Here is a 57671-nt window from a genome sequence, read left to right on the forward strand (position 1 = left end):
AATCTCTCCTTCAACCGCCCGTCCGAGGGCATCTGATCACAGATCGCCCGGACTTACACGGTTGCCATGACACCCCCATCCGGGGGGCATCTGCTCCCGCCAGCGACGCCATGACCGTGGTGAAGGTCTCGCGGCGACCCTCCAGCCACGCCTCGGACGCGGGAACGCGACCGATCTCGGGCGCGTCACGAAGTACCAGATCGGTGCCGTCGATATGGTCTATGGCACCGGCATTCCGGCGGGAGGCGTACGGATCCATCCATGACGACGGCTCACCGGCACTGTCCTCGGCAAGGACATACAAGCCCTCGACCGAGATCCCGGCTTCGATCAACTCTGCGACCGTCATATCGATCTCGTACCGAGTTTTCAATCCGATGACGATCCCTGGACGGTTCGACGGCCCCTCGGCCCTGCAATCAAGAACCCATTGCGGAAACACATGCAAGCTCCCAAGGGTATCGGGACCTCGACCACCCACCGCCTGTGCGAGCAGATCCTTGCCCGGCAGCCGCGACACGAAAGTCGGCGGACGACACCGCCGTAACTTGTACCCCCAATCCAGAACAGATCTCAGCATCGTCTCTTGTACCAGGCGCATTGTCAATCGCCGGTACTCGCGAATAGCGAAGGTGGTCGGCGTGCCACACAAGTCGGCATCGGCGACCAGTGGGACACACGCGATCCCGCCCCTGGTCTTGGAAACTACATGGGTGCCTTCCAGTTCCGCACGCAGACTCTTGAGCTGATCACCCGACTCGTACTGAACCAGCCCTCCAACGAAATGATCCGCTGAGAACCTCACCGGCACGAAGTTGACCGCGAGCTGCGGTGAGCTTGTTCTCTGCATACCCGTTCCTGTCGCCTAGATCTGCCTCGGCCCCTCATCACGGAGCAAAACGCCTGTGCCCGAGCGGCCGCAGAACTCACCACCCCGAGCGCGATCATCCCACCCACGTACGACACGAAGCGAAGACACATCGTGACCGAAGGCCAGCCCGCGCAGAGCGATAAGCAACGACGTGGCAGCCCGCCCCAAGCCGAGGTCCAGAACCGCGTATCGGATGTGTTCAGGAAGTAAGCACGAGTCCATGATGGCGCGGCCCCTACAGGCAGCGGCCGGCCGCTCACGCCGCACCGACGGTCGCTGGGCAACCCTCGATGATTGTCATTTAGTCAGCCATTTAATGGCCGACGTCAGCCAACGGCATCCACACGCGCCAACGCCAATGACGAACATCACACAAAATATTCGGTATGGGGACGCCATCTGTGCAGCTCAGATCCAGGAGGACCTAACGAGGCCAACCCCGCCAACACTTGACAACAACACCAATCGCAAGCTAGTTCGACGTGAGTACATGGAGTTACCCATGTACTCCCGAGATCAGCGGTGGCGTTGGCAAGCCGTTGTCACCCGCGGGGGTACGGCCAAGGGTTGAACCGGCATTTCTTCCCGTCCATCGGCACCACACCCTGCGGGTCCAGGGTCGCGATGTCGTTGTTGCGGGTGCCGAAGGTCTGCTGCATCATCACCGGCGCCAATCCGCCGTCGATCTCGCACGGCTGATGTTCGTGGTAGCCGATGGCGTGACCGACCTCGTGGTTGATCTGATATTGCCGGTAGGAGCCGATATCGCCCTCGAAGGCGGTGGCGCCGCGCACCCAGCGCACCTCGGAGAGAACCACGCGGCCCAGATCGGAGTTGTAGCAGGAGGAGTCGATCGGGATTTCGAAACCGCAGGCCGATTTGGTGGTCTGCCGGGAGGTCAGCGAGACCCGGAAATCCGGTTCGCCGTTGTCGATCCGGCGGAAGCCGAAGCGCGGATCGTGGGTCCAGCTCTTCGGGTTGGCCAGGGTGGCGTCCACCATCTTGGCCACCGAATCGTCCCCGCCGAGCGAGGTGGTGTCGACTCCGTTCTCGACCTCGACGGTGTAGGTGAACAGATGCGCCTGACCGGCCCCGACCTGCGCCGATGCGCCGGGAACGATATGCCAGGTGCCCGCCGCGGTCTCCGTGAACGCCCCGCCCGCGGGCAGCGCGCCGGAGGGCGGATCGCCGGCGAACTTACCGTCGCCCTTGGGTGGTGCGCCGATGATGCCGGCGTTGCTGGTGTGCTGGCTGAGCCGGCCCAGGGCGGGGGTGGAGCCGCCGGAGGTGTCGGTACCCCCCTTGACGGCGTCCACGATCACCAGCACGGTGATGATCACCAGTACCGGAAGCGCGTAGGCCCGCCAGCCGTAGGTGGAGACGAACCGCCCCAGCGCGCTCTGCTTCTTCGTATCGCGTTCCGGCCGTGGCCGATTCGCCGCATCGTGGGCGCCGGTCGGATCCCATTTCGCACGCAGCGGTTGATGGGAACGATCGCCGTGGCCATTGCCGGAATACAGGCCGAGCGGATCGTAGAATTCGGAGCTTTCCGTAGGTTGCTGCCGGTCACGCCGACCGGTAGCGGCCGATTCCGCGCGCGCGGCCAGAACACCTGCGGGGCGAGGCGAATCGGGCCCGCCGGTCGTTCTGCCCCGTTGTTCGCTCACCCGAACAGATTCTCACAGGCCGTTCGGCGACATCTACGTACCTGCCGTTGACCGGCCGGGGTTGCGAGAAATCTCACCACTGTGCGAGATTTCTCACGGCGGCCAGTTACTGACAGGTTGCCAATAGGTGTGGAAGGTTATTCGAATACCACAACGGCAGGAACGGGATCGGCTTCCCAGCCAGTGCAGCCGACCCGCAGCGGGCTGCATCACGAACGAGTATCGTTCGTTGAATACCGTGCACATCCACGTTCCCGCCGGGAATCGACTGGGAGAACCGAAATGACTGACCTCGTGGACCGGATGACGTCCTCGCGACTGTCGTCCGAGGCCATGGCACCGAGCAAGCGCGGAACTCGCCTACCCCGGGAGGCGCGCCGTGCCCAGCTGCTCGCCGCGGCCAGCGAGGTCTTCGTGCTGCGCGGCTACCACGCCGCCGGCATGGACGAGATCTCGCAATGCGCCGGCGTCTCCAAACCCGTTCTGTACCAGCACTTTTCGAGTAAGCTCGAACTGTATCTGGCGGTCCTGCAGAACTACATCGACGCTTTGGTGTCGAGTGTCCGCCAGGCGCTGCGGTCGACCACCGACAACCGGCAGCGCGTCCGGGCCGCTGTCGCGGCGTACTTCGACTTCGTCGACCACGAAACCCAGGGTTTCCGACTGGTTTTCGAATCCGACCTGACCAGCGAGCCGCAGGTGCAGCGGCGCGTCGAACAGGCCACCGAGGCCTGCGTGGACGCGGTCTTCGACCTCGTCGCCCACGATTCCGGACTGGACCCCTACCGCGCCCGCATTCTGGCCGTGGGACTCGTGGGCGCCAGCCAGATCACCGCGCGCTACTGGCTCGAGGCGGACCGGCCGATCCCGAAGGAAGAGGCCGTCGACACCACCGTCCAGCTCTGCTGGGGCGGTCTGTCCCGCGTGCCGCTCTCCCAGCGCTGAGAGCGCCCGCGCCCGAAACGACGAGGCCCGGATCCGCCACCGCGGATCCGGGCCTTTCGAGTTCGATACAGCGGCGACGAGTTCCCTCGCCGCAGGAGAATCACACCGCGGCGAAACCCACGCGGCCGCTGGTGGAGGTGCCGATTTCGACATAGGCCACCTTCGCGGCCTGGATCAGGTACTTGCGGCCCTTCTCGTCCTCGAGGGTCAGCACACCGCCCGAACCGCTCAGCGCGCCGGATACCAGCGCCTCGACCTCCTCCGGGGTCTGCGAGCTGGCGATGACCAGTTCCCGCGGGCTATCCGAAATGCCGATCTTGACCTCCACGGCCAACCTCCTAGAGTCCAGATGGTGTCGCTGCCCAGGCTAGTGCAGCGAACGGGTCGGAGACGATGCGCCTGCCTGTGCTGTCAGCGAACAGCCGCCGGTCCCGACGGCCGTCGCGAGCGGCTCATCCCAGGCTCAGCACCCGCATCCGCTCGGCATGCGAGTTCTGCATCCGTTCGAACAGCGCCGCCACCCCGTTGAGGTCGCCGGTGGCGGTGAGCACCAGTTCGGTCAGCTCGTCGCGCTGGGCCATCACGTACTGCGCCTGGGTGATGGCCTCGCCGAGCAGCCGACGGCCCCACAGCGTGAGCCGGTCGCGCTCGGAGCGGCTGACGGTGACCGCCCGGCGCACCTCCTCGATGACGAATTCCGAGTGGTGGGTCTCGGCCAGCACATCGCGCACGACCGCGGCCACCTCCGGCGCCAGCGCATCGGCGAGCACCGCGTAGAAGTCGGCGGCGATACCGTCGCCGACATAGAACTTGACCATCGACTCGAGCCAGTTCGAGGGATCGGTCGAGGCGTGGTAGGCGTCCAGGGCCCGCACGAACGGCGCCATCGCGTCGAAGACGTCGACGCCGCGCCCCTGCAGCGCCCGCTCGAGCGTCTCGAAATGCTCCATCTCGGCCGCGGCCATCTTCGCCACCGCCACCTTGCCCCGCAGCGTGGGCGATAATTTCGCTTCTTCCGCCAGGCGGTAGAACGCGGAGATCTCACCGTAGGCGAGAACCGCGAACAGATCGGTGACACCGAGATGGTCGGCGGGGATTCGATGATCGGATTCGGTCGAAACACCCAGCGCGCCAGATGTGTTTGCACCCATGGCCACCACCCTAGTGGGTCGGCGCCCGGAGGGGGCGGCGGCGCGGCGCCGAAAAGAGTTCCCCCGCCGGCCGCGCCTCACACCGGCACGTCCGAACCGGCGGACAGCTGTCGCCGCCGCGCCGCCGGATCATGCCTGGTCGCCCAGAAATTTCTCCAGATAGCCCCACGTGGTGTCGCGGGCGATCAGGATGCCCAGATGACTGCCGGGCGAGGTCTCGTATCGCACCTCGCGGGCGCCGGTCAGCGTTCGCTGCCCGTGCGCCACCGCCGCCGCCGGAGTGATCACGTCGTCGGTCCCGCCCACCAGCAGTACCGGCGCGGTGATCTCGGCCAGCTCGATCGGCCGGGCGCCGACGTGCACCACGCCCCTGCCGATGTCGTTGGCGAGCATGAACCGGCTCCACAGCTGGTTGTAGAAGCGGCCGGGGTAGCCGGGCAGCCGGGACTGGAACCGGTCGATCGTCTCCATCCGGGCCAGCGTCGCCGAATCGGCCAGATTGCCGGCCAGGAACATCGGCCGGCGCAATTCCCGCTCCCAGGCGGCGGCGCGGTAGGCCAGGCGGGTCAGCGGCGCCGGAACACCGCCGGCCGCCCGGACCAGATTCGACACCGTGCGCCCGCCGTCGATGCGCGCCAGCGCGCGCACCTGCGGGACCCCGTTCACCCGGTTGTAGTCCAGCGGTGCGCCGACGGCGGTGACGGAGCGAATCGGCAAGGTCGCGTCGGCCGCGGCGGTGAGCAGCGACAGCACGCCGCCGAGGGACCAGCCGACCAGATCGACGGGAGCTCCGTCGCGATCGGCCGAGACGCGGCGCACCGCCTCGGGCAGAATGTCGTCGACCCAGTCCTCGAATCCCATGCGGCGGTCGGCGAAGCCGATCTCGCCGTAGTCGACCAGATAGGGGCGGCGGCCGATCTCCAGCAGGAAGCGGGCCATACTCTGGTCCGGGCGCAGGTCGAAGCACACCGCGGGGGCCGCCAGCGCCGGAACCATCAGCACCGCCGTGTCGTCGGCGGGCGGGGCCCGGCGGGATCGACGTCGTAGCGTCGCAGCAGCCGGTGCGGTTCGTCCCAGAGCACCGTCGAGGGAGTGGGAACAGGCGCTTCGATGCCGTCGCCGAAGGTCAGCGCCCATGCGTTGCGGGCCGCGGCGCCCACGGTCTCTGCCAAGCTCACGGCGACCAATTTATCGTGTGACACACCGTCTCACATATGTGGGCTGGGCCACGCCCGGCCGGGACCGCCCGCGGAATCCGCTCGCACCGAGGGGAAAGCGGACATATCGAACCCGCGGCGCGCCTGTACATACTTCCGCGAAATCCTCGTTCTCATCGACCGCACAATTTCGCCGGTCACGACGAATTACCGTGTGCCGCAGCCGGACCGGACACCGAGCAGCCGCCCACGACAGCGGGAGCGAGGCGAAGAAAGCTATCACGCTACAATCTCTATGGGCAACGGAAATTTTCGCTCGCACCGCCATATCCCGGCCGGCATATCGGGACCGGTGGTCGAGGCAGTGCGACAAGGGGTAACCGAAGCCCGCCGAAAATGTGCGCGCACCAGATCCGCGACCCCTTTGCGCCGCGCCCGGACAGCGATCCGGGTGGCGAGAGTGCAGGTGGAACCCGCCGGAAATGTGGTGGCCCGGAAATCCGGTCCCAATCCACCCTCGTGCGCGCTGGATGCGATCAACACGAGGAAGGCACGAATCCTGAGCAAGATCACCGTCGAACAAGAACCCGGGTTGGCGGACACGCTGCTGACAGCGGAACTCGACTCCACCCACACCACTCCGACATTCGCCGAATTGGGCGTTCGCCCCGAAATCGTGCGCGCTCTCGGCGAGATCGGAATCGAACACACATTCGCCATTCAGGAGTTGACCCTCCCCCTCGCGCTGGCCGGCGACGATCTGATCGGCCAGGCCCGCACCGGTATGGGTAAGACCTTCGGATTCGGCGTACCGCTGCTGCACCGAATTTCCACCGCCGATTCCGGCACCACGGCATTGGACGGCACGCCCCGCGCGCTCGTCATCGTGCCGACGCGGGAACTCTGCGTCCAGGTCACCCAGGATCTGGAGAACGCCGGCAAATACCTGAGCAATCAGCAGGGACGCCTGCGCGTCACCTCGATCTACGGCGGCCGCCCCTACGACGCGCAGATCGCCGCATTGCGCGAAGGGGTCGACGTCGTCGTCGGCACCCCGGGCCGTCTGCTGGATCTGGCCGAACAGCAGCATCTGATCCTGGGCAAGGTCGGCGTACTCGTGCTCGACGAGGCCGACGAAATGCTCGACCTGGGCTTCCTGCCCGATATCGAGCGCATTCTGTCGATGGTTCCCGAACAGCGACAGACCATGCTGTTCTCGGCGACCATGCCGGGCCCGATCATCACGCTGGCCCGCACGTTCCTGCACAAGCCCACGCATATCCGGGCCGAGGAACCCTCCGATTCCGCGGTGCACGACCGCACCGCGCAATTCGTCTACCGCGCCCACGCGCTGGACAAGAGCGAATTGGTCGCGCGCATCCTGCAGGCCGAGGCGCGCGGCGCGACCATGATCTTCACCCGTACCAAGCGCACCGCCCAGAAGGTCGCCGACGATCTGGCCGACCGCGGTTTCGCCGTCGGCGCGGTTCACGGCGATCTGGGTCAGATCGCGCGTGAGAAGGCGCTGGACAAATTTCGCAAAGGCAAGATCGACGTGCTGGTCGCGACCGATGTCGCCGCCCGCGGTATCGATATCGACGACGTCACCCACGTCGTCAACTACCAGTGCCCGGAGGACGAGAAGACCTACGTGCACCGCATCGGCCGCACCGGCCGGGCCGGGCGCACCGGTGTCGCGGTCACCCTGGTCGACTGGGACGAGCTGCATCGCTGGGAGAGCATCAATTCCGCGCTGAGCCTGGGCATGCCCGAGCCGGTGGAAACCTACTCGCGCTCCGAGCACCTGCGCAGCGATCTCGGCATTCCGGAGAACGCGACCGGAACCGTGCGGCGCGCACCCGCGCGCGAAACGGATGCGGTCGTGGTGGAGCGGGAGGCACGCCAGCCGCGCAAGCGCAATCGCCGCCGCACCCGCGGTGGTAAGGCGGTCGACGCACCCGAGGGCGCCACGGCCGAGTCTGCCGAGTCCGCGACGGACACCGCGGAAAGCGCTGCGGCGCAATCGGTTCCGGCCGAACAACCCGCGAGCGAAGCGGCCGAGGGCGACAAGCCGGCGCGGCGTCGTCGCCGCCGGCGCCGCAAGCCCGCCGCGGAGGGCGGCGACACCACCGGCGGTGACGTCTCGGCAGACGAGTCCGGTAGCGCGGCAACGGGTGGCGATCAGACTGCCGCATCGGCCTAGTCGCCGGATCGGTTAGTCTCGCTGACGTGCTCGCACCCGAGCGGCGGACGCGCGCCGACCTCTATGCCGCAGTCGCGATCGCCGTTGTCGTGGCGATCGCGGCCGCTGTCGCGTGGTCGACGAGCGACGCCCGCGGCACCGAATCCGATCCCGCGGCCCATCCGGCCTCGGTGGCGCCGGCGGCCGATCGGCTGCCGGACGCCCTCACCGAACGGTGGCAGGCACCCGACGGCGTCTCCGCGCGGGCGCTGACCTCCAGCGGCGTCGCCATCACCGGCGACGGCGGCACCGTCCGCGGTCTCGATGCGACCACCGGGCGAGAGCTCTGGAAATACCAGCGCGATCTGCCCCTGTGCGCGCTGGAGAGCCAGTTCGCCACCGTGATCGCCACCTACCGCGATCCGCGCGGGTGCAGCCAGACCACGATGCTCGGCGCGGAGGACGGGCGCCGGCGCACCGCGCGCAGCAGCTATATGGACTCGCAGGTCCGGCTGTCCACCGACGGCACCTATGTGCTGGCGCAGGGACCACGCCGGCTGGAGATGTGGCGTTCGGATCTGGTCCGCACCCTCGAATACGGCTACGTCGACGCGCAGGTGAACCCGCACACACAACCCCGGCACGGCTGCACGCTGCTGTCGGCGGCCTCGGGTGGCAGCCGCCTGGCCGTGCTGGAACGCTGCCCCGACGACGCCGCGGACCGGCTGACGGTGCTGAATCCGGCGCCGAAGGACGCCTCCGCCCCGGAGGAGTACGGCTCGCACGTCCTGACCGAACCCGGGGCGGCGGCCGGCAATGCCCGGGTGATCGCGGTCGCGGACAACCGGATCGCCCTGTATCTTCCCGGAACCGACGCCGCCCCACCGGAATTCGCGATCTACGACGCCAACGCGAATTCACTTGCGGTGCACCGTCTCTCCGCGCCGATCGCCGACAACAGCACGGTGACCCGGCTCGGCTCGGCGTATTTCGTGTTCACCGGCAACAGCGTGATCGCCTTGAGCGCGAGCACCTTCGAGCCGCTGTGGACCGCACCGGACGCCCTGGGCGCGCCGGCGATGATGGCGGGCAACGTCCTGGTGCCGGTGGCCGACGGGATCGCGGCCCTCGATCCCGGCAGCGGCGCCCAGCAGAAGCGGATCCCGTTGCGGCGCAGCGACTACCACGGGGAGCCGATCTCACTGGCCGTGAGCGGTCCGGTGGTGCTGGAGTTGCGGGGCGGCCGGCTCTACGGAACCAGCTGAACCCTCGCGTCGATCCGTCCGGCCGGTCGCTCCCGCGGTGCGGCATGATCGGAATCATGAGTGCATCGGACAGGGACTATCGGCTGGTGCTGCTGCGGCACGGCGAGACCGCGTGGTCGGCGGCACGCAAACACACCGGGCGCACCGATATCGCGCTCACCGAACGCGGCGAAGCTCAGGCGCGAGCAGCCGGAAAGGTCCTCGCCGGTCTCGACCTCAGCGATCCGCTGGTGCTGACCAGCCCGAAGAAGCGTGCCGTGCACAGCGCCGAACTGGCCGGGCTGCCCGATCCGCGGATCGACGACGAACTGGTCGAATGGGATTACGGCGACTACGAGGGCCTGACCACCCCGCAGATCCGCGAAACCGCCCCCGGCTGGACCGTCTTCACCGGCGACGTACCGGGCGGCGAATCCGTCGACGCGGTCGGCGCGCGGGCCGACCGGGTGCTGGAATCGGTGGCGTCGGCGCTGCGCACCCGCGATGTGGTGCTGGTCGGGCACGGACATTTCTCCCGGGTGCTGATCGCGCGCTGGGCGGGTTTCCCGGCCCGGGAGGGACGGCGCTTCTTCCTGTCCACCGCCGCGATCAGCGTGCTCGGCCACGATCATCAGGCCGCCACGATTCTGGCGCACAATATCGTGCCGCCCGAGGCCGGCCGATGATCCGCCGCGCCACGCCCGAGGATGTGCCCGCCCTCGTCGAACTGGTCTACGACCTCGCCGAATACGAGAAGGCACGCGACCAGTGCGCGCTGACGGCCGAGGACCTGCACGCCGCGCTGTTCGGTCCGGCGCCGGCGGTGTTCGCCCACGTCGCGACCGTCGATGCTCGGGTCGCCGGATGCGCGATCTGGTTCCTGAACTATTCGACCTGGACCGGTAAGCACGGCATCTACCTGGAAGATCTCTACGTCCGGCCCGAGGCGCGCGGTCGTGGCCTGGGCAAGGCGCTGCTCGCCGAGCTGGCCCGCGAGGCCGTGGCCCACGGCTACACCCGGGTGGATTGGTCGGTGCTGGACTGGAATACGCCCTCGATCGAGTTCTACCGCGGGCTGGGCGCGGTGGCACAGGACGAGTGGACCGGCTTCCGGCTCGCCGGTGACGCGCTCGCGCGGCTCGCCGATTCCGGAAATTCCTGAGAATTTCTCGCGCCGGTGTCGATTCCGCGGCGGGGTGCGCGTCGAAGAGTTGAATGGCTCGAAAGGCGGGCCACCTACTCGGAGGACGAAATCATGTCGCAGTATCTGATCCTCATCTATCAGGACGAGCGTGCCGCGGCCGAACCGGAGTCCGGCAGCGCGATGGCGGAGAGCCACCGGCAGTTCGGCGAGGACCACGCGGCGGCGCTGCGCGGCGGAAACGCGTTGCACCACAGTGACACCGCCACCAGTGTGCGGCCGGACGGCGCCGGCGACTTCGTGATCACCGACGGCCCGTTCGCCGAGACCAAGGAGCAGCTCGGCGGCTACTACCTGGTCGACGCCGAGGACCTGGACGCCGCGATCGCCATCGCCCGGCGGGTGCCGATGGAATTCGGGGGCGTGGAAGTGCGCCCGATCCTCGAATTGAGCTGAGCCGCACCGTGCTCGACGGCTGCTCCGACCACGGCTCGACGGATCGCGGCGGCCCCGACCGGGTCGCCGCGGCGGTGGCCGACGCGCATCGCCGGGAGTGGGCGTTCGTACTGGCGGCGACCGTGCGGGTGACCCACGACCTCGAACTCGCCGAGGAATGCGTTCAGGACGCGTACGCCCAGGCGTTGATGCGATGGGCCGCGGACGGAATTCCGTCCCGGCCCGCGGCCTGGCTGACCACGGTGGCCCGCAACCGCGCACTCGATCTGCTACGCCGCCGGTCCACCGCGCGCCGGGCGTTGCCGCTGCTTATCGCGGACGAAAAGACCACCGAGACAGGTATTTTCGATGCGATCGACCCGTACGACCCACAGTTCCCCGACGACCGTCTGCGACTGATCTGCACCTGCTGCCATCCGGCACTGGCCCCGCAGACCCAGGTCGCGCTGACCCTGCGCCTGGTCTGCGGACTCACCACGGCCGAGGTCGCGCGCGCCTTCCTGGTGGCCGAGCCGACGATGGCCGCGCGGATCACCCGCGCCAAGAAGAAGATCGCCGCCGCCCGGATCCCCTACCGCGTGCCGGGCCCGGCGGAATTGCCCGAGCGCATCGAGGCCGTGCTGGCGGTGGTGCATCTGCTGTTCACCACCGGGCACACCGCACCGTCGGGCGAGAACCTCATCCGCCGCGATCTCACCGAACGCGCCCTCGATCTGGCGCGGATGCTGCACGGTCTGCTGCCCGAGGATCCGGAGATCGCCGGCCTGCTCGCCCTCCTGCTGCTCACCGACGCCCGCCGCGCGGCGCGGGTGACCCCCGAGGGCGCCATGGTCGCGCTGGCCGATCAGGACCGCGCGCGCTGGGACCGGGAGGAGATCGGGCAGGGCATCGCGCTGGTCCGCTTCGCACTGGAACGGCGGCCGGGCCGCTACGCGCTGCAGGCCGCGATCGCCGCCGTTCACGCCGAGGCGCCCAGTTACGACGCCACCGACTGGCAGGAGATCCGCGGGCTCTACGACGTCCTGAGCCGGATCTGGCCCTCGCCGGTGGTGGCGCTCAACCGGGCCGTCGCGATCGGGATGGCCGGCGATCCCGCCGCCGGTTTCGCCGCGCTCGACGCACTCGCCGCCGAACCGCAGCTGGCCGGGTACAGCTATCTCCCCGCCGCCCGCGCGCACTTCCTCGCCGAACTCGGGCGGCTCGACGAGGCCCGGCTAGCCTACTCCGAGGCCCTGTTGCTGACCGAGAATGCGGCCGAGCGCGAATTTCTCGACCGCCGCCTGGCCGACCTCGACCGATAGGGTGGACCGATGGAGGTCACCGTTCGTCCCGTGACGGAATCCGACGTGCCGGAACTGGCCCGGGTACTGGGTCTGGCCTTCGACGACGATCCGATCATGCAGTGGTGCCTACCGGCCGACCGCACCCGGCCCGCCCGCGCGGCGACCATGTTCGGCGCGCTGATCCGGCATCTGTACCTGGCGCACGGGGCGGTCGACGCGGCCTTCGACGAATCGGGCCGGATGGTCGGGGGCGCGGTGTGGTCGCCCCCCGGGCAGTGGGATTCGTCCGGTGGCGATCAACTGCGGATGCTGCCCGCATTGGCACGTGCGTTCCGATTGCGACTGCTCGCCGTCGGGCGGATGTCGGACCGGATGAGCAAGGCGCATCCGCACGAACCGCATTGGTATCTCGCCATCGTCGGCACCGATCCCGCGGTCCGCGGCAAGGGGTACGGGCACGCCCTGCTGGGGCCGCGGCTGGCGCACTGTGACGAAACCGGCGCGCCCGCCTACCTGGAATCCAGCAAGTTCGCCAATATCGCCTATTACGAGCGCTACGGCTTCGATCTGCGCGGCGAACTCGACGTCACGGGTGGCGGACCGCTGCTGTGGCCGATGTGGCGTCAGTCGGCGACGTCGTAGGCCTGGGCCATCCAGCGCACCGACGGCGGCGAGAAGATCAAGCCGAGGGTGACGAGGGCGACCAGCCCGACCGGGATGCCCAGTTCGAACCGATGCGAGCTGAGCATGTACCACGCGGCGGGCAGCAACAGCACCTGCGCGATCACCACGATGGCCCGGCCCCAGCGCTTACCGCGCAGCAGGCCGATACCGGCGGCCAGCACCGCGCCGGCCAGGATCACGAACCAGGCGGCGGTGCCGTACGCCGATTTCGCGGAGGTGTCGGCCGACGTGATGCCCTGCACCACGAGCACGATCGCGATGATCACCCCGATCAGGCCCTCGAGCGCGGCCAGCGCACCCGCGCCGCGCACCGTGCCGGGAGTCGGGTCGGCCGCGCCGCCGGTGGTGCCGCCGGTGCTCTCACTGTCCGTGTTCTGCTTCGCCACCTGCCCAGCGTAGAACCGCGCGAACCGGGCCTCGCACGCGTGGTCGCCTCCGCGGGATCCGGTGGCGATCGCTCAGTAGGCTGCTGAGGGTGCGGACGCTGTTGATCGTGAATCCGAATGCCACCTCGACCACTCCGGCCACGCGGGATCTGCTCGCCCACGCGCTGGAGAGCCGCACCCAGCTCATCGTGGCCCACACCCAGCATCGCGGCCACGCCGCCGAATTGGCGCAGTGGGCGACCGATGCCGAGATGGACCTGATCGTGGTGCACGGCGGCGACGGCACGGTCAACGAGACCGTCAACGGATTCCTCCCCCTGCCGAAACAGGCCACGTCCGGGCCGGACTCGGCCGGCGCCGCGGAATCGGCCGCCGCGCAACGTTCGGGCACCTGGATCCCGCGACTGGGCGTGATCCCCGGCGGCTCGGCGAACGTGTTCGCGCGCTCGCTGGGTATCGAAGCGGATCCGGTGGCCGCGACCAATCAGCTCATCGATCTGCTCTCGCTCGACGACAGCGAGGCGCATGCCGGCGATCGCCGGATCGGCCTGATGGTCGCCGACGGCCGCTGGTGCGCGTTCAGCGCGGGCGTCGGGCTGGACGCCGACGTGTGCGAGGCGATCGATCGCAGCCGCGCCGCGGGCCACGCCGCCACCCCGGCCCGTTATCTGCGCACCACGGTCCGGCAATTCTTCCGGGCCAAGCGGCGCGAGCCCGCGATCACCGTGCGTGTTCCCGGACGCGAACCGGTGCCGGGCGTGCATTACGCCTTCGTGACGAACACCAGCCCGTGGACGTATCTGGACAACACCCCGGTGCGCACCAATCCCGGAACGACGTTCGAACGCGGACTGGGTGTGTTTGCGATGCGGACGATGAGGGTATTGCCGACACTGTCGGTCGCCAGGCAACTCCTGGCTTCCGACGGAGATCCGAAGGCCCGCAATTTGTTTCGCGTCGACGATGTATCTTCGGTGCGAATCGAGGCCGACGACGAGGTCGGTCTGCAAATCGATGGCGACTTCATCGGCCGGCGCAACGTGGTGGATTTCACCTCGGTGCCGGAGGTGCTCGAAGTAGTCGCTCCCAAGCCGGAATCCAGCCGACACAACTGAGAAACATCGCAGTTGTGCTGCGGAAACCAGCGCAAGCGAGTACAAAGGACTCCGCAGGCCCGGCTTTTCAGGGCTTTAGAGCGTGAGCTTCCCCACGGTGCACCCGAAGGCTATTGACATCTACGGTGTTCGTGAAAGCATTCACAAGCAACCGTGCGGAAACATTCGAGACGCACAAGTGAACGGACCACAAACCAGCGGCGCCTTGCGGCGCCCATGCAAAGGAGCAGAGGAATGGACTGGCGCCACAAGGCCATCTGTCGCGACGAGGACCCCGAGCTGTTCTTCCCGGTGGGTAACAGTGGTCCGGCGCTCGCGCAGATTGCCGATGCCAAGCTGGTCTGCGCCCGCTGCCCCGTGACCGCCGACTGCCTGTCCTGGGCCCTGTCCTCCGGACAGGATGCCGGCGTGTGGGGTGGTATGAGCGAAGACGAACGCCGGGCGCTGAAGCGGCGCAACGCCCGCACCCGCACTCGCAGCGTCGTCTGAGACGCGCGGCGTTACCGGCTCGTAGTAAACCGCACAACCTCGACCGGTAACGCATTTCGGCCCGGCACCGGAAAGGTGCCGGGCTTCACTGTTTTTGTTGCCGGATTGTTTTCCCGCCCTATTTCACATAACCGTCCGACGGCGATTCGGACTTATCCGATTTCCGCGAGTGGCGGTGCTTGCGCGGGACGCTTTCAGCGTGAGTTGCGACGGCCCAGCGGCACCCGCAGCACCGCGTCGGTGCCGATATCGGCGCCCGGGTGCAAACCGATCGAGCCCCCGAGTTCCGCGGTGACCAGAGTGCGCACGATCTGCAATCCCAGCCGATCGGAACCCTCCAGGCTGAATCCCTCCGGCAACCCGCGCCCGTCGTCGCTGATGATGACGTCCAGCCAGCGCGCCGAACGCTCGGAACGTATTGTGACAGTTCCGTTTTCGCCGGCATCGAAGGCGTGCTCGATGGCGTTCTGCACCAATTCGGTCAGCACCATCACCAACGGGGTCGCGCGTTCGGCGGAGAAAACTCCCAGCGAACCGTCGCGGCGGACCTTGATGCGGGCGGTGTGCACGGTCGCCACATCGGCCATGATCGGCAGCAGGCGATCCACCACCTCGTCGAGGTCGACCTCCTCGTCCACCGACATCGACAGCATTTCGTGCACGGAGGCGATGGAGGTGACGCGGCGCACCGATTCGGTGAGCGCCACCCGGGCCTCCTCGTTCTCGGTGCGGCGGGCCTGCAGGCGCAGCAGCGCGGCGACGGTCTGCAGGTTGTTCTTCACCCGGTGATGGATCTCGCGGATGGTGGCGTCCTTGGACAGCAGCGCCCGGTCGCGGCGCTTGACCTCCGTGACATCGCGGACCAGCACCGCGGCCCCCGCCAGTTCACCGTGCGGGCGCAGCACCAGCGTGCGCAGCAGCACCGTCGCACCGCGGGCCTCGACCTCCATCCGCCGCCCCGATTTGCCGGCCAGCGCGGCCTGGATGTCGCTGACGACCTCCTGCGCGTCGAACGGATCGGTGATCAGGGAACGGGTCGACTGGGCCAGATCCTGTCCGGCCAATTCGCTCTGCAGGCCCATGCGGTGATACGCCGACAGCGCGTTCGGGCTGGCGTAGACGACCGACCCGTCGGTGTCGAGACGGATGAAGCCGTCCCCGGCGCGCGGACTGGAATGTGAGCCGGTGCGGTCCTCCAGCGTCGGGAAGGTGCCGTCGGCGATCATCTGGCACAGATCGTCGGCGCAGCTCATATAGGCGTGTTCGAGGCTGCCGCGGACCTTCGAGCGCTGCATATCGGTATCGCGGCCCAGCACGGCGATGACGTCGGTGCCGCAGCGCACCGGAATACCCTCGCGGATGACTCGTGCGGGGGTCGGGTGGTAGACGCCGGCGGATTCGCCGTCACCCTCCACACGCACGATCTCGCCCGAGCTCAGGGCCTGGAAGATCTGCGGATGATCCTGGCGGGAGGCCAGCGACCCGACCAGATCGTCGGGCTGAACCGTCGGGGCGGTCGTGGGCCGGCACTGGGCGACGCACACCACATCGGCACCGTCGGTCACCGGGCCGATGCCGACCCACAGTTGCAGATCGGCGAACGACAGATCGGCCAGCAGCTGCCAATCCCCCACTACGCGCTGCAGATGATCCACCGCCGCACCGGGGAGATCGGTGTGTTCGGCGAGCAGATCACTAAGAGTGGACACGGGAACAAAGGCTACGGCACGCGCCCGCGGGCCGAAGTCGTGTCGCGGCCGAAGCTACGAGATGACGGCGATCAGATCGCCCTTCTGGAGGACATCGCCGGGTTTCACATTGATCGAGGCCACGGTTCCGTCCGACTCGGCCACCACCGGGATCTCCATCTTCATCGATTCCAGCAGGACCAGGGTGTCACCCTCATGCACCGCCGCACCCTCCTGCGCGACGATCTGGAAGACGGTCGACACCATCTCCGCGAGCACTTCCTCAGCCATGACACCCTTCCGGTCGATCGGCCCGTATCCGCTGACGGTACAGCCAACCACATCCGTACCGAGAGCGTTCGATCGCTCGAAAGATACCGGGCCGTAGGCGCTGTCGCGCCGGCTATGCGGTGGCGCTCACCGTGACCCAGGTGTTGTTGACCGCGGCCGTGCCGGACAGCGGGTCGACCAGCGCCGGGTCGTGGAGGAGGTTGACATTGGCGCCCGGGAGGGAGGCGGCGACCCGCCAGCCCACGCCGGGTTCGCGGTGGCCCCAGCCGTGCGGGATCGCGACCGTGCCGGGGCGGATGTCGTCGCCGACCTCGAGGGTCACCACGATCGAACCGCTCGGCGAGGAGACCGTGACCGGTTCGCCGTCGGTCAGCCCGCGCGCGCCGGCGTCGACGGGATGCATGAGCACGGTGCAGCGATCGCGGCCCTTCACCATGGCCGGGACGTTGTGCAACCAGGAGTTGTTGCTGCGCAGGTGGCGCCGGCCGATCAGGCGCAGATCGTATCCGTCGGCCGCGGTGCGCGGCGTGGCCGGCAGATCGGCGAGCAGCTTCGCCACCTCGGCACAGAAGTCCTGCGGCGCCAGCCGGACCTTGCGGTCGCGAGTGCCGATCAGCGTGCGCAGGCGCGGGCGCAGCGGTCCGAGATCCACACCGCCCACGGAAGCGCGCAGCTTGGTGATCGTCAGGCCCGCCCGTCCGCGGCGCAGCACGCCGTACGGACCGGCCGCGATGCCCAGGGCCGCCAACCGCAGGGGCGAGAGTCGTTCGAATACCGCGTTGAGCGCCTTGCCCGTGAGGCGTCGCGCGGGCAGCGGCACCACCTCGGTGACCAGCCGGGCCATGATCTGCCAGTCCTCAAGCCCGTCGGCCGGCGGCTCGAAAACCTTGGCGTCGTAGCGCAGGTTGTTGCGCACACTGAAGACCGGGAACAGCAGATTGACGTCCTCGCGCTCGAGCTGGGACACCGGCGGCAGGATGATGTCGGCGTGCCGAGTGGTCTCGGTGACGTACATGTCCACGGCCACAAAGAAATCCAGCGATTCCAGCGCCGCGGCGAGGCGCCCGCGCTGCGGCGTCGACAGCACCGGATTGCCGGCGTAGGTGACCATCGCCCGGATCTGCCCGCGGCCCTCGGTGAGAATTTCGTCGGCCAGCGCCGCCACCGGCAGTTCGGATCGGAAGGACTTGTAGCGGCCCGAGCGATCGGTCCACGCCCCGTGACCCATCGGCAGGTATTTGGCGTACCGGGCGGCGTCGACCGGCGCGGTCGCGAACATCTGGCCGCCCGCCCGGTCCAGATTGCCGGTCACCGCGTTGATCGTGTTCACCAGCCAGTGCGTGAGCGTGCCGGTCACCTGCTGACACACCCCGATCCGCGCGTAGAGCACGGCCGAGCGGGCCGCGGCATGGTCGCGGGCGAAACCGCGGATGGTCTCGGCGTCGACACCGGCGTGCGGGGCCGCAAGTTCGGGAGTGCACTGCGCGACGGTCTCGCGCAGCTCGTCCCAGCCCGTGCAGCGCGCGCGCACCGCCCGCTCGTCGCACAGCTTCTCGTCGATCAGCACATGGAGCACGGCCAGCAGCAGGTAGACGTCACCACCGGGGACGACCGCGATGTGCTGGTCGGCCAGCCGCGCGGTCTCGGTGCGGCGTGGATCGATCACCACGACCGTGCCGCCGCGCTCCCGCACCCGCTTGATGCGCTGTTTGGCGTTCGGCATGGTGGTCACCGACCCGTTCGACACGGCCGGATTGGCCCCCAGGATCACCAGCCGGTCGGTGCGATCGATATCGGCGACCGGCATGAGGACATTGGATCCGAACATCCGCCAGGCCGCGAACTCCTGCGGGAACTGATCGATCGACGAGGCGGAGAAGAAGTTGCGGGTCAGCAGCGCCACCCGCAGCAACACGCCGTACAGCACCGAAGAACTGTGTGCCGCAGGGTTTCCCAGATACATGCCGATCGCGCTCGGACCGTGTTCGGAGCGGATCTCGCGCAGCCGCTGCCCGATCTCCCGGAACGCCTCGTCCCATCCGATCGGCTCGAACCGATCGCCGACTCGGCGTACCGGTGTGCGAAGCCGGTCCGGGTCGTGGTGCAGTGCACCCATCGCGGTGGCTTTGGGACAGATATATCCCTGGGACAGCACATCGTCGGGATCTCCCTCGATCCGGACGACGCGGTCGTCCTCGACGGTGACCCGGATTCCGCAGTGCGCCTCACATAGGGTGCACTGCCGAGAAACAATGCGAGTATCCATGGCACATCCTCTCAGCGCGGCATCTCGCAGCGTACCGGCGCCCGCGGCATCGGTACAGCCCCGCCGGATCGGCGCTACCGCCCGCGGATCTCGTAGAGCAGGGTGCGGCCGTCGCGGACGACCGTGCGCACGGATTGCCGGTAGGTCGTGTGACCGCCGTCGGGCCGGTATTCCTCGATATCCACATCGAACAGTTCCGGCTCGCGCGTGGTGATGTGGACGCAGTACGTGGTCCCGACCGGGATCACGGTGTCGATCGCCTGCTGCAGCCCCACAGCGGGAGCGACGTTGACGGTATCCGGCGCGACGAAGGCCTGGGCGCGCTCGCCGCTGCGCTCGGTGTAGTACGAATATTCGAATCCCAGAATCGAATTCGGCCCGTCGGTGACGCCACCGGCGCCGTTGCCCACCACGATGCCGTCGTGCGCCTCGGCCGGGCATGCCGGAGTCTGCGGCCCGGGAGCTGGGGCGGACGTTTCGGCGGAGCCGGCCGGAGCGGAGGTCGTCGATGTCACGATCGCGGCAGCGGTACCCGGTTCCTTTCGCGTGGCCGTGACGGCCAGCGCGATTCCGCCACCGGCCAGCGCGAGCACGACGACTGCAGCCGATGCGGCGATCCACCATTTGCGGCCCCGGGGCCGGCGCGGCGGACGCGTGGCCGGGCCCAGTGCGAGCTGGATGGCATCGGGATCGATCGCCCATTCCGGCGACTCGGGCGGGCGCCGGACGATCCGCGGCGGCGAGGCCGCGGGACGCGAATCGCGCAGCGGAGGCGGCTGCGGCGTGCGGGGCGGCGAATACCAATCGGCGGAGCCCACCGGCGGCCCGAACGGTTGCGGCGCGTGCCCGGGCGGCCGGTTGGATTCAGAACTCATCACATCCCTCACGCCCGCTGCTGTCCCGCGGGGAAGACGATGCCAGCACTTGCCCCGGCGCACAACCGGAAGCCGCTCCCAGCAGTGGGAGGCACTACTTGCAATTCACGAGCGATCTTGGCTATCGAACCGACTCGGGCGCGCTCGCGGCAATCATGCGGATAACGCATCGGCTATGACACTGCCGGACCGAAATAATGCGCGATAGCTATTACCGTACGGAAGGGTGCGGACGACTCGGTGGCGCCGCCGGAATCTGCGCCGGCGGTCGCGGTCCCGGTTCGACGGAGTTCTCGCCATTCATCGCGGCGGTTGCGGGCATTATTCGAAGCCCGCGCATCACCGCGCCGGATATGCCGACCACCACCGCCGTCTCGGTCGACGCGACGGTAGTATCCGCCGCAGAAAGAATTGTGCGGACCTATTCTCCATCGCCCGCGCAATGTCCGGTCAGGAGTAATTCATGACGACGAAAACGAGCCGCGATACGAGCAGCGCTCCGCACGTCACCGCCGAACAGCTGAGTCCGCGCGATGCGGTATTCGTCTACGACGAGTTCGAGCGGCATCCGTCGAATATCGTCGCCGCCTATGTGTTCGCCGGCGCGACGGACGCGGCCGGATCGGATGGACGAGCGGTGAGCCGGGCACAGGTGCGGGCCTGGATGCGGGAGCGGCTCGGCTACGCACCGCTGTTCCACCGCCGGCTCGAACGCGTACCGGGCGATGTCGACCTGCCGTACTGGGTCCCCGACTCGGGCTTCGACATCGACCATCACGTGACGATCGAGGAACGCGCGTCGTGGCCCTGGGACGAGGTGCGCGGTCGGTTGGCCGAGATCGCCGCGGCCCGTATGGATCTCAGCCGTCCGCCGTGGGAACTGCACCTCTTCGACCGCGTACACGGCTTTCCCGAGACCACCGAGCCGGTGACGATCGTGGTGCTGAAGTTCCATCACAGCGTCGGCGACGGTGTGGCCACCCGCGAACTCGAACGGAAACTGTTCGGCGCCGCGGACACTCATCCGCCGCTCCCCACGATCGATCGCCGCTGGTCGCAGCCCTCCGCGCTGCTGCGCGCCGCCGCCGTCACGCCGTATCGGTTCGCACGTTTCGTCTCCGGCGTGGCCAACACGCGGGCGGCGGCCCGCACGGTCCAGGCGGAGGTCGCGGAAAACGCGCTCCGCGAACCGATTCCGCTGCGCCCCGCCACCCGCTTCAATCGCCGCATCGGCGCGACACCCGCCTTCGATCTCGTCACCCTGCCGCTCGCACAGGTCAGGGCGGCGAAAGCGGCCTCCGCCGAGCGCATTACGGTCAACGACCTGCTGTTGGCCGTCGTCTCGGGCGCGCTCTCGGCCTATCTCACCGAGCAGAGCGAAACCCCGTCCGCGTCCTTGAGCGCGATGGTGCCGATCTCGATGCGCGGGCTCGCCCGGTGGAATTCGGCGAATCAGCTGTGTCAGATGTCGGTGGACCTGCACACCGATCTCACCGATCCGCTGGAACGGCTGCGCGCGATCCGGCAATCGGCCCAGGACGAGAAGCGGCGCTGGGCCGACCCGGCGGTGATCGTGCGCGAGAGCCGGATGCAGACCTCACCCGCTTGGCTGTTGCGACTGGCCGGATGGGCTCGCGCGCAGCGGGTTTTCGACAACGTCGACACAGTGCCGCTGTCCAACACCACCATCAGCAATGTGCCGCCGGTCGCGGCCCGGCTGGAATTTCTCGGCGCACCGGTGATCAGCGCCTTCGGCGTCCTCCCGATCATGGACGGCGACGGCCTGCGGCATCTGATCACCTCCCAGGGCGATCAGGTGGTGATCGCGGTCAGCTCCGATACCGGCATGCTCCCGGATCCGGCGCGGTACGGCGAACTGCTGCTGCGCTCGTTCCGCGAACTGAGTGAACGGCTCACGACACAGGGGTGATGGCCGCGCGGCGGCGCCGGAGCGGCTCAGTTCGCGCCGATGGCCGCGGCCATCATCGGCCACGATTTGTGCAGGTCGTCCTGCCAATAGCCCCACGAGTGGGTTCCCGCCGGGTGGAAGTTGTAGGTGATGTCCGTGCGTCCGAGTTCCCGGGTGCGCTCGGCGAGTTTGGCCGTGCAGTAGTTCGCCGCCGATTCGATACCGCCGCCGAGGAGAACCTGATTCGCCAAAACCCCGGTGTCGGCCCGCACGCTCGGGTCGGCGAGACTATCGTGGCGGCCGGGAAGTCCGCTGGCGCTGGAGATATACATCGGAATTCGCGGCAGCAGGTCGGCGTGCAGATAGGGGTCGTGCGCCTTCCAGCCGTCTCCCCCGACCTGTCCCCACATATTCGTCGCATCGCCCTTGCCCAGGCTGATCACCAGGCTGACGAACGACTGGCCGATCGGATCGCTGGTCATCGCACAACCGCTGTACGCGGAGACGCTCCGATAGAGCGCGGGCGCCTCGATCGCCAGATCCAGCACCGAGGTACCGGCCATCGAGATGCCGGCCAGCGCATTGGCGCCGGTGGTGCCGAAGGCCGAATCGATCACGGGCGGAAGCTCTTCGGTGAGGAAAGTGGCCCACATGTTCCGGCCGTTGTTCTTCAACTTCTTCGCCAGGCCGGGGTCGTCGCGCTGCCAGTCGGTGTAGTAACTGAACGCGCCCTCCATCGGAATCACCACGTTGACGTTCTTGTCGGCGAAGAAGTCCGCGGCATCGGTCTGCGCCAGCCAGGTCGCGGCGTCCTCGCCACCGCCGGCGCCGTTGAGCAGATACAGCGTGGGCGCCGGGGTACCGGCGTCCTTCGCACGCAGCACTTGCAGCGGGATGTCGCGATCCATCGACGGTGAGTGGACGCTGATCTGGAGTACACCTCCAGGACCTGTGGTTTCGCTGACGACGTGCGCCGCCGGCGCGGCCGAGACGGTCGGTGCGACCGACGTCCACAGCAGGGCGGCCGCGCCGAGATATGCCACCAGACAGGCGATCGCGCGCACCACGCCGCTCCTCGTACCGCTCGACACCACTACCACCTCTACACACCACTGTGGGGGCGCACCCGGTTCGAGTGAGCCCCCACAATCGACAACTGGACTACTTTCCGGCGGCCGGGGTACCACCGCTGAGGGTGATGAGCGCATTCACGATGGTGGTTCCGACGGAACCGGCGCTCTGTGAGCCCATTCCCAGAATGTCGATGAGCGATCCCATTTCTTTCTCCTAAATATCCGTGTATCGAGTCACCGCGCGCAACTCGATGAATACGAGCGGTTACGCCGAATTACTTGACGATGCTTCCGAGCGAGCCGAGGAAGGTCTCCCACAGTCCGTCTCCCGCAACTGCGGAGCCCAGGGCCGGAATCAACGCGGTAAGCAAGTCGCCCATCGAACCCATCGATGAATCTCCTTTGTGAGCGTGTTCAATCGCCTCTCAGTCGCCGGAATCACGCCTGAGAGTTATCGGTCACGGCCGGTACCGGTTAGTGACCGAGGCAACATATCAAGCGTCCACTTTTCAAGCAAGCACCTCCTCTAAAACCGGAAGCAGCCTTCCCGCTCGTTTGTAGCTACCTTTCGGCAACTTCCGGCCGGAATCGGTTACACCGAACCGGACCAGGGTCCGCGGCGCGAACCGCCCACCGCCCGGCGAGTTACCTTGCTCGACAACACGTTTCACTTCCGGCCGGAAGTTTCACCTCACGCGGAACCGGGTAGGGAATTGTGCACGCACCACATCGCCCGACGGGCTCGACAGCTCTTCGAGACCCTTCGTTTCGCTAGGAAATTTTTTTCGAAACCTCGCCGGAGACCCGTCACACCCGGGAATCGGGCTCACAACGCTGCGCGAGACCGGTGATCCCGGCCGCGCGGACGGTGTGCGATGATCATGGCGAACAGCTCGGACGGCCGGCCGCTTCCTCGTCGCGGAGGCCAAAGTTGTTCTCTCCATGAGCTTTTCCTGGTCAACAGACCGAGTGCTAGTGCTCGACCCTCACCGATGCCTGCCCGGCCGAACGCTGTCCACAGCTGCGTCGTCGCCCTGGGTTTGCCGCGCCGTTACGCCGTGTCGACTCGTCATGTCTCCGGCCGGCCCGCGGAGCCGCATCGGCTGTACGTCGGATTTCGATCGAACATCGAAAGGACTTTGGCACGTGACATATTCGGATTCGGTGCAGGCCGCGGACGCGATCCTCGAACTGACCGACGACTTCTACCAGGACCCGCACGCGGTCTACCGGGAGCTCCGGGCCCGCGGTCCGATCCATCGCATCCGGCTGGACGGGGTGGTGGGCTGGTTGGTGGTCGATCACGAGGTCGCCAAGCAGGCCTTCCTCGAGCCCGGCATCAGCAAGAAGATCGGGTCACCGGAGGGGCAGGCCGTGCTCGCGCGGAACGGCGCGGTCGACCGGTTCAACGGCGCGATCAACGACAACATGCTGTTCGCGGATCCGCCGCAGCACACCCGCCTGCGCAAACTCGTGACGAAGGCCTTCACCGGCCGCGCCGTCCGGGAGCTGGGTCCCCGCATCACCACCATCGCGGACGAACTGCTCGCGGAGATCGGCACCCGCGATCGGGCCGACCTGCTGGACGCCTATGCCTTTCCCCTACCGGTCGCGGTGATCTGCGAACTGCTGGGAGTACCGGACGACGACAAGCACGACTTCCGCGCGTGGACAGCGGTGGTCGTCAACGATTCCGCGCCGATCGAGGAGCGCACCACCGCGGGCATCAGCTTCTTCAGCTATATGACGAAGCTGATCGCCGCACGCACCGACAGCCCCGGAGACGATCTGCTCTCGGAACTGATCATCGCCAAGGAGGACGGTGACCAGCTGGACCAGAGCGAGCTGATCTCGATGTTGTTGCTCCTGCTGGCGGCCGGGCACGAAACCACGGTCAATCTGATCGGCAATGCGGTCTACGAGATGCTGCGGAATCCGCGCATCGCCGAGCGGCTGCGGGCCGAGCCGGAAACCGTTCCGGCCTACGTCGAGGAAATTCTGCGCAGCCAGGGGCCGGTGCACCTGGCCACCGCGCGCTACACCACCCGGCCGATCGTGCTGGGCGGCCGGGAGATAGGCGCCGGCGAATTCATCCTGATCTCGCTCGCGGCCGCCGACCGCGATCCGGACCGCTTCACCCACCCGGATCGGGTCGACGTCGATCGTGCGGACAATCGGCATATCGCATTCGGGCACGGCATCCACTTCTGTCTCGGCGCCGCACTGGCCCGGACGGAGGCCACCATCGCGATCAACCGGCTGCTCGACCGGATTCCGGAGCTGTCCCTCGACCCCGAGTACGGGGAACCGATCTGGCGTAGGAGTCTGCTGATTCGCGGGCTCACGGCGCTGCCGGTGAGCATGGTGCCGGCGAACGAGCCGGAGTTGGAGTTCTCGGCGGTGTGATCGGCGGATGACGCCGGGCGGCCGGTCGGCCGCCCGGCGTGCGCCTCACCGTCGTCGCACCACGATCACCGGGCATTCGGACGACTGCAACAGGGCATGGCCGGTCGAACCGAGCAGCATTCCGGTGAATCCGCCGCGGCCGTGGCTGCCGACCACCACCAGCTGGGAATGTTCGGATTCGGCGAGCAGCGCCCGAGCCGGCCGATCGGCCCAGACCACCGGCCGCACATCGACATCCGGATACTGTTCCCGCCATCCGGCCAGACTCTCCGAGAGAGCGGCGCGCTCCGATTCGCGCACTGTGTCCCAGCCGGCCACCGCGACCTCGGGCAGGCTGATATCGCTCCACGTATGCACGGCGATCAGCGGCACCTTCCGCCGCGACGCCTCGTCGAAGGCGACGCCGATCGCGGGTTCACTGTTCTCGGTGCCGTCGACGCCGACCACCACTGGCTTCGCCGCGGTCACCATGTCGGTCGCGGAATTTCCGGGAATCACTGCGACCGGGCAGTGTGCCCGCTGCACCACCGCCGAACTCACCGAACCGAGCAGCGCCCGCCGGACGGCGCCGCGCCCGCGACTGCCGACGACCACGCGGTAGGCCCGTTCCGACCGTTTGATCAGGGTCGGGATGATCGGATCGAACACCAGCTCGGCATTGGTCTCCAGCGGCCCCTCGACCAATCCGGCGATCCGGCGCGCCTCGGCGACGATGCGCTCGCCGTCCTCGCGCACCCAATCGGCGCCACCGGTCCATACTTCCGAGCCGAAACCGGTCGGCAGCGTGGCCGAGGTGACGATGTCCAGACGCCGCCCGTGCATGACGGCATCGACCGCGGCCCAGGCCACCGCCTGATAGGAGATCTCCGAGCCGTCGACGCCGACCACGATGGGCCGGTCGGGTTCGTCGGCGGTATGCGCGTCAGCTGATTCGGTCATAGTGGCTCCACTTCGTCTCGGCGAGCGGTATCCGCGCCGAGATTACCGGGGAGAGCGGGAGGCAGCATCGTTCGTTCCGAATGAACGGCGGATTCGCGGGCGCACAGGCTGATGGGATCACGCCGTCGCAGGCATCGAGTACCGTCAACTCAGCAATTTTTCAGCGCCCAGCGTCGCGCTTCCCGCCACGACCGCCGAACCGGCGAGTTGCGCGCAGGTATCGATATGCAGACAAGTTGAGCCACAATGATTCCGGCGCGGTGGTCGGCCGTCACACGGCACGGATATGTTGGACCCATGGCTCGCGATTCCACACCGACCAAGATCGCCCGCAATCGCCGGGCACGACACGGTCCGCTGGTGGTCGTCGCGGCATTGGCCTCGATCGCGGCCGCGACCGTCGGCGCGTCGGCGGACCCCACCGGCGCGACGGCCGTACCGGAGGGGCAGGCGTTCTACGACGCACCCGCCGAGGCGATCGCCGGACCGCACGGCTCGGTGATCCGGGCCCGCAGTATCACCGGTGATCCGGGCCTGCCCGGGGCGCGGAATCTGCTCGTTCTCTATCGCTCGGTGGATCTACAGGGCCATCCGGTCGCCGTCTCGGGAACCCTGGCGGTGCCCGGCGGCACACCACCACCGGACGGTTGGCCGCTCATCTCGTGGGCGCACGGCACCACCGGGGTGGCCGATATCTGCGCACCCTCGCGCGACACCGGTCCCGACTACCCCGACCACGACTACACCGCGCAGGTGCGCGACGTACAGCAGCGCTGGCTCGCGGCCGGATACGCGGTGGCACAGACCGATTATCAAGGGCTCGGCACCCCGGGCCCGCACGGATACCTGATCGGCACCACCGAGGCCCGCGCCGTGGCCGATATGGCCCTGGCCGCCCGTGAACTCGACGCATCGATCGGCACGCGGTGGGCGGCGATCGGCCACTCACAGGGCGGCCAGGCGGCCGTCTTCACCGATGCGCAGGCCCGCGCCTGGGCGCCCGGACTCGATCTGCGCGGTGTGGTGGCACTCGCCCCGGCATCGCAGGTGGAATTCGGCATCGGAGCGCAGCGGGTGGTGAGCACGGTCGGGGCGGGTGAAGTCCTCGCCGGCACGCTCGGCAACTCGAATGCGTTCCTGCCGTTGCTGATTCGCGGCGCGCAGACCGCCGAGAACATCGATCCGTCCCGCTTCCTGACCCCGCGCGCACTGAGCCTGCTGCCCGAGGCCGACACCGGATGCCTCGGCTCCTTGCGCGCACCGGACAGCTGGGGCGGCCTGCCCGCCGATGCGGCGTTCAGCCCGCTCGGCGACGCCGCACCCCTGCTCCGCGTACTGACCGACAACGACCCCAGCACCCAGCGCGTCGACGTACCGCTGCTGGTGTTGCAGGGCAGCGCCGACACGACGGTGCCCCCGCGCGCGACGGATGCGATGGTCGCCCGCTTGCGCCTGGCCGATCAGCAGGTCACCTATCGGACCTACCCCGGCGTCGACCACCGCGGCATCCTGCAGGCATCACTTCCCGACGCCCTCGCCTGGGTCGACGCGCGCTTCACCTCCTGAACCCGCACGCGAATTCGGCTCGGCTCCACGTCGTTCGGACACCCGAGCCGTCGCCACCGTCTATTTCCCGGCGTACATCTCTCGCATGTTCTTTCCCATGAGGGCGACGGCTGTCCTGCGCGGCAGAATTCGGGACAGCAGTGTGCCGTTGAAGCGGTTGGCCCGGCCGGGAATCACCGAGGGTTGTCTGCCGAGTGCGGCCAGGCCCGCGGCGACCACCGGGGCGACCGGCATCACCTTCGGGGAATTGCGGACAGTGCGCGGTTGGTCGGCGCGGTAGCCGGGGGTGTCGGTGGGGCCGGGAACGACCGCGACGACGTCGACACCGTGCGGACGCCATTCGTCCCACAGTGATTCGGCCAGATTCAGCGTCAACGCCTTGGTGCCCGCGTACGAGGCGTACATGGGGGTGCCGAGCAGGCCGGACATGGAGCTGAGCAGGATCACCCCGCCGCGACCCCGTCCGATCATCGGCGGCACGAATCGGTGCAGGACGGTCATCATCGCGGTCACGTTGATGTCGATCGTCTTCAGATGCCGTTCCAGCGGTGTGTCCAGCCACATGCCACAGACCGAGAGCCCGGCGTTGTAGACGACCAGGCCGAGTTCGACGTCGTCGACCAGCAGCGCCACCGATTCCAGCACCTCCGGCGCGGTGATGTCGCCGGTGACCGCGTGGGTGCGGATTCCGTAGCGGTCGGCCAGATCCGTTGCCAGCGTGTCGAGTTCGTCCTTCTCCAGCGCGACCATGACGAGGTTCAGGCCGCGTTCGGCGAGCTGACGGCAGAATTCGGCCCCCAATCCCAGCGCGGCACCGACCACCAACGCCCACGGCCCGTACCGCTGCGGAAAGCTCATCTGCTGTCTCCTCGACCTCGATCAGAAACGGGTGCGAGTCCGATCATTGCATCCAGGAGACGAACTCGCCTCCGGCGCGGTCCCGAGGCGCCGGCCGGGCCTTCGCGATCCGCCTGCGCGACAACCGGTTCAGGTGCGGGCGGGCAGACTTTCCCAGCCGCGCACGGTCGAGGTCGGCGACAGCCGCGCCTGCGACATATCGACCTCCCACTCCGGGAACCTCTTCAGGATCTCCTCGAGTGCGATGCGACCCTCCAGGCGCGCCAGCGCCGAACCCAGGCAGAAGTGGGTGCCGACGCTGAACGCCAGATGCGGTTGCGGCGCGCGCCGGATGTCGAAAACGTCTCCGTCCGGGGCGAAGTGGCGGTGGTCGCGGTTCGCCGCGCCGATCAGGAACATCAGCACCGACCCCTCGGGCACCTTCTGCCCGTAGTACTCGACCTCGCGGGTGACGTAGCGGCAGGTGTGCGGAGCTGGCGATTCGAAGCGCAGCAGTTCCTCGATCGCCTGCGGGACGAGCGCCGGATTCTCGACCAGCAGCCGGCGCTGGTCGGGATGATCGGCGAGAACCTTTCCGGCCCAGCCGATCAGGCGGGTGGTGGTCTCGTTCCCGGCGCCGGACACCACATTCACGTACATGAGCAGTTCGTCGCGGGTGAGGCGGCGCTCGGTGCCCGTCTCGTCGACGAATTCGATGTTGAGCAGTTCGGTCATGATGTCGTCGGAGGGATGTTCGGCGCGCCAGTCGATATAGGGGCCGAAGATGTCGCCGGACACCATGCCCTCGGAGGCCGCCTTCATCGGCTTGCCCTCCTCCGTGCGCATCTGCTCGTTGGCGAAATCGCGGATGGCCTCCTGATCCTCTTCCGGGATGCCGAGCAGCATGCCGATGGTCCGCATCGGCATCCGGGCGCCGATATCGGCGATGAAGTCCAGGCGGCCGGTACCGACCAGCGGATCGAGACTTTCGGCACAGAAGTCCCGCACCTTCGATTCCAGCGCCTTGATCTTGCGCGGCGTGAACATCCGCGAGAGCAGTTTGCGGTGGATCGTATGCACCGGCGGATCCTCGAAAAGCAATACGCCGGACGGTATTTCAATATTCGCCTTGATGAGCTCCAGGATCGCGCCGCGGCCGGAGATGAAGGTGTCCTTGTCGATCAGGCCGGCGTTGACGTCCTCGAATCGGCTCAGCGCGTAGAAGTCGTGCTCGGCGTTGTAGTAGAGCGGCAGCTCGTCGCGCAGGCGCTTGAACATGGGATAGGGATCGGCGTTGAGTTCGACGTCGTACGGGTCGTAGTGGACGTCACTGGCCGCGCTGATGGTCACTGGTTCACCCCTTGCGGAAATCTCCGGAATGCGGCTCGGCCGCGGACAGGCACACGGGCAGGCGGCTGCGGACCTCGGGTCATGACGCCTCCCTCCACCGTGAGAGAAGGATATTCTCTAAAACTGGGAATGACAATCCCGCAGGTTACATGCAGATCCCGCTATATCTAGGGCGTTCGCTGCGCGTCGCAGGTAGAGTAAGGTTCTCAATGCGTGGAAGTATTGTTCTCGCAGGTCTGCCAGCCACCGGCCCGACGAACGGAGCGCGCAGTGACGTCCGGAACCCACCCCTCGCCGCCGGATACCGGTGATGTCTCCGATCGCGATCTGCTGCTGGCCGCCGCCGAAGCCGAGGCCGAGGCCGAAGCCGCCGAGGCGTTGGCAGCCGCTGCCCGCGCCCGAGCTCGCGCGGCCACGCTGCGCCGTCGCGCCGGATCCGCCGCACCGGCGAGCACACACCCGAACGCGAACGACACGCCGGACAGCGACGACCCCGCACCTGGCCCGCAAGACAATGGCTCGGAAGACAGGCGAGCCCGGCAGCCCGCGACAGCCGCCGAGCGGACCCTCGACGATGACCATGTCGACGCGGCTACCGATCTCGAGCCCGAGTCGGATCTCGAGCCCGCCGCAACGAACGATCCCAGCTCGGAGCCCGAGGAAAGCAGACGCCACAGGAGACCACGGCTGGGGGCCGTTCGGCATATCCGGCGACGCACGGCCGGTGCGGCGGTCGCGGCGATCGTCCTGTGCGCCGGACTGGGCAGCAGCGGATACATGATGTGGCGGCATCACGATGTGACCGCGAAGCAGCATCGTGAGGCGGAGTTCGTGGCGGCGGCGCGGCAGGGCGTGACCACGCTGACCTCACTGGATTTCAATCATGCCGCCGATGACGTGAAGCGCGTGCTCGACGATTCCACGGGTGCCTTCCGCAACGATTTCCAGTCGCGCGCAGACGATTTCGCCAAGGTGATCCAGCAGTCCAAGGTCGCCACCCAGGGCAGGGTCGACGCGGCCGCAGTGCAGTCGATGACCGACGACTCGGCGGTGGTCCTGGTCGCGGCGACCTCCGAGGTCACCAATTCGGCCGGCGCGAAACAGGAACCGCGCGCCTGGCGGTTGAGCGTCACCGTGGAACGCGTCGACGGCCAACTCAAGATGTCGAAAGTGGAGTTCGTCCCGTGAGCACATCCTCCGATTCCCGGCCCGAGCACATCGACGAGCGCGAGACCGGCGCGAACACCGAAACGACCGGAGCGCCTGCGCCTTCCGAGAAGGGCGCGCGGAAGCTCCCGCGCCCGCGTGCGGCGCTGACCTGGGTGCGCGGCCATCGCGCCGGGGTGGGGGCCGGGCTGCTCGGCGGACTCGCCGCGGCCTCCGTGGTGGCGGCGACCAGCCTGTACTTCACGCAGTACCGCCCCGATCAGCAGACCGACGACGACGCTCAGCGCGCGGCGATCGCCGCCGCCTCGAACGGCTCGGTCGCGATTCTCTCCTATGCTCCCGATACCCTCGACCACGATCTCACCGCCGCGAGGTCCTTCCTGACCGGAGACTTCCTCACCTATTACGGGCAGTTCACCCAGCAGGTGGTCGCGCCGGCGGCCAAGCAGAAGGCGGTGAAAACCTCAGCTGCCGTGGTGCGTTCGGCGATCGAGCAGATCCGTCCGGATTCGGCCGTGGTGCTGGTGTTCATCAATCAGACCACCACCACCTCCGACAAGCCCGATCCGTCGATGACCTCGAGCAGTGTCAAGGTCTCGCTCTCGCACATCGACGGCAAGTGGTTGATCTCGTCCTTCGATCCGGTGTGAGTCCGCACCGCGAGCGAGGTAGGCGTCGAATTCAGTGCGCCACCATGTCTTTCCAGCTCGCCGGGCGGGTACCGGCCAGATCGTCCTGCCGATACATCCTTCCGTCCGGCGCCAGGTAGTTCCCGGTGCGCGGGTCGTAGTGGGCGAAGCCCACCGACGGTGCGGTGGTCGAGCGCGATGCCGCGGGCGCGTTCAACCCGGGAATCCTGGGCAGCTCGATCTGCGGCAACTGCGGCAGGGGAACTCCCGGTGCGGCCGGTGCGGGTGGCGGCGCGTTCCACCGCGAATCCGGCGGGATGCCTTGTGCTTCCAGATTCGGATCGCGCGGATACGGTCCCACCACCGGCTGGTCCGGCGCCACCGGTTCGTACTCCTGGTCGCTGTTGCAGATCTCCGCTGTCGGCGCTCGCTTTCCCGGTTTCCCGGCACACGGGAAATTGCGCGCGCCGCGGACCGCGACGGGCGAATCCTGTGGCAGCTTGCAGTACAAGCCGTCGGGGGTGTCGATGGTGGTGGTGTCCGACGGCGGCCGCCATGCCGACGGCGGCAGGAAGCCGACCGTACAGGCCGGCGGATCCGAGACCCCGCTGATCCGGAAGTCTCCGGGTCCCAAGCCCTGTGCGTTCTTCGTGGGTTGTACCGCCTGCACGATCGAGACCTCGGGCGGCAGCAACACCAGCACCTGTTCCAGCCCGGCGTGATAGGTCACGCCCAGCTGCGCGACCGAGGTCAGATTCGACAGGAGCACGGGCAGTGTGAGCTTCACCGAATCCAGAAGTTTCGTCGCCTCCTGCGCCGCACCCGGCCCGGTGTTCAGCAGCGTCCGGACCTGCTCGTCGTCGGTGGCGATCTGTCCCGACACTCCGGCCAGGCTGCGCGCCCAGATCCGGATCGCGTCGGCCGAGCGGTCCTGCGAGTCCATCAGCGGCTCGGCCTTCGCCAGCAGGTCGCGGGTGGTGTCACCGGTCCGGTTCGCATCGGCGGCCACGGTCGAGGCGGAGTTCAGCAGCGACTGCAGGTCGTATCGGGCGCCGTTCACGCCGGTGAACACCTCGTCGAGCATGTCGTGCAGCCTGTCCTTGGGAATGCTGCCGACCAGAGTGTCGAGTTCGTCGAGCATCGGCCCCACCGGTTGCGGAACGGTGCTGTCGCGCACGTCGATCACGGATCCGTCGTGCAGATACGGCGGTGCGTCGGTGCGCGGTTGCAGATCGACGTACTGCTCGCCCACCGCCGACACGCTGCGCACCTGCGCCCGCAGATCCGCGGGGATCTTGTGCCCGCCGTCGATGGACAGGGTCGCCTTCACCCCGTCGTCGGTCAGATCGACGGAGGTGACCTTGCCGATCTGAACGCCGCGATAGGTGACATTGCCGAATCGATACAGCCCGCCGGAGGTCGGAAGTTCCAGCGTCACCTTCATGGTGCCGATACCGGCGAGGGTCGGCAGCCGCATGTACTGCACGACCATCGACACCATGCCGATCACGGCCAGGATCGAGAAGATCACCAGCTGCGCTCGGACGAATCGGGTGAGGATCATCGGCCGCCTCCGTTCGGGTCGGGCGGGTTCACCGGCGCACCCAGCGGGTCGTTGGTCTGGGTGCCGTAGCCGGGGTCGCCGACCATCGCCTGCAGCACGGCGTTCGGGTCACCCAGCGGGGTGCCGAGCAGCAGTTCGCGCCGCAACCGCGGCACGGTGAGGTCGATGGTGGCGAACAGATTGACGTAGTCGCCGCGGATACCGTGGTCGATGCCGTATTGCCCGTACGGGAACACGGTGAGGAAGGAGACCGCGCCGTCGATCTTCGACCCGACGTCGGCCAATTCCCGCAGGGTCGGTTCGAGGTTGTGCAGATTCGTGAGCAGATCCGACTGCACCTGCGAGATCACCCCGGTCGCGGTGTCGCTGAAGGTGCGCAGCTTGTCGAGTGCGGTGGTGATCTTCGGCCGCTCGGTGAGCAGCACCTCGAGTGCGGGGCCGACCTCGCGCAAGGTATCGCTGACCGTATCCCGTTGCTGGGCGAAGGTTTCCGCCATCCGGTTCAGCCCGGTCACGGTGGCGAGCAGATTGTCGCGCTGCTGATCCAGCACGGTCATGAACGCGTCCAGGCGCGGGATCAGATCGTGGATGGCGCCCTCACGACCGGAGAACGCGGCATCGAGATTGTGGATGATGTCGTTGATCTGCCCCATCCCGCCGCCGTTGAGCACCACCGACAGCGACGCGAGGGTCTGTTCGGTCGACGGATAGGTCGAGGTCCGGTTCAGCGGTACCGTCGCCCCGGGCTGCAGGCGCCCGCTCGGCGCCTGTCCGGCCGGCGGATTCAACGCCAGATGAGTCGAGCCGAGCAGACTGGTCTGGCCGATCGTCGCCGCCACATTCGCGGGCACGACCACATCCGGCTTCACCGAGACGTCCACGACGGCGTGCCAGCCGTGCACGGTGATCGACCCGACGCTGCCGACCACCACGTCGTCGATCATCACGGGCGAATTCGACACCAGCGTCCCGACATTCGCCATCTCGACGTGATAGATCGCGGCGTCCGCACCGCGACCGGGGGCGCCGGGCAGCGGCAGCGAATCCACGCCGTGCCAGCCACATCCGGTGACGGTGACCAGTGCGCACGCGCACAGGACGAGCAACCGCGCGATCATGACGGTGGCCTCCCCCAGGGCTGGAGCAGTTCGGTGACCGATGTCGGCGCCGACGGGCCGGGCTGCTGTCCGACGATCTTCGGCACCAGGTCGGGTTCGCTGTAGATCACGTTGTTCGGGTCCGGCGCCGGCCCGGTCACCGGGCTCACCGGGAACGGCAGATAGTTGAAACTGAGCAGGGGCAGAATCGGCCCCAGATACTGGCGGCACTTCTCCCCCGATTCGGCCGCCGTGGCGTTCTCGATACTCGCCACCCCGGCGCAGATGAACTGCATCGGATTGGAGAAGTTGTTGAGCTCGAAAACCCCTGCCTCCGTGCCGGTGTCGGGGTTGTAGATGTGATAGAAGTTCGCGATGCTGTTCGGCGCGATATGCAGCAGATTCTCCAGATCCGCGCGATGATCCACCAGATTCTGGGTGACATTCGCCAGCCGCTGCACCTGTTCGCCGGCCTTCGCGCGGTTCTCGGAGACGAACCGCTGGACCTCACCGACCGCGACCGACAGTTCGCGCAGGGCCGCGTCCAGATCGGACTTGCTGTCGTCGACGACGCTGGACAGTGTCGCCAGCCGATTCTCGAACTCGACGATCTGGGTACTGCTGCCCTTCAGCGCGTCCACGAACGTCTGCAGATTCTGCAGGATGTCGACGATATTGCCGCTGCCGTCGGCCAGGATGCGCCCGACCGCGGACAGCTGGGCCAGCATCTGCCGCAGCTTCTCCCCGTTCCCGTCGCTCAGTGCGGCGGCGGTGCTGTCGACGAACCGGCCCATCGAACTTCCCGCGGCGTCGCCGCCCGGGCCCAAACCCGTTGCCAGCTTGGTCAATTGCGTCTTGATCTCGTCCCATTCCACCGGCACCGCGGTGCGCTCGACCGGGATCACCGCACCGTCGGCGAGCGTGGGGCCGCTGGTTCGAAAGGCGGGAGTCAACTGGACGTAGCGGGCCGCGACCAGGCTCTGTGCCACGATCACCGCCTCAGCGCCGGCGGGCACCCGAATGTCGCGGTCGACGGCGAGCACCATCCGGGTCGTCGTGCCCTGCGGCCGGATCGATTCGATATGCCCCACCTTCACCCCCGCGACGCGCACGTCGTCGCCGGGATAGATCGCGGTCGCGGTGGTGAATATCGCGGTGAAGTGCTTGGGTCCGAACAGTTCTCGATAACCGATCACGCCTCCGGTCACCACGACCGCGACGATCACCACGGCACCGACGATCCGGACCATCCATCTCGTACTCATCGCGGCGGCTCCGGATGCGGTAGCGGGAACTGGGCCGGCGGGTTCACGCCGAACGCCCGGTCGATGAAGGGCTGGATATCCTGGCCGTCGATCAGATTGGCGACGTAGGCGTTGTAGAAGCGGCCGCCGGAGACTGCTTCACCCTGGGTCAGAGCGACTTTCGCGTATCCCGGGATGGCCTTGCCGATATTGTCGCGATTCTTCTCGAGCATCGCGGCGATCGAGTTCAGCCGATCCAGTGTCGGCCCGAGCGCGGCCTCGTTGTCGGCGACCAGGCCCGACAACTGCTTCGCCACCGCCGAGGTGTTGGCGAGCAGGTCGACGATTTCCTGGCGACGCTGCGCGAGCACGTCGACCAGCGCATTCGCGTTGAGAATCAGCGTATTCACCTGCTCGCTGCGCTGGGCGAGCACCGAGGTGACCGTGCCCGCGCCGGTCAGCAACTGCCGTAGCGATTCGTTGCGGCTGTTGATCGTCTTGGACAGCTGTGTCAGCCCGTCGAATGCCGGGCCCACCTGCGGTGCGATCTGATTGAGCGTCGAGGACAGCATGTCGAGGGAGCGGTTGAGTGAATCGATGTCGATCGCCGAGGTCTTGGTGCTCAGATCACCGACGGCATCGGTCAGAGAATACGGCGAGGAGGTCCGCGAGGCCGGAATGGTGTCGAGTGAGCGCATCCGGCCGGTTCCCGCGGAAACGACCGTGAGGTCGCGTTTCCCCAGCAGCGAACTGGTCTTGATGTGCGCCGAACTGTCGGCGCCGAGCCGGATGGTCGAGTTCACCGAGAACACCACCAGCGCATCCCCGTTGTGCAGCACCACCTTCTGCACGGTGCCGACCCGCACGCCCGAGACGATCACGTCGTCGCCGACCGCCAGTCCGGCGGCCTCGCCGAACAGCGCCTGATAGCGCACGGTGGTGCCCCATGCCATGAACTTCTGCGACTGCAGGCCGATGAGGATGACGCAGACCATCACCACGATCCCGACCAGTCCGGGACGTAACAGATGAGCGCCGCGATAATGCAGCATCTACGGTGCACACCTCCCCGTCTCGGTTTTGATCCAGGGCAACTGGACGACCTGCCCGGACGGATCGCTGACTCGGATGGTCAACGCGCACACGAAGTATTGGATGAAGTTGCCGTAGGAGCCGGTCCGCACCATCTTCCGGAAGTTCTCCGGCGCCCGCTGCAATGCGTGGTCCACCTTGTCCTTGCCGTCGTCCACGGCGGGTGCCAGCCGCGCGAGCTGTTCGACGCTGTCGGCCAGGGGAGCTCGGCTCTGCGTGAGAAGATCTGCGACGGAAGCGGTTCCGCGGTCCAGTGCGTCGATCGCGGAGCCGATCGGATCGCGGTCCTGCGACAGCTGGGTCACCAGTTGCTCGAGGCGGCCGATGGCATCGGAGAACTGGGTGCCGTTGCTCGCCAGAGTCTCCATCACCTGGTTCAGGTTGTCGATCAGCTTGCCCACCACATCGCTGGTGTCGGCGAGCCGGGAGGAGAAGGAGGCGGTCTTGGTCAGCAGCGAATCCACCGTGCCCTCCTGCCCCTGCACGATCTGCACCAGCGACCAGGTGAGCGAATTGACCTCCTGGGCGTTCAGTCCCTGCAGCACCGGTTTCAGGCCGCCGAGCAGAAGATCGAGATCCAGTGCGGGCGTGGTGCGTTCGAGCGGAATCCGCGCACCGGGCCGCAGGGTCGCGGTGGATCCCGGACCGTCGGTCAGTTCGAGATAGCGGTCGCCGACGAGGTTCAGATAGCGGATGGCGGCCTTGGTGCCCCCGGTGAGCACGATGTCGCGGTCGGCGTCGAAGGTCACCACAACCCGCTGATCCGGGCGCAGCGTCACCCCTTGCACCCGGCCCACCTCGACGCCGGCCACCCGCACACTGTCTCCGGAGCGCAGTCCCGACGAGTCGGTGAATTCCGCCGAATAGCCGTTGGTCGAACCGGTGCGGTACTGACCGAAGACCAGGACGAGGAATCCGGAGAGAACCACCATCACCACCGCGAAGGCGCCGAATTTCAGCAGCGGCGTATCCCGTTGTCTCATCGCGGACCTCCGGCGGCGGGATCGACGGCCCCGAACAGCACGCTCTGCAGCAGATCCGGATTCACGCGCAGGGTCCGGTTGGTATTCGGGAACGGGACGGCGCCGTCGTCGACCACCACGAACTTGGGCTTGCCGTTGTAGGGCACCGGCAGCACCGAACACTGCGGGCCACCGGATGCGGCGACCTTGGGCAGATCGCGCGGATATCGGTACGGTTCGGCGCCCCACAGGAAATTGACCGTCAGTCCCATGCCCGGAACCTGCACCGGTTTCACATTGTCCATGTAGTCCAGGCCCTCGATCGAACATTTCAGCGCCGGTGCGTATTCGGCGGCCAGATCGGTAGTGGGTACCAGCAGGTGCAGCATCGAGGCCAGCGGCGCGCCGTTGTCGCCGAGCACCTGGTTGCCGACGTCGGCCAGGCCGATCGCATTGACCAGCAGCGCATCCAGATTCGCTTGTTCGTCCGCCACGGTCCGGCTGATCGTGGCGGCATTGCGCGCGGTGGACAGCAGGTCCGGCGCGGCATCGCCGTAGGAGGCGGCCACATTCGGTCCGGCCGCGATCTCGTGACTCAGCGAGGGCAGAGCCGGCTCGATCTTGGCCAGGAACGAGTCGAGATCGGTCAGCATCTGCCCGACCTGTTCGCCGCGGCCGTTGGTCGCACCGGCGATCGCGCCCAGCGTCTCGTTCAGCTTCTCCGGTTCGATCTGCCCCAGCACCGCGGTCAATCGTTCGAAGATGGTGTTGATCTCGACCGTCACGTGCCGGGAGTCGAAGATCTGGCCGGCGTGGATCGAGGACGCGGATTTCTCCGCCGGCGGCAGGAATTCGACGAATTTGGCGCCGAACACGGTGGTGGAGGCGATGTCCACGGTCACATTCGACGGAATGCGTTTCACCTGATCGGCGTCGATCGCCAGCTGGATCGCGGCGAGCCCGTCGGGCCGCTCGTCCACCGCGGCCACCCGGCCCACGGCCACTCCGCGCATCTTCACCTTCGCGTCGGGGTACATGACCAGGCCCGCACGCGGTGACAGGACGGTGACCCGCACGGTATCGGCGAATCCGCCGCGGAACATGACCACCGCCAGAGCGACCACCCCGGCGATCGCGGCGATCGACAGCAGACCCACGATCGGACGTAAAATGCTGCGCAACACGGCTTCTCCCCTAGCCCGACAGGTTGAAATTGCCGTTGGAGCCGTAGATGGCCAACGAGACCAGCAGGGTTACCGAGACGACGGCGATCAGCGAGGTCCGCACCGCGTTGCCGACCGCGGTACCCACTCCGGACGGCCCGCCGGCGGCGAAAAAGCCGAAATAGCTGTGTATCAGCAGAATTGTCAGTGCCATCAGGATCGCCTGCACGAACGACCACACCAGATCGAGCGGATTGAGGAAGGTGGTGAAGTAGTGGTCGTAGAGCCCCGAGGACTGGCCGAGCAGGAAGACGGTGGTGACCCGGCTGGCGAGGAAGGAGGCCACCACCGCGAGTGAGTACAGCGGCGTGATCGCGATCATCCCGGCCACGATGCGGGTGCCGACCAGATAGGCGATCGGCTCGATCGCGATGGATTCCAGTGCGTCGATCTCCTCGTTGATCCGCATGGCGCCCAACTGCGCGGTGGCTCCCGCGCCGAACGTGGCCGCCAGTCCGATGCCGGCCACCACCGGCGCCGAGATGCGCACGTTGATGAAGGCCGACAGGAATCCGGTCAACGCCTCGATGCCGATATTGCCCAGGGAGCTGTAGCCCTGCACGGCCAGGGTGCCACCGGTGGCGAGGGTGAGGAATCCGACGATCACCACGGTGCCGCCGAAAACCGCCAAAGTGCCGGAGCCCATGCTGAATTCGGCGATGAGCCGAATGGTCTCCTTCTTGTAGCGCCACGCGGCGAACGGAGCGCCGAACAGCGCCCGCACGTAGAAGAGCGTGTGATCGCCGATGCTGCCGAGGCTTTTCACCGGCCGGCGCGCCCGCCGCACGGCACGCGGATATCTCGCTTCCAGTACCACAGCCGTTCCCCCTCATCTGGCCGTCATCTGAATGCCGATCGCGGTCACGACGACATTGATCACGAACAGCGCCATGAAGGCATAGACCACGGTTTCGTTCACCGCGTTGCCCACGGCCTTCGCGCCACCGGAGACGATCAGCCCGCGATAGCAGGCGATGAGCCCGGCGACGAGGCCGAACAACAGCGCCTTGACCGCCGAGATCACGACTTCGTTCAGCCCGGTCAGCAGGGTGATGCCGTTGGCGAAGGCACCGGGGTTGACGTTCTGCACATAGACGGAGAAGACGTAACCACCGGCGATGCCGATGATGCAGACCAGACTGTTCAGCAGCAGCGCGACCAGTCCCGAAGCGAGCATGCGCGGAGTGACGAGTCGCTGCACCGGATTGATGCCGAGCACCTCCATGGCGTCGATCTCCTCGCGGATGGTCCGCGAGCCCAGATCCGCGCACATCGCGGTCGCACCGGATCCGGCCACGATCAGCACGGTCACCATGGGACCCACCTGGGTGACCGCGCCGAATGCCGCGCCCGCGCCACTGAGGTCGGCAGCACCCAGTTCGCGCAGCAGAATGTTGAGGGTGAAGCTCACCAGCACGGTGAACGGAATCGCCACGAGCAGGGTCGGAATCAGCGATACCCGGGCCACGAACCAGGACTGCTCCAGGAATTCGCGGGTCTGAAAGGGGCGACGGAAGGCGAACTTCACCGCATCGGCCGACATGGCGAACAGTCCGCCGATGGTCTGCAGTCCGCCCGCCGAACGGCGGGACATACTCCGGGACCAGCCCGGCAGAGTTATCGCCATGCCGCCACCTCCCGGAACCCCGCTACGTCGCGACAACCTGGCGGAAATCGCATTCTCGGTTTCGATAATGCTACATCCGCGAGACAAGAACGCAATAGCTATTGCGAGTAGGTAGCGTTTCGGATCACCAGCGGTTGCGCGCCTCTTCCGCCCAGCCGGTGAGGCCGTCGAGCTCCACCCATTCCCCGTCGTCGGTGCGGGCTCGGCCGGTGAAGTGCCCGAAGCACTGATGAGTGTCGTTGGCCAGCACACCCAGCGCCGTCCGGGATTCGCGTACATGGAAGGGCGTGAACTCGACGGCAACGCGCGGGCCGCGAATCCGCCACGGCCGCAACCAGTCCCGGCGGTCGTACACCCATTCCAGCTCATCGTCGATCTTGTGCAGCCGGCCACGCACGAACAGCGCGTTCTCGGTCGAACCGGTGCCGTCGGTCCACTTGCCGCCGAGCTGGATCGCCGTCTCCGGGCCGCAACCGGCGGCCCAGTTCCACGCGATCGAGTACGGCCACTTCCCGCGTCCGTGGTCGAGGACGGCGAACCCGTCGGCGACCACGTAGGCGACGCCGTCCACGGTGAGGGTGCCCGACACCGGACGGCCGAGATCCTTGACGGTGTACTGGAAGCGCTTCGCACTCCACGGCACCACGACACCGAGCGATTCGTGTCCCGCCGGCGACCCGGCCGTCAGATCGATATCGATGCGCGGGGTGGCGGCGTGAATCCTGGTGCCGGCCGGATCGTTTCGCAATTCGATCACCAGATCGCCGGCATGTCCGGTCGCGGTGCCGGCACCGCTGCGATCGGGAAGGTGCACACCGCGGGCGAACGGCGTCACCACATCCTTGACGATCTCGGTGCCGCTCGCCCGATCGAGCACGTAGATACCCTGCAGACCGGCGTAATCCAGCGACGTCAGCACGATTCCGATGATGTGGTCCGGGGTGACGATGCCCCAGTACTCCCACCGCTTGGTGCGACCCCAGCCACGCAGATTCGCCCGGTGCAGCGGCCGGCGCGTCCAGCCCACCGCGTCGGGATTCAGCCGGCCCCGCGACGTGCACAGATCGACACTCGCGGTGATCTCGCGCTCCGTGGTCACCCGTTCGGCCATCGTGGCCCTCCTTCGCTGCCGCGGTCGACGCGACCGCGGTCGGACCATTGTCGCGGGCGGGCCGGTCATCACGAACGGGCCACGCCTGCGACGAGGCCGGCACCCACGCACGTGGCCGACGTCATGCTGGACGTGTTGCACTTCCGATAGCTCTGAGTATGCTCATTAATGAGCGCACTCATTCTTATCGGCCGATAGGAGGCGTCGGGTGGCAAGTACACAGCAGAGCCGGCAGGTCGGGCGGCGGGTGCGCAATATGCGCGAGAAGCAGAGCCGGATCTTCGAGGTGGCCGCGCGGTTGTTTGCCGAACGCGGTTTCGCCGCGGTCACCACCCAGCAGATCTCCGATCGGGCCGATATCGCCGCGGGCACGCTGTTCCGCTACGCCTCGTCCAAGGGGCAGCTGCTGCTCATGGTCTACAACGAGGACTTCCGGTCGGCGCTCGAGGCCGGCGCCCGCCGCGCCCGCGACATCGCCGATCCGGTGGGCGCGATCACGGCATTGCTGCGGCCGATCCTGGTCGCGGCGGCGCGCAATACCGAGAACACCATCGCCTACCAGCGCGAATTGCTGTTCGGCCCGCCCGAGGAGACCTACCGGGAACAGGGGCTGGCGTTGGTGGCGCAGCTCGAGTCGGTCCTCGCCGAGATTCTGCTGACCGCGGTCGCGAACTCCGGCGAGCCCACGGCCGCGCAGCGGGAGGCGGCCCGCGTGGCGGGCCGCGGTCTCTTCGCGGTACTGCACATGGCGCTGGTGCGCCCGTCCACCGGCGTCCACCCCCACCACGATCCGATCGACGATCTGCACGCCCAGATCGCTCAACTCGTCGCCGGTTTCCGCAGCGCCGCGGTCACCGGAGCCTGAAAAACCAACGTGGGCCACGGCCCGCAGAACGGAGTCGACATGTCCGGCACGATTCGCAAGGTGAGCGTCCTCGGGACCGGCGTCCTGGGATCCCAGATCGCCTTCCAGACCGCCTTCAACGGTTTCGAGGTAACCGCCTACGACATCAACGACGAGGCGCTGACCGCGGCGGGCGAGCGTTTCGACAAACTCGCGGCCACCTACCGTGAGCAGGTACCGGGCGCGGGTGACGGCAAGGCCGAGGCCACCGCCGCGGGCATCGCGCTCACCAGCGATCTCGCCGAGGCCGCCCGGGACGCGGATCTGATCATCGAAGCGGTGCCCGAGGTGCTGTCGATCAAACAGGACACCTATCGCCGGCTCGGTGAGCTCGCGCCCGAGCACACCATCTTCGCCACCAACTCCTCGACGCTGCTGCCCAGCGACATGAAGGACGCCACCGGCCGCCCGGACCGATTCCTCGCCCTGCACTTCGCGAATCAGGTGTGGCACTTCAACACCGCCGAGGTCATGGGCACCGAGGACACCGATCCGAAAGTGTATGAGGCGGTAGTGGAATTCGCCCGGGCCATCGGCATGGTGCCGATCGAACTGCACAAGGAGAAGGCCGGCTACGTCCTCAACTCGCTGCTCGTGCCGTTCCTCAACTCGGCGATGGCGCTGGCGGCGGGCGGCTACGCGGAGCCGAAGGCGGTCGACGAGACCTGGCGCATCGGCACCGGCGCGCCCGCGGGCCCCTTCCAGATCCTCGACATCGTCGGTCTGACCACGCCGTACAACATCCTGGTCAACAGCGGCGAGGACGGCCGGAAGCTGGCGCAGTGGCTGAAGTCGGAATACATCGACAAGGGCAGGCTCGGCCTGGCCAGCGGCGAGGGCTTCTACCGGTACAACGCGTAAGACGTTACGGCACAGCCACATTCGACAGTCGGGGCGGACAACCACAGGCAGGAGAGACCCGGATGTACTACAGCAGCGGCAACTACGAGGCGTTCGCCCGCCCGCGCAAACCCGAGGGCGTCGACGACAAGACGGCGTGGTTCGTCGGGGCGGGCCTGGCCTCGCTGTCGGGCGCGGCCTTCCTGATCCGCGACGGGCAGATGTCCGGTGACCGGATCACCATCCTGGAGCGATTGAAGCTGCCCGGTGGCGCGCTGGACGGAATCAAGGAGCCGGCAAAGGGTTTCGTCATCCGTGGTGGCCGCGAAATGGAGAACCACTTCGAGTGCCTGTGGGACCTGTTCCGCTCGGTGCCCTCGATCGAGATCGAGGGCGCGAGCGTCCTCGACGAGTTCTACTGGCTGAACAAGGACGATCCGAACTACTCGCTGCAGCGTGCCACGGTGGATCGCGGCCAGGACGCGCACACCGACGGCCTCTTCGCGCTGAACGACAGGGCGCAGAAGGACATCGCGAAGATCTTCCTCGCCACTCGCGAGGAGATGGAGAACAAGCGCATCGACGAGGTGTTCGGAAAGGACTTCCTGCAGAGCAACTTCTGGCTGTACTGGCGCACGATGTTCGCCTTCGAGGAATGGCACAGCGCGCTGGAGATGAAGCTGTACCTGCACCGGTTCATCCATCACATCGGCGGCCTGCCGGACTTCTCGGCACTGAAGTTCACCAAGTACAACCAGTACGAATCGCTGGTACTGCCGCTGTATCGGTGGCTGCTCGATCAGGGCGTGACGTTCCGGTTCGATACCGAGGTCACCGATATCGACTTCGACATCACCGCGGATCGCAAGCAGGCCACCGGTATCCACTGGGTCTCGGACGGGGTCGAGGGCGGCGTCCGGCTGGGCCCGGACGATCTGTTGTTCACCACGATCGGTTCGCTGGTGGAGAACTCCGACGAGGGCGATCACCACACCCCCGCGACACTGAACGAGGGACCGGCGCCCGCTTGGGAACTGTGGCGGCGGATCGCGGCCAAGGATCGCGCCTTCGGCCGCCCCGACGTCTTCGGATCCCATATTCCCGAGACCAAATGGGAATCGGCGACGGTCACCACACTCGATCAGCGCATACCGGAGTACATCCGCAAGATCTGCAAACGCGATCCCTTCAGCGGCAAGGTCGTCACCGGCGGCATCGTCACCGCCCGGGATTCCAGCTGGCTGCTGAGCTGGACGGTGAACCGGCAACCGCACTTCAAACAGCAACCGGCCGATCAGATCGTGGTGTGGGTGTACTCGCTGTTCGCCGACAAGCCGGGTGACTACGTGCACAAGACGATGCAGGAGTGCACCGGCGAGGAGATCACCCAGGAGTGGTTGTACCACTTGGGCGTTCCGCTCGACGACATCCCGGAGCTGGCGGCCGAGGCCGCGAAGTGCGTGCCGGTGATGATGCCCTACGTCACCTCGTTCTTCATGCCGCGCCAGGCCGGTGATCGGCCCGACGTGGTGCCCGAGGGCGCGGTGAACTTCGCCTTCATCGGCCAGTTCGCCGAAACGAGCCGGGACTGCATCTTCACCACCGAGTACTCGGTGCGCACCGGTATGGAGGCCGCCTATCGGCTGCTGGGCATCGAGCGTGGCGTGCCCGAAGTGTTCAACTCCACCTACGACGTGCGCAGCCTGCTCAATGCGGTCGGCCACATGCGCGACGGGGACGCGCTGAAGATTCCGGGCCCGGAGTCGTTGCGGCGCAGGCTCATCGGGAAGCTGGAGAGTTCGGAGGTCGGGCTGCTGCTCGCCGAGTACGGGCTCATCACCGACAAGTAACCGGCATTCAGTCGCGGGGATCGGCCGACGGCCGGTCCCCGCTTCGGCGCGCGAAGGTGGCCAGCAGTTCTCGTGCCTGCTCACCCCCGTCGAGCAGACGGCCGGTGCGGCGGGCGATGCGCCACCCGTCGGATTCGCGGCGGAGTTCGAGCCGGTGCACACTCGCGCGCAGTACCTCGTAACCGTCCGATTCGCGATGCACCAGCAGTGATTCGAAGACCGCGAGCGCCTCGTCACCGTCGATGTCGATGCGTGCCGGACCCTGGAAATGCGCCGACCCGGCGGCGATGAGCGTCCGATGTGCGGGCGATTCCACCATCGCGCGCACCTGGTCACGCCCCCGCATCCGCCAGCCCTCGACGTCGTATTCACCTTCTGCACACCATAATTCGGCGGTCGCCTGCGCTTCCCCGGCGTCGACCAGCGGTCCGTAGGACGCGATGATGCGCAGGATCGCGAGTTCGTCCTCGACCCGTCGCAGCCGGCGGAGAATATCCGCGAGTTCGACCTCGGTCATCTCGTCCTCCTCTGGTCCGCCCGTGGCGATATCGGGCTCACCGGTTCGCCAGCTCGGCCAATGCGGCCAATTGGTCGCAGTAGTGTTCGGCCGAGTTCGCGGTGACGGCGCATCCGGCCAGTGTCGCACCCGCATCCGCCAGGGCCGCGAGCCGCCGCGTCACCCGGTCCGGCTCACCGAGCGGATCCAGCGGGCCGGTGGGCAGGACCACCTCGAATCCGGGTGGCGAATCGACTTGCGAGAGCATCGTTTTCAGCTCCGCCATCGGCAGGCCGAACGGCATCCACCCGTCGCCGAAGCGGACCGCGCGGCGCAGCGAGCGCATCGTTCGCCCGCCCACCCAGATGGGCACCCGGGATTGCACTCCGGCGGGCTCGACGATCATCCCGGAGAAGCTGTAATGCGTTCCGGTGTAATCGGGTTCGCGCACGCCGAATGCGGCGCGCAGGGCGGCTATCGCATCGTCGGCGCGCTCTCCGCGCCCCTCCCAGGTCGCCCCGAGCAGATCGAATTCCGCGCGCAGAGATCCCACTCCCACACCCAGGACGACCCGGCCGCCACTGATCCGGTCCAGTGTGCCGTAGCGCTTGGCGATCTCGAGCGGGTGGTGATACGGCAGCACCAGCACCGAGGTGGCGAGCCGGATCCGGGTGGTGCGGGCGGCCAGATACGCGAGCGTGGCCAGCGGATCCCAATAGGTCGCACCCCGGGAAGCGGCCACCGACGCCGGTACCGCGGTGTGTTCACTGCAGGTGAGATGGTCGAAGCCCAGGCGGTCGGCGGTCTCGGCGATGCGGGCGAGTTCCGCCATGCCGGCATCGGCCTCCCACGGCGAGTACTGCCCGGGAAACCGCACCACGATCGGCGACGACAGGGCCAGGCGCACCGGGCCGGTCATCGCGGATCCGGTTCGGCGCCGATCAACTTCTGCATCCGGCGATGCCCGCCCAGCACGATCGCCGCCCGATCCGGACCGCTGCTGCGCGCCGCCGTTTCGGCATTGCCGCCCGCGACGAACACCGGTCCGTTGGCCAACTGCTCGAGCCCTTCGCGCGCCACATCGGCCGGTTCGGCCACGAGCATGCCGGGGATGTCGAAATTCAATCCCGCACGTGCCATCGCCGGTGTCCGGGTGACACCCAGCACCAGATGCAGCACGTCGACGTTGTAATCCCGCAGTTCCAGCCACAGGCTCTCGGCGAAGATCCGCAGATACGCCTTGGAGCCGCCGTAGACGGTGTGGCGGGCCGAGCCGCAGTAGCCGGTGAGCGAGCCGACCAGCACGATGCCGCCGCGGCCCCGCTCGCGCATGCCGCGCCCGAAATGGTGCACGAGCGCCAGCGGTGCGGTGACATTGAGCGCGTTCATGGCGGCGAACGCGTCGAGGTCGCCGTCGAGGAATTCGGCGCTGTGGGTGTTGGCCCCCGCGTTGTAGACGAGCAGGCCGACCTCCACGTCGGCGGTCGCGGACGCGACGCGCGCCGGTGCGTCGGGCGCGGTGAGATCGACCGCCAGGGTCCGTACCTGGACCCCGCGCGCGGCGACACGTTCGGCGGTCTCGGCCAGCGGGCCCTCCCGCCGCGCCAGCAGGACGATATTGATTCCCGCGGCGGCGAGCCGGTCGGCGAACTCCGCGCCGACCCCCTCCGAACCGCCGGCGATGACGGCCCACGGCCCGTAGCGGTGCGGATCGATGATGTCGTTCGGTTCTGCGGCCATGCCCGGACGGTAACCGAAACAGGTTTCGGTGCGGCGCGCACTCCCGCTCACCGGACACTCGTGTCGCGAAGAAAAGCACTGCTCAGGGTGAAATGAACGCTGTTCACTAAATTGCCGAAAGATAGTGCGCCGCAACGTTTTCAGTTCGTGATCGTGCCGCTCGCGCGCACGACACATTCGCCAGTATTTTCGAACATGGTTGCTGAGCAGTGTTTTCGCGGAAACGGGGCACTCGACATCACATTCCTTCATTTCGAAAACTCGCCGTGAAACTTCCATTTCGAAGCCGCCGGACGGCGCGAACACTTCGGGTAGCGCACCCTCGGGGTCGGCGTTATGCTCGTGCGCGAATTTCGAAATCGTCTGGCGGTCCGCGCATTCGAGTCAGCCGTGCACAGCGGAAGGTGGGGGAACTGTGCCATCTCCGCACATGTGGATGTGGATCCGGAAGTATCGATAGTGACCTATTCAGTCAATTCGCAGCAGGCGCCCGGGGGCGCCGCCACATCCCGGCCACCGCGACGAGTACCGGCCTTTCTCCTTCCCGCGACGATCTGTGTCTTCGTCGGCGCCGCGGCTTGCCTGGCCATGCTCCGGTTCGCGCCCGAGACCGAACGAGTGGCCTCGGCCGTCGCCGCCGGGGTCGTGGGCCTGGCCTTGGCCGTGACGTCGGGATTCGCCGGTCACTACCGTGACCGGGCGATTCGCTATCGTGAGGCCAACGATCGCGCCGAGCGTGCGGTCGCGAACTACGTCGCCGAGAGCGAGGCGCGCCTGGCAGCCGCCCACGATACCGCGGTCGCGGCGGGGCGGGAGGCGGGCGGCAGCGAGAACCGCCGGGTGGCCGCGATGGCGGCGTTCGCCGGCGCCGCCGGGCGGATGCAGGCGATGACCACCTCGATGCTGGCCGAACTGCGCGAAATGGAACATCGGCACGCCGATCCGTCGGTGCTGGCCGATCTGCTGACCCTCGACCATCGCACCGCACAGGCCGGACGCCTGGCCGACAGCATCGCGGTGCTCAGCGGCGCCCGCTCGGGCCGGCGGTGGGCGAAACCCATTGCGATGGAATCGATTCTGCGCGGCGCCATGGGTCGCGTCGCGGGCTACCGCCGGGTGCGCCTGCGCGCGGTCGCCGAAATCGCGATCGCCGGTCATGCCGCCGAGGGCATCATGCACGCGCTGGCCGAGCTGATCGACAACGCCTGCAATTTCTCCCCGCCCACCACCGAGGTCCACGTCTACGCCGCCGAAGTGCCGGCCGGCGTCGTCGTCACCATCGAGGACAGCGGACTGGTGATGAGCGAATCCGCCCTGCGCCGCGCCGAACAGGCGGTGTCCGGCACCCGGACGGCACGCGGAGCGGATACCGATCTGTCCTCGCTGACCGGCACCCGGCTCGGGCTCGCGGTGGTCGGCAATCTGGCGCGCAAACATGCGCTCACCGTGTCGTATCGCCCGTCGGCGATCGGCGGCACGGCGGTCGTCGTCGTGGTCCCGCGCGATCTGACCACGCGCCTGGACCGCTCCCCCGGCTCCACCGCGACGATCGAACTGCCGCCCGCCGCGCGGGTCGCGACCCCGGCCGCCCTTCCGGCGAGTCCGTTCGGACCGCCCGTCACCGACGACCGGGACGCCGACGCCACCACCGCGGCCGCGAAACACTCTGCCACGCAGGCGGTTCCGGACCCCGAGCGGTCGGCCGAACCCTTACCGAAGCGCCGCCGCGGCAGCACTCTCGCCGCAGTCCATCCCGACGGCCTGCGCAGCGCCGCCGTCGAGGATTCGGCCTACCCGCGGACGCGGCCGTCGGCCCTCGGCGCCTTCCAGCGCGCGGTCTCGGCCCCGGATTCCCCCTCCCCTTCGATTGCCCTGGAGAACGATCGATGACCACTTCGGTACCGGCGCACCTGGATTGGCTCCTGGACCAGCTGCTGGCCCGCACCCCGCACAGCCGGCACGCCCTGCTGCTGTCCAGCGACGGTCTCAAGATCTGCCACACCCCGGAACTGTCGGTGGACAAGGCCGATCAGCTGGCCGCGATCGCGGCCGGAATCCAGAGCCTCTCGCACGGCGCCTCGGTGGAATTCGGCGACGGGCGCAGTGGCGTGCGGCAGTCGATGACGGAGTTCTACGGCGGCATCCTGTTCATCGTCGAGGCCGGATTGGGCGCCCACATCGCGGTCGTCGCCGATGCCGAGGCAGATGCCGGGCTGGTCGGCCACAACATGAGCGAACTGGTCGAACAGCTCGGCGAACACCTCTCCGCCGCGCCGCGCGGCCCGCGGCCGTGAGGCGGGCGCGATGACCAGGCCGGGCCGCGACGACACCCCGGACCGGCTCTACACCCTCACCGGCGGCCGCAGCCACCCCGATACCGACGCCTTCGATCTGGTGACACTCGTGGTGGCCGAATCGGAGCCGGCCCCGGGGATGCAGTCCGAGCAGGTCGCGATCCTCGAGATCTGCCGGGCGCCGACGGCCGTGGTCGAGATCGCCGCCGAGCTGCGGCTGCCGGTCGGCATCACGATGGTGTTGCTGGCCGACCTGCTCGACGCCGGAAAGATCACCGTGCGCCACCCGCATTCCGCGCCCGCGTGGGAGCCGTGGAATGCCCTGCCCGACACCGAAATACTGGAGAAGGTGCTCGTTGGACTCCGCAACCTCTGATCCCCTCCGCACCGGATTCGGCGACCGTCCGGCCCGGGCCCAGGCGCCGCTGGCCGACACCGCCCGGCACGGGCTCAAGGTCGTCATCGTCGGCGGTTTCGGCGTCGGTAAAACCACCATGGTCCGCGCGGTCAGCGAGATCCGCCCGCTCGACACCGAGGCGACGATGACCTCGCTGGGCATCGGCATCGACGATCCCACCGGCGCACCGGCCAAATCCACCACCACGGTCGCCTTCGACTTCGGCCGCATCACCATCGACGCGGAACACGTCCTGTATCTGTTCGGCGCACCGGGGCAGGAGCGCTTCTGGTTTCTGTGGGACCGGTTGTTCACCGGCGCGCTGGGCGCGATCGTGCTGGTCGACCCGCGCCGGATCACCGACTCCTGGTACGCCATCGACCGGCTCGAACATCAGCAGACCCCGTTCGTGGTGGCGTGCAACATCTTCGGGCCTGCCGGCCACGACGACACTCAACTGCGTGCCGCCCTGGATCTGGATCCGCACGTGCCACTGGTGGAATGCGATGCGCGCTCGCGGGATTCGGGCAAGCGGGTGCTGATCGCCCTCGTCGAACATCTGCACGCCGCCGGCCTGCGGGCCGCCGCCCGGGGAGCGGCCCGATGAACGCGCCGCAGGCCGGTCTCAGCGCCGATGGTTGCCCGGTCTCGCCCGCCGATCCGATGCCGTTGAGCGGCCCGCGTTTCCACACCGACCCGCACGAGTTGTACCGGGAGATGCGGCGGGCCCACGGCCCGGTGGTCTCGGTGGAACTGCCCGGCGGAATTCCGGCCTGGCTGGTGATCGGTTATCGCGAAGTTCACCAGGTCACCAGCGATGCGGAACTGTTCCCGCGCGATGTGGCGCGCTGGAATCAGTGGCCGAACATCCCCGAGGACTGGCCGCTGCTGCCGATGGTCGGCCGCCCGATGCCGTCGATCTACTTCACCGCCGGGGCCGAGCATCTGCGGCATCTGGCCATGGTCGAGCCCGCGCTCGAACAGGTCGACCCGTTCGGATTGCGCAGGGCCTGTGAGGATCTGGCCGATCAGCTGATCGACCGCTTCTGCGGGCGCGGCACCGCCGACCTGATCGCGGAATTCGCCGAACCACTGCCGGTGCTGGCGCTGGCCTGGGTGATCGGATTCCCCGACGATCAGGGTGCGGATCTGGCCTGGACCATGAAGACCCTCGCCGACGGTGGCGCCGAGGCGCAGGCGGCCTACGGCCGATTCGCCGAACATATGCAGCGACTCGTCGCGATGAAGAAGTCGCGCCCGGGCAACGATCTCACCTCGCGGATGCTGCACTCGCCCGAACGGTTCAGCGACGAGGAATACGCGCTCGATCTGATGGCCGTCACGGCCGCGGGCCAGCTGCCGACCAGCGACTGGCTCGGAAATTCGGTGCGGCTGATGCTCACCGACGATCGCTTCGCGGCCGCCCTCGGCGGTGGCCGCCACAGCATCGGGCAGGCGATGAACGAGGTGCTGTGGGAGGACACCCCCACCCAGATCCTGGCCGGGCGCTGGGCCTCGCGCGACACCCGGCTGGCCGGCAAGACCATCCGGCGCGGCGATATGCTGCTGCTCGGCCTAGCGGGCGCGAACGCCGATCCGCATGTGCGCCAAGATCTTTCCGATTCCCTCGCACCCGCGCACAGCGGCAACAGCGCGCATTTCGCGTTCAGTTACGGCGAATACCGCTGCCCCTTCCCGGCCCAGCAGATCGCGGAGATCATCGCGCGCACCGGGATCGAAGTGCTGCTGGATCGGCTGCCGGATCTCGACCTCGCCGTCGCCGCCACCGAACTGACTCGCCGGCCGTCGCCGTTCCTGCGCGGAATGACGTCGCTGCCGGTCACCTTCACACCCGTTCGTACCGTGGGAGGTACCCCGTGAATGCCAGTTGCCCGCATGCCGCACCGCTCGTGATCGATCCGATGGTCGGCGACCTCGGCGGTGAGACCGCCCGATTACGCGATGCCGGACAGCTGACCCGGATCGAACTGCTGGGGGTGCCGGCCTGGACCGTCACCGGCCACACCCTGGCCCGGCAGTTGCTCATCGACCCGCGGCTGGTCAAGGACATCAACTCCTGGTCGCTGTGGCGCGACGGCGTGGTCACCCGGCAGTGGCCGCTGATCGGCATGATCGACGTCGGGGTCTCGATGTTCACCGTCGACGGCCCCGAGCACCGCCGCCTGCGCATCAAGACCACCCAGGCGCTGACCGCGCGCCGCCTGACCTCCCTGCGCCCGTTCATCGAATCGACCGTCGCCGCACTGCTGGACGATCTGGCCGCCGCCGGCGACGGCACGGCCGACCTGAAATCGGTCTTCGCCTATCCGCTGCCGATGCGCGTGATCAGCGAGCTCATGGGCGTCGACCACGCCGATCATCCGATGCTGCTCGACTGGTACAAGGCGTTCTTCTCCCTGCTGACCCCGCAGGACGAGCGGCTCGCGGTGATCGAGCGGATGGGCGAGTATTTCACCGAGATGGTGCGCAAGAAGTCCGCCGACCCGGCCGACGACCTGACCAGCGCGCTGATTCTGGCCACCGACGGTGGCGAACCGCTCAGCGAGGCCGAGGTGGTCGGCAATCTGCAGGCGCTGGTCGCCGCCGGGCACGAGACCACGGTGTCGTTGATCCTCACCACCGTGCGCGCCCTGCTCACCCATCCGGAGCAGTTCGAGCTGGTGCGCTCGGGGCAGATCGATTGGGAGACAGCGATCGAGGAGACGCTGCGCTGGGACGGCCCGGTGACACATCTGCTCATGCGGTTCGCGACCGAGGACATCACCGTCGGCGACACCGTCATCGAACGCGGCGAGGGGGTGGTGATGTCGTATCGGGCCATCGGCCGCGACACCACGGTGCACGGCGCCGACGCCGACGCATTCGACATCACCCGGCCGACGGCCAAGCGCCACATCAGTTTCGGTCACGGACCGCACATCTGCCCGGGTGCCGCGCTCGCCCGGCTGGAAGCGTCGATCGCACTGCCCGCGCTGTTCGAACGGTTCCCGCAGCTGTCGTTGGCCGTACCGGTGGAGGAGATTCACAACCTTCCCGTGCTGACGCAGAACGATTTGGCCCAGTTCCCGGTCCGGCTCGGCGACTGAGTTCCGCGCGCGACACCAGGGCCGCGCTACCGAAATTTTCGGTAGCGGATTGCTATCGTCGATGACCGGCCCAGTCGTGCGCGAAAACTCAACCGAGAAGGGGCGTGATGTTCGGGCAGCTGCGATCGCGCAAACCCGTCGTGCCCGTCCGAACCCTGATTGCCGTTGCGGCAGTGGGGATTTCCGCGACCGCCACCGCCCTCTTCGGTGGCCTACCGCACTCCGCCGCCCCCGGCCTCGTCGGCCGCGAGGACCAGTGGACCGCCGTGCACGACGGCCCTCAGCAATATCCGGACGTCCATCTGGACTCCGATGTGCCGATCCGGATGAGCGACGGGATCGTGCTGAAGGCCGACGTGTACCGGCCGGTCGACGCCTCCGGCGCGGTGGTCGCCCAGCCGCTGCCGACCATCGTCAATCTCACGCCCTACACCAAGCTGATGACCGATCTGGTCGGCTCGGCGGTGGAGAATCCCGCACTGCAGCCCCTGGTCATGTCCCTGGTCCGGCAGATCAACCTCTCCGGCACCCCGATCAGCAGCTTCGGCGATCTGCTGCACGCCCTCGACGGCGGCACCGTGCCGACCGTCCTCGGCCTGGACCGCAATCTGATTCGCAGCGGCTACACGCTGGTGGTCGCCGATGTGCGCGGCACCGGACAGTCCCAGGGCAATTGGGAGACCCTGGGCGCGCGGGAACAGCTCGATACCCGCGAGGTGATCGATTGGGCTGCGGCACAACCGTTCTCGAACGGCAAGGTGGCGATGAGCGGCGGCTCGTACGCGGCCATCAATCAACTGCGAGCGGCGGAGGACGCCCCGGCGGCGCTGCGCGCCATCTTCCCGGTGGTGCCCGGCAGCGATCTCATGCGTGACGTGGTGGCGCCGGGCGGCGGCGTCGGCACCACCTTCCTGCCGATGTGGCTCCAAACGGTCAATCAGCTCAAGCTGATCCCCGATCTGAAGGCGATCCTCAACGGAACCTTCGACTGGAAATGGCTCAGCGCCCGGGTGGCGGATCCGGCCACCAATGTGGACCTACTCGCTCAGGCCCTGTTGACGCCGTCGATGGACGATATGCCGCCCGCCCTCTCGGACGCACTGGACTCCGGTAGCGATTTCCGCCAGGCCCTCACCGGACATCCGGAACGAGTTACCGTGCCCACCTTCGTCTACGGCGGCTGGCACGACATCTTCGCCAACAGCGCCACCAAGATCTACCAGGCCATCCCGCTGCCGGCCGGGCGGAAACAACTCGTGGTCGGCGACACCTATCACGCCAATCCCGGTGCCGGCACCGGCGTACCCGGCGCCCCGCCGCGGCTCGAGGTGTTGCAGCGAGCGTGGTTCGACAAGTGGCTCAAGGACATCGACAACGGTATCGACAGCTACGGCCCCATCGTGCTGAAGGAGCAGGGCGGCGGCTGGGTGACGCTGCCGCAGTATCCGCAGCCTGGAGCCGACCACCGCCGGGTCTACCTGACCGCCGGGCCCAGCGGCACCACCGATGCGGCGGTGCACGACGGGTCGTTGAGCGCACAGCCGCCGGCCGAGGTCGCCACACTCACCGTGGCGCCGGGACTGGCGACCCTCTGCTCCCGGGACGCGGCCCAAGGTTCGGCCGGTTCCGCGGCGATGCTCGATGCCTGCGCCAAGGACTCCCGGGTCGCCGAACACGACGCGCTGACCTTCACCAGCGCCCCGGTCTCCGCGCCGACCGCCATCTCCGGGCCCATCGACATCCACCTCGAGACCGTGCAGGACGCCACCGACGGATTCTGGAGCGCCACCGTCAACGACGTCGCGCCCGACGGCACCTCCACCGCACTGACCACCGGACAGCTCACCGTCTCCATGCGCGCCGTCGACGATGCCCGCAGCAGCCGATCCGCCAACGGCGACTACACGATTCCGTTCCATCTGCTCACCGCCGCGGCGCGGCAGCCGGTGACACCCGGTGAACCCGTGGGCCTCGACATCGCGGTGATCCCGACCCAGGCTCGGCTGCAGATCGGGCATCGGCTGCGGATCGACCTGTTCGCGGCCAATGCGCCCAAGGCCATGCCGTTCCGCCCGATGCTCAACGATTCCGAGCTCAAGCCCCAGCATCTGCGCCTGGATCCGAACGCACCGAGTTACGTCAATCTGCCCACCGATCGGCCCATCGGCTGAATTACCCAGTGTCCGAACAGTTTTCGCGCCGCACCCGAGTTTCGGTACCGCCCGCCGGTTAACGTCGCGCAGTCGACGGTCGATAATGACCGCGAGAAGCCGGTGCGCACCGACGTCGCACCGCTCGGCGGGGGAGGTGCGGCTGATGTCCGGAGAACAACCACAGGGCGCTGCGGGTCCGGTGGAATTCGCGACCGTGGGCCTGGGTTGGGACCCCGCCCGCGGCCGGCGCTGGTTCGGCGCCCGCCGCACCGCGATCGACCTCAACGCGGCCGCCGTCCTGCTGGCCGGCGACGACCCGGTGGAGGTGGTGTATCACCAGCACCTGATCTCCGCCGACGGTGCGGTGCGACTGCTCGGCGACAGCGTCAACGGCGAGGACGAGGGCGACGACGAGATCATCACCCTCGACCTGACCCGGGTGCGCCCCGAGATCACCGGCGTCGTCGTGGTCGTCACCTGCTACAGCGGCCAGACCTTCGCCGAGGTCGAGAACGCGCGCTGCCGCGTCACCGCCGGTGACGGCACCGTGCTCGCCGATCGCGACCTCGGCGCGGGCGGCGATACCGGCATGGTGGTGGGAGTTTTCCGCCGCGGGCGCCACGGCTGGGAATTCCGCGAGATCGCCGCCGGAATCGCCGCCGCACATCCCGTCGAAGCGCTACCCCACCTCGCCGGCCTGCTGCGCTGACGCGCTCAGTGGACCTGTCGCTCCGAATCGCCCCAATACTGTTTGCGCAGTTCGCGTTTGAGGATCTTGCCCGCACCGGAGACCGGCAGGGCGTCGACCAGCTCGATGGTGCGCGGGGTCTTGTAGCCGGCGATCGATTGCTTGGCGTGGTCGCGGATCTCCTCGACCGTGACCGTGGCGCCGGGATGGCACACGATCACCGCGTGCACCCGCTCGCCCCATTCCTCGTCCGGGACACCGATCACCGCACACGCGGCCACCGACGGATGTCCTGATACGGCGTTCTCCACCTCGGCGGAGTACACGTTCTCGCCACCGCTGACGATCATGTCCTTCATCCGGTCGACGATGTAGACGTACCCCTCGTCGTCCATGTAGCCGCCGTCGCCGGTGTGCATCCAACCGCCCCGCAGCGCCGCCGCGGTCTCCTCGGGCCGGTTCCAGTAACCGAGCATGACATGCCCGCCGCGGACCAGGATCTCGCCGACCGTGCCGCGCGGCACCTCGTTGTCCTCGGCATCGGCGACGCGCACCTCGGCATGCGGGGCCGCGCGGCCCGCCGAACGCAATCGGCCGGCCAGGTGGTCCTCGGGGCCGAGAAGTGTTGCCACGGGCGACAATTCGGTCATTCCGTAGGCCTGGGCGAAGCGCGCCTGCGGGAACGCCCGCATGGCACGCTCGAGCACGGCCTGCGCGATCGGCGAGGCCCCGTAGACGATGCCGCGCACACTGGACAGATCGAAGTCGCGCACCCGCGGGTGGTCGACGATCATCTGGATCATCACCGGTACCAGCAGCGTATCCGTAACCTGGTGATCGGCAATCGCTTTCATCACCGCGACCGGATCGAAGGCCGGAACCATCACCTGGGCGCCACCCATCATGATCTGGGTGACACAGCCGGCCAGATCGGCGAGGTGGAACATCGGGGCGGCGTGCAGATAGCGAGCGCCGGGTTGCGCCAGATATCCGGTGGACAGACTGCCCAGCCCCGAGATCTGCAGTCCGGCGTGGCTGAGCACCACACCCTTGGGGTGACCGGTGGTCCCGCCGGTATAGAAGATTCCGGCCGGTGCGTCACCGCCGCGGCGAACATCCTCGACGGGGTCCGCGCCCGCGATCAGTTCCTCGTACGACAGCATGCCGTCGGGCGCGGGACCGTCACCGCAGTGGATCACGGCGCGCAGCACCGGCGCGGCCGCCCGCAGCGCGGGCACCATCGCGGCGAAGGTGTCGTCGACCAGCAGGACCGCCGTCTCGGAATCCTCCAGCGAATAAGCGATTTCCGCCGGACTCCAGCGAATGTTGACCGGATTGAGCGCTGCCCCGGCCCACGGCACGGCCAGCACGTACTCCAGATACCGATCACTGTTGAGCGCCAGAATCGCGACCCGATCACCCTCGCCCACACCCAGCTGCCGCAACGCCGCGGCGAGCCGCGCGACCCGGTCGGCGCCCTCGGCGAAGGTGCGAACACGATCGCCGCAGATCGAC

General features: G+C 67.7%; 54 protein-coding genes (1 of these 54 running past the window's edge). 26 read left to right on the forward strand and 28 right to left on the reverse strand.

Going from position 1 to position 57671, the window contains the following annotated elements:
• Window positions 1-10: 10 nt before the first annotated feature.
• Complete coding sequence (locus tag A5789_RS36845) at window positions 11-850, reverse strand: hypothetical protein (RefSeq protein WP_064902995.1); 840 nt, start codon at window positions 848-850, stop codon at window positions 11-13.
• Window positions 851-1413: 563 nt separating this feature from the next.
• On the reverse strand, window positions 1414-2391 hold the full coding sequence (locus A5789_RS23615) for a DUF3152 domain-containing protein (RefSeq protein ID WP_063010459.1): 978 nt from the start codon (window positions 2389-2391) through the stop codon (window positions 1414-1416).
• 429 nt (window positions 2392-2820) lie between these two features.
• Here A5789_RS23615 and A5789_RS23620 point away from each other — a divergent pair, with 429 nt between their 5' ends.
• Window positions 2821-3483 (forward strand): TetR/AcrR family transcriptional regulator, encoded by a 663-nt coding sequence (locus tag A5789_RS23620; protein ID WP_030515992.1) that lies wholly within the window; start codon window positions 2821-2823, stop codon window positions 3481-3483.
• Window positions 3484-3583: 100 nt separating this feature from the next.
• Here the strand turns inward: A5789_RS23620 and A5789_RS23625 are convergent, their stop codons facing one another.
• The 4 genes from A5789_RS23625 to A5789_RS38040 form a co-directional block, all read right to left on the reverse strand.
• Window positions 3584-3811, reverse strand: a complete 228-nt coding sequence (locus A5789_RS23625; RefSeq protein ID WP_030515993.1) for a DUF3107 domain-containing protein — start codon at window positions 3809-3811, stop codon at window positions 3584-3586.
• Between the two features lie 124 nt (window positions 3812-3935).
• Window positions 3936-4634 carry a ferritin-like fold-containing protein gene (locus A5789_RS23630; RefSeq protein ID WP_063010276.1) on the reverse strand — a complete coding sequence of 233 codons (699 nt, stop codon included), beginning with the start codon at window positions 4632-4634 and terminating at the stop codon, window positions 3936-3938.
• Window positions 4635-4763: 129 nt separating this feature from the next.
• Window positions 4764-5630 carry an alpha/beta fold hydrolase gene (locus A5789_RS23635; protein WP_227462671.1) on the reverse strand — a complete coding sequence of 289 codons (867 nt, stop codon included), beginning with the start codon at window positions 5628-5630 and terminating at the stop codon, window positions 4764-4766.
• The gene (locus A5789_RS38040) at window positions 5630-5812 is read right to left on the reverse strand and encodes a hypothetical protein (protein ID WP_227462658.1); all 183 of its coding nucleotides are present in this window, start codon (window positions 5810-5812) and stop codon (window positions 5630-5632) included. Before A5789_RS38040 ends, A5789_RS23635 begins: the two co-directional genes overlap by 1 nt.
• A 571-nt stretch (window positions 5813-6383) precedes the next feature.
• Between A5789_RS38040 and A5789_RS23640 the strand changes: the two genes are divergently transcribed.
• The 7 genes from A5789_RS23640 to A5789_RS23670 all read left to right on the forward strand — a co-directional run bounded on the left by A5789_RS23640 (window position 6384) and on the right by A5789_RS23670 (window position 12739).
• On the forward strand, window positions 6384-7994 hold the full coding sequence (locus A5789_RS23640) for a DEAD/DEAH box helicase (RefSeq protein ID WP_193615448.1): 1611 nt from the start codon (window positions 6384-6386) through the stop codon (window positions 7992-7994).
• Between the two features lie 26 nt (window positions 7995-8020).
• Window positions 8021-9238: a PQQ-binding-like beta-propeller repeat protein gene (locus A5789_RS23645; protein WP_063010274.1), complete on the forward strand. Its 1218-nt coding sequence runs from the start codon at window positions 8021-8023 to the stop codon at window positions 9236-9238.
• Between the two features lie 56 nt (window positions 9239-9294).
• A complete protein-coding gene (locus tag A5789_RS23650) occupies window positions 9295-9903 on the forward strand; it encodes an acid phosphatase (protein ID WP_082856700.1) in 609 nt (202 codons plus the stop codon).
• Window positions 9900-10379 carry a GNAT family N-acetyltransferase gene (locus A5789_RS23655; RefSeq protein WP_063010271.1) on the forward strand — a complete coding sequence of 160 codons (480 nt, stop codon included), beginning with the start codon at window positions 9900-9902 and terminating at the stop codon, window positions 10377-10379. The genes A5789_RS23650 and A5789_RS23655 overlap by 4 nt, the downstream gene beginning before the upstream one ends.
• Window positions 10380-10472: 93 nt before the next feature.
• Window positions 10473-10814: a YciI family protein gene (locus A5789_RS23660; RefSeq protein WP_064902996.1), complete on the forward strand. Its 342-nt coding sequence runs from the start codon at window positions 10473-10475 to the stop codon at window positions 10812-10814.
• 8 nt (window positions 10815-10822) lie between these two features.
• Window positions 10823-12115, forward strand: a complete 1293-nt coding sequence (locus A5789_RS23665; protein WP_064902997.1) for an RNA polymerase sigma factor — start codon at window positions 10823-10825, stop codon at window positions 12113-12115.
• Between the two features lie 9 nt (window positions 12116-12124).
• The gene (locus tag A5789_RS23670; RefSeq protein WP_064922690.1) at window positions 12125-12739 is read left to right on the forward strand and encodes a GNAT family N-acetyltransferase; all 615 of its coding nucleotides are present in this window, start codon (window positions 12125-12127) and stop codon (window positions 12737-12739) included.
• Here the strand turns inward: A5789_RS23670 and A5789_RS23675 are convergent.
• Entirely contained in the window at window positions 12721-13167 is a 447-nt protein-coding gene (locus A5789_RS23675) for a hypothetical protein (RefSeq protein WP_369817512.1), read from the reverse strand. The genes A5789_RS23670 and A5789_RS23675 overlap by 19 nt on opposite strands.
• An 89-nt stretch (window positions 13168-13256) precedes the next feature.
• Between A5789_RS23675 and A5789_RS23680 the strand changes: the two genes are divergently transcribed.
• Entirely contained in the window at window positions 13257-14282 is a 1026-nt protein-coding gene (locus tag A5789_RS23680) for a diacylglycerol kinase family protein (protein WP_064902998.1), read from the forward strand.
• A 234-nt stretch (window positions 14283-14516) separates the two neighbouring features.
• Window positions 14517-14771 carry a WhiB family transcriptional regulator gene (locus tag A5789_RS23685; RefSeq protein WP_030516005.1) on the forward strand — a complete coding sequence of 85 codons (255 nt, stop codon included), beginning with the start codon at window positions 14517-14519 and terminating at the stop codon, window positions 14769-14771.
• A 194-nt stretch (window positions 14772-14965) separates the two neighbouring features.
• On the opposite strand, the gene A5789_RS23690 is transcribed toward A5789_RS23685, so the two are convergent.
• The 4 genes from A5789_RS23690 to A5789_RS23705 form a co-directional block, all read right to left on the reverse strand.
• Window positions 14966-16480, reverse strand: a complete 1515-nt coding sequence (locus A5789_RS23690; protein ID WP_063010261.1) for a sensor histidine kinase — start codon at window positions 16478-16480, stop codon at window positions 14966-14968.
• Between the two features lie 54 nt (window positions 16481-16534).
• Window positions 16535-16750: a biotin/lipoyl-binding carrier protein gene (locus A5789_RS23695; RefSeq protein ID WP_062963647.1), complete on the reverse strand. Its 216-nt coding sequence runs from the start codon at window positions 16748-16750 to the stop codon at window positions 16535-16537.
• Between the two features lie 112 nt (window positions 16751-16862).
• A complete protein-coding gene (locus tag A5789_RS23700; protein WP_064902999.1) occupies window positions 16863-19016 on the reverse strand; it encodes a molybdopterin oxidoreductase family protein in 2154 nt (717 codons plus the stop codon).
• Window positions 19017-19090: 74 nt separating this feature from the next.
• Window positions 19091-19891: a hypothetical protein gene (locus A5789_RS23705; protein ID WP_155525526.1), complete on the reverse strand. Its 801-nt coding sequence runs from the start codon at window positions 19889-19891 to the stop codon at window positions 19091-19093.
• A gap of 463 nt (window positions 19892-20354) precedes the next feature.
• Between A5789_RS23705 and A5789_RS23710 the strand changes: the two genes are divergently transcribed.
• Window positions 20355-21821, forward strand: coding sequence for a wax ester/triacylglycerol synthase family O-acyltransferase (locus A5789_RS23710; protein ID WP_064903002.1), 1467 nt, complete (start codon window positions 20355-20357; stop codon window positions 21819-21821).
• A gap of 26 nt (window positions 21822-21847) precedes the next feature.
• Here the strand turns inward: A5789_RS23710 and A5789_RS23715 are convergent, their stop codons facing one another.
• Window positions 21848-22867, reverse strand: coding sequence for an alpha/beta hydrolase family protein (locus A5789_RS23715; protein WP_227462659.1), 1020 nt, complete (start codon window positions 22865-22867; stop codon window positions 21848-21850).
• A 1152-nt stretch (window positions 22868-24019) separates the two neighbouring features.
• On the opposite strand from A5789_RS23715, the gene A5789_RS23720 reads away from it, so the two are divergent.
• Window positions 24020-25279, forward strand: a complete 1260-nt coding sequence (locus tag A5789_RS23720) for a cytochrome P450 (protein WP_227462660.1) — start codon at window positions 24020-24022, stop codon at window positions 25277-25279.
• Between the two features lie 45 nt (window positions 25280-25324).
• On the opposite strand, the gene A5789_RS23725 is transcribed toward A5789_RS23720, so the two are convergent.
• On the reverse strand, window positions 25325-26218 hold the full coding sequence (locus A5789_RS23725; RefSeq protein ID WP_063010252.1) for a universal stress protein: 894 nt from the start codon (window positions 26216-26218) through the stop codon (window positions 25325-25327).
• Window positions 26219-26515: 297 nt separating this feature from the next.
• Between A5789_RS23725 and A5789_RS23730 the strand changes: the two genes are divergently transcribed.
• On the forward strand, window positions 26516-27784 hold the full coding sequence (locus A5789_RS23730) for a S9 family peptidase (RefSeq protein ID WP_193615447.1): 1269 nt from the start codon (window positions 26516-26518) through the stop codon (window positions 27782-27784).
• A gap of 60 nt (window positions 27785-27844) precedes the next feature.
• Here A5789_RS23730 and A5789_RS23735 read toward each other — a convergent pair whose 3' ends face one another.
• Both A5789_RS23735 and A5789_RS23740 read right to left on the reverse strand, forming a co-directional pair.
• On the reverse strand, window positions 27845-28642 hold the full coding sequence (locus tag A5789_RS23735) for an SDR family oxidoreductase (RefSeq protein ID WP_064903004.1): 798 nt from the start codon (window positions 28640-28642) through the stop codon (window positions 27845-27847).
• Between the two features lie 129 nt (window positions 28643-28771).
• Window positions 28772-29971 (reverse strand): cytochrome P450, encoded by a 1200-nt coding sequence (locus A5789_RS23740; protein ID WP_064903006.1) that lies wholly within the window; start codon window positions 29969-29971, stop codon window positions 28772-28774.
• Window positions 29972-30241: 270 nt separating this feature from the next.
• Here A5789_RS23740 and A5789_RS23745 point away from each other — a divergent pair, with 270 nt between their 5' ends.
• Together A5789_RS23745 and A5789_RS23750 are read left to right on the forward strand one after the other, a co-directional pair.
• The gene (locus tag A5789_RS23745) at window positions 30242-31159 is read left to right on the forward strand and encodes a hypothetical protein (protein ID WP_064903008.1); all 918 of its coding nucleotides are present in this window, start codon (window positions 30242-30244) and stop codon (window positions 31157-31159) included.
• Window positions 31156-31788, forward strand: a complete 633-nt coding sequence (locus tag A5789_RS23750; protein WP_104363789.1) for a twin-arginine translocation pathway signal — start codon at window positions 31156-31158, stop codon at window positions 31786-31788. The genes A5789_RS23745 and A5789_RS23750 overlap by 4 nt, the downstream gene beginning before the upstream one ends.
• Window positions 31789-31819: 31 nt before the next feature.
• On the opposite strand, the gene A5789_RS23755 is transcribed toward A5789_RS23750, so the two are convergent.
• From A5789_RS23755 to A5789_RS23795, 9 genes are all read right to left on the reverse strand, one after another.
• The gene (locus A5789_RS23755) at window positions 31820-33328 is read right to left on the reverse strand and encodes an MCE family protein (RefSeq protein ID WP_064903068.1); all 1509 of its coding nucleotides are present in this window, start codon (window positions 33326-33328) and stop codon (window positions 31820-31822) included.
• Window positions 33328-34449 (reverse strand): MCE family protein, encoded by a 1122-nt coding sequence (locus tag A5789_RS23760; RefSeq protein WP_063012100.1) that lies wholly within the window; start codon window positions 34447-34449, stop codon window positions 33328-33330. The genes A5789_RS23755 and A5789_RS23760 overlap by 1 nt, the downstream gene beginning before the upstream one ends.
• Window positions 34446-35693, reverse strand: coding sequence for an MCE family protein (locus A5789_RS23765; protein WP_082940911.1), 1248 nt, complete (start codon window positions 35691-35693; stop codon window positions 34446-34448). The genes A5789_RS23760 and A5789_RS23765 overlap by 4 nt, the downstream gene beginning before the upstream one ends.
• Entirely contained in the window at window positions 35690-36724 is a 1035-nt protein-coding gene (locus A5789_RS23770) for an MCE family protein (protein WP_063012104.1), read from the reverse strand. Before A5789_RS23770 ends, A5789_RS23765 begins: the two co-directional genes overlap by 4 nt.
• Window positions 36725-37747, reverse strand: a complete 1023-nt coding sequence (locus A5789_RS23775) for an MCE family protein (RefSeq protein WP_063012106.1) — start codon at window positions 37745-37747, stop codon at window positions 36725-36727.
• Complete coding sequence (locus A5789_RS23780) at window positions 37744-38910, reverse strand: MCE family protein (RefSeq protein WP_227462661.1); 1167 nt, start codon at window positions 38908-38910, stop codon at window positions 37744-37746. Before A5789_RS23780 ends, A5789_RS23775 begins: the two co-directional genes overlap by 4 nt.
• 10 nt (window positions 38911-38920) lie before the next feature.
• Window positions 38921-39766, reverse strand: coding sequence for an ABC transporter permease (locus A5789_RS23785; RefSeq protein ID WP_030516025.1), 846 nt, complete (start codon window positions 39764-39766; stop codon window positions 38921-38923).
• A gap of 12 nt (window positions 39767-39778) precedes the next feature.
• Window positions 39779-40576: an ABC transporter permease gene (locus tag A5789_RS23790; RefSeq protein WP_030516026.1), complete on the reverse strand. Its 798-nt coding sequence runs from the start codon at window positions 40574-40576 to the stop codon at window positions 39779-39781.
• Window positions 40577-40700: 124 nt separating this feature from the next.
• Window positions 40701-41687, reverse strand: coding sequence for a DUF2804 domain-containing protein (locus A5789_RS23795; RefSeq protein ID WP_197516700.1), 987 nt, complete (start codon window positions 41685-41687; stop codon window positions 40701-40703).
• A 208-nt stretch (window positions 41688-41895) separates the two neighbouring features.
• On the opposite strand from A5789_RS23795, the gene A5789_RS23800 reads away from it, so the two are divergent.
• The 3 genes from A5789_RS23800 to A5789_RS23810 all read left to right on the forward strand — a co-directional run bounded on the left by A5789_RS23800 (window position 41896) and on the right by A5789_RS23810 (window position 45281).
• Window positions 41896-42552, forward strand: a complete 657-nt coding sequence (locus tag A5789_RS23800; RefSeq protein ID WP_227462662.1) for a TetR/AcrR family transcriptional regulator — start codon at window positions 41896-41898, stop codon at window positions 42550-42552.
• 39 nt (window positions 42553-42591) lie between these two features.
• A complete protein-coding gene (locus tag A5789_RS23805) occupies window positions 42592-43452 on the forward strand; it encodes a 3-hydroxyacyl-CoA dehydrogenase (protein ID WP_063012286.1) in 861 nt (286 codons plus the stop codon).
• Between the two features lie 62 nt (window positions 43453-43514).
• Window positions 43515-45281, forward strand: a complete 1767-nt coding sequence (locus tag A5789_RS23810; RefSeq protein ID WP_063012108.1) for an oleate hydratase — start codon at window positions 43515-43517, stop codon at window positions 45279-45281.
• A 7-nt stretch (window positions 45282-45288) separates the two neighbouring features.
• Here A5789_RS23810 and A5789_RS23815 read toward each other — a convergent pair whose 3' ends face one another.
• Genes A5789_RS23815 through A5789_RS23825 form a run of 3 tightly spaced genes read right to left on the reverse strand, consistent with a single transcriptional unit; the run spans window position 45289 to window position 47496 of the window.
• Entirely contained in the window at window positions 45289-45798 is a 510-nt protein-coding gene (locus A5789_RS23815; RefSeq protein WP_063012110.1) for a nuclear transport factor 2 family protein, read from the reverse strand.
• A 37-nt stretch (window positions 45799-45835) separates the two neighbouring features.
• Complete coding sequence (locus A5789_RS23820) at window positions 45836-46684, reverse strand: TIGR03619 family F420-dependent LLM class oxidoreductase (protein WP_063012288.1); 849 nt, start codon at window positions 46682-46684, stop codon at window positions 45836-45838.
• An 8-nt stretch (window positions 46685-46692) separates the two neighbouring features.
• A complete protein-coding gene (locus A5789_RS23825) occupies window positions 46693-47496 on the reverse strand; it encodes an SDR family oxidoreductase (RefSeq protein WP_063012290.1) in 804 nt (267 codons plus the stop codon).
• 480 nt (window positions 47497-47976) lie between these two features.
• On the opposite strand from A5789_RS23825, the gene A5789_RS23830 reads away from it, so the two are divergent.
• The 8 genes from A5789_RS23830 (at window position 47977) to A5789_RS23865 (ending at window position 56177) form a co-directional block, all read left to right on the forward strand.
• Complete coding sequence (locus A5789_RS23830; RefSeq protein ID WP_064903012.1) at window positions 47977-49407, forward strand: sensor histidine kinase KdpD; 1431 nt, start codon at window positions 47977-47979, stop codon at window positions 49405-49407.
• Window positions 49404-49811: a roadblock/LC7 domain-containing protein gene (locus A5789_RS23835; RefSeq protein WP_036506268.1), complete on the forward strand. Its 408-nt coding sequence runs from the start codon at window positions 49404-49406 to the stop codon at window positions 49809-49811. The genes A5789_RS23830 and A5789_RS23835 overlap by 4 nt, the downstream gene beginning before the upstream one ends.
• Before the next feature lie 10 nt (window positions 49812-49821).
• On the forward strand, window positions 49822-50187 hold the full coding sequence (locus A5789_RS23840) for a DUF742 domain-containing protein (protein WP_030516036.1): 366 nt from the start codon (window positions 49822-49824) through the stop codon (window positions 50185-50187).
• 49 nt (window positions 50188-50236) lie between these two features.
• Window positions 50237-50815, forward strand: coding sequence for an ATP/GTP-binding protein (locus tag A5789_RS23845; RefSeq protein ID WP_255401793.1), 579 nt, complete (start codon window positions 50237-50239; stop codon window positions 50813-50815).
• Window positions 50812-52089: a cytochrome P450 gene (locus tag A5789_RS23850; RefSeq protein WP_064903014.1), complete on the forward strand. Its 1278-nt coding sequence runs from the start codon at window positions 50812-50814 to the stop codon at window positions 52087-52089. Before A5789_RS23845 ends, A5789_RS23850 begins: the two co-directional genes overlap by 4 nt.
• The gene (locus A5789_RS23855) at window positions 52086-53315 is read left to right on the forward strand and encodes a cytochrome P450 (protein WP_030516039.1); all 1230 of its coding nucleotides are present in this window, start codon (window positions 52086-52088) and stop codon (window positions 53313-53315) included. Before A5789_RS23850 ends, A5789_RS23855 begins: the two co-directional genes overlap by 4 nt.
• Before the next feature lie 107 nt (window positions 53316-53422).
• Window positions 53423-55486: a CocE/NonD family hydrolase gene (locus tag A5789_RS23860; RefSeq protein ID WP_064903016.1), complete on the forward strand. Its 2064-nt coding sequence runs from the start codon at window positions 53423-53425 to the stop codon at window positions 55484-55486.
• A gap of 145 nt (window positions 55487-55631) precedes the next feature.
• Window positions 55632-56177 carry a TerD family protein gene (locus A5789_RS23865; protein WP_064903072.1) on the forward strand — a complete coding sequence of 182 codons (546 nt, stop codon included), beginning with the start codon at window positions 55632-55634 and terminating at the stop codon, window positions 56175-56177.
• Between the two features lie 5 nt (window positions 56178-56182).
• On the opposite strand, the gene A5789_RS23870 is transcribed toward A5789_RS23865, so the two are convergent.
• Window positions 56183-57671, reverse strand: partial view of a long-chain-fatty-acid--CoA ligase gene (locus tag A5789_RS23870; protein ID WP_063012122.1) — the 3' portion only. It continues 56 nt past the right edge of the window; only the last 1489 of its 1545 coding nucleotides appear in the window; its start codon lies beyond the right edge, outside the window; its stop codon occupies window positions 56183-56185.

Origin of the sequence: Nocardia sp. 852002-51101_SCH5132738 (genome assembly GCF_001665695.1) — a bacterium.
Taxonomy (GTDB): Bacteria; Actinomycetota; Actinomycetes; order Mycobacteriales; family Mycobacteriaceae; genus Nocardia; species Nocardia nova.

Bases quoted from the DNA above. Each gene is read 5' to 3' on its own strand.
- A5789_RS23660 (WP_064902996.1), top strand. From the start codon at position 10,473: ATGTCGCAGTATCTGATCCTCATCTATCAGGACGAGCGTGCCGCGGCC.
- A5789_RS23735 (WP_064903004.1), bottom strand. From the start codon at position 28,642: ATGAGCTTTCCGCAGCGGTACGGGCCGTGGGCGTTGGTGGTCGGTGCC.
- A5789_RS23670 (WP_064922690.1), top strand. From the start codon at position 12,125: ATGGAGGTCACCGTTCGTCCCGTGACGGAATCCGACGTGCCGGAACTG.
- A5789_RS23635 (WP_227462671.1), bottom strand. From the start codon at position 5,630: ATGGTTCCGGCGCTGGCGGCCCCCGCGGTGTGCTTCGACCTGCGCCCG.
- A5789_RS23815 (WP_063012110.1), bottom strand. From the start codon at position 45,798: ATGACCGAGGTCGAACTCGCGGATATTCTCCGCCGGCTGCGACGGGTC.
- A5789_RS23790 (WP_030516026.1), bottom strand. From the start codon at position 40,576: ATGGCGATAACTCTGCCGGGCTGGTCCCGGAGTATGTCCCGCCGTTCG.
- A5789_RS23770 (WP_063012104.1), bottom strand. From the start codon at position 36,724: ATGCTGCATTATCGCGGCGCTCATCTGTTACGTCCCGGACTGGTCGGG.
- A5789_RS23705 (WP_155525526.1), bottom strand. From the start codon at position 19,891: ATGAGTTCTGAATCCAACCGGCCGCCCGGGCACGCGCCGCAACCGTTC.
- A5789_RS23810 (WP_063012108.1), top strand. From the start codon at position 43,515: ATGTACTACAGCAGCGGCAACTACGAGGCGTTCGCCCGCCCGCGCAAA.
- A5789_RS23655 (WP_063010271.1), top strand. From the start codon at position 9,900: ATGATCCGCCGCGCCACGCCCGAGGATGTGCCCGCCCTCGTCGAACTG.
- A5789_RS23805 (WP_063012286.1), top strand. From the start codon at position 42,592: ATGTCCGGCACGATTCGCAAGGTGAGCGTCCTCGGGACCGGCGTCCTG.
- A5789_RS36845 (WP_064902995.1), bottom strand. From the start codon at position 850: ATGCAGAGAACAAGCTCACCGCAGCTCGCGGTCAACTTCGTGCCGGTG.
- A5789_RS23850 (WP_064903014.1), top strand. From the start codon at position 50,812: ATGAACGCGCCGCAGGCCGGTCTCAGCGCCGATGGTTGCCCGGTCTCG.
- A5789_RS23685 (WP_030516005.1), top strand. From the start codon at position 14,517: ATGGACTGGCGCCACAAGGCCATCTGTCGCGACGAGGACCCCGAGCTG.
- A5789_RS23650 (WP_082856700.1), top strand. From the start codon at position 9,295: ATGAGTGCATCGGACAGGGACTATCGGCTGGTGCTGCTGCGGCACGGC.
- A5789_RS23860 (WP_064903016.1), top strand. From the start codon at position 53,423: ATGTTCGGGCAGCTGCGATCGCGCAAACCCGTCGTGCCCGTCCGAACC.
- A5789_RS23840 (WP_030516036.1), top strand. From the start codon at position 49,822: ATGACCAGGCCGGGCCGCGACGACACCCCGGACCGGCTCTACACCCTC.
- A5789_RS23630 (WP_063010276.1), bottom strand. From the start codon at position 4,634: ATGGGTGCAAACACATCTGGCGCGCTGGGTGTTTCGACCGAATCCGAT.
- A5789_RS23700 (WP_064902999.1), bottom strand. From the start codon at position 19,016: ATGGATACTCGCATTGTTTCTCGGCAGTGCACCCTATGTGAGGCGCAC.
- A5789_RS23865 (WP_064903072.1), top strand. From the start codon at position 55,632: ATGTCCGGAGAACAACCACAGGGCGCTGCGGGTCCGGTGGAATTCGCG.
- A5789_RS23695 (WP_062963647.1), bottom strand. From the start codon at position 16,750: ATGGCTGAGGAAGTGCTCGCGGAGATGGTGTCGACCGTCTTCCAGATC.
- A5789_RS23620 (WP_030515992.1), top strand. From the start codon at position 2,821: ATGACTGACCTCGTGGACCGGATGACGTCCTCGCGACTGTCGTCCGAG.
- A5789_RS23710 (WP_064903002.1), top strand. From the start codon at position 20,355: ATGACGACGAAAACGAGCCGCGATACGAGCAGCGCTCCGCACGTCACC.
- A5789_RS23725 (WP_063010252.1), bottom strand. From the start codon at position 26,218: ATGACCGAATCAGCTGACGCGCATACCGCCGACGAACCCGACCGGCCC.
- A5789_RS23765 (WP_082940911.1), bottom strand. From the start codon at position 35,693: ATGAGTACGAGATGGATGGTCCGGATCGTCGGTGCCGTGGTGATCGTC.
- A5789_RS23775 (WP_063012106.1), bottom strand. From the start codon at position 37,747: ATGAGACAACGGGATACGCCGCTGCTGAAATTCGGCGCCTTCGCGGTG.
- A5789_RS23795 (WP_197516700.1), bottom strand. From the start codon at position 41,687: ATGGCCGAACGGGTGACCACGGAGCGCGAGATCACCGCGAGTGTCGAT.
- A5789_RS23730 (WP_193615447.1), top strand. From the start codon at position 26,516: ATGGCTCGCGATTCCACACCGACCAAGATCGCCCGCAATCGCCGGGCA.
- A5789_RS23760 (WP_063012100.1), bottom strand. From the start codon at position 34,449: ATGATCGCGCGGTTGCTCGTCCTGTGCGCGTGCGCACTGGTCACCGTC.
- A5789_RS23835 (WP_036506268.1), top strand. From the start codon at position 49,404: ATGACCACTTCGGTACCGGCGCACCTGGATTGGCTCCTGGACCAGCTG.